Below are 57,671 nucleotides of genomic sequence, written 5' to 3' on the forward strand. Positions count from 1 at the left end.
TCGAGCAACGCACCGGGACTGCGCCGGAAAGCCGCATTGATCTTGAATATCTGGATCAATTGGGCAAACGCCATCGACTGCTTGTATGGCTCGAAACCGCCCGCTTGGTGGAACAGAAATACCGCGAGATTGATGCGTAAGGGAGACAGAGCATGACACAGAATCCTCCTGTACTCTTTGTTGATGACGATGAGAACCTGTTGATGGCTCTAAAGCGTAAGCTGCGCGGCAAGTTCAATTTTGACACCGCAGTCGGCCCTTTGCAGGCGCTTGAAAAAATCAAGGCCGGTAACAAATATGCCGTCTGTGTGGCAGATATGCGCATGCCCGACATGGATGGCGTGCAATTATTGGGAGAGGTCGCAAAGCTCAGCCCTGACACCGTCAATATGATGCTGACGGGAAATGCCGATCAACACACCGCCGTCGAGGCAATCAATCGCGGGCATATCTTCCGGTTTTTCAACAAACCCTGCGAAGACGACGACCTGATTGCTGGCCTTAGCGCAGGTTTGCGACAGTACCAGTTGATCACCGCTGAACGGGCCCTGATCGAACAAACCCTGGCTGGTAGTGTCAAGGTTCTGACCGAGGTTCTCGCACAGCTTAACCCGGCAATCTTTGGCAAGGCGATGCGCGCCAAGATCTGGTGCGACACCATTGCCAAATCAATCGGCTATCCGCATCCATGGGAACTGGGATTGGCCGCCTTGCTCGCCCCGATTGGCTATGTATCGCTGCCGCCGACAATCCTTGCCCGGCTCGGAGAGGAAAAGCCACTACAACCGCTTGAACGTGATGTGGTTCGACGGACACCGGAAGTCGCCCGCCAACTGATTTCCAATATCCCGCGTCTGGAAAGAGTCGCTGAAATTGTCTATTTGCAGAACCGGAACTTTGATGGATCGGGTTTCCCGGCCGACGGCCCGCTTGGCAATGAATTGCCGCTTGGGGCGCGCGTGCTTCGGATCTTTAACGACCTTGGCAAGATTGTTGATAGCGATCTGGTCGTCAAACAGCATTTTGACGAGTTGCGCCAAAAACCTGATCGCTATGACCCGGGGCTTCTTGACCAGATTGAGGCATTGCTCGCCAAAGAAGACCCGTCTTATGACAAGGTTGCCTACCCCAAAGGAACAGAGCACGACATCAATCTGAAGAACCTCAGGATGGGTGACTTCCTGCTAACTGATATCGAAACCCTTGAGGGGCAGGTCTTGCTCACGCATGGCAACTATGTTTCAGAGATACAGCTCCAACGGTTGCGTGTATTTCAGGAGCTCCATCAGTTCCACGAACCCATTCGCGTGCGCCGTGGCGGTCATGACCCCGAAGTGCAAATCGGCGAGGCGTCATGACCGAAAGCCAGGACGCTATCGAGGCCCCAAAAATTCTGAGCAGCACGGACGAGGTCACATCCGGCGAGGATCTGCTTGATGCCGCGAACGAAATTGATGCGCCCGAGGAAATCCGCGCGCCTTTCATGGCGCTGTTGAAGGAACAAAAGCGCCGCAAACTGGAAGCAACCCAACGGCTCAAGACCATTCTTGATAGTGTTGTTGAAGGCATCCTGATCATCGATGCGACCGGTATGATTCAGGACTTCAACAAGTCAGCCGGTGAAATCTTGCGCGCAACGGGTGATGAACTGCTGGGAACGTCGGTTGATGTCATGTTCATTGATCGCAAGGCAACCGTACGTCACCGGCTTCTGAACCGCTGCATCAACATCAGCAGTGGCGTTTTGAAATATGACTATACTGAAACCATGGCCCAACGCCTTGATGGCGACAGCTTTCCGATGGAAATCATCGTAAGCCCGGCCAATTTCGAATCAGAAATGAGTTATCTGTATATTTTCCGGGATATCACCCGTCGCAAAACAGCCGAAGAATCCCAGAAAAAGCTTGAGGAAGACCTGCGCGAAGCCCTTAAGCTTGAGGCGATTGGTCATCTCGCAGGCGGCATTGCCCACGAAATCAACACGCCCAGTCAGTATATCCGCGATAACCTGAAGTTCCTGAATGACAGTTATGGGTCGCTGTCACGTATCCTCGGTCTGGCATTGCAGACCTTGTGGAAAAACCGCGCCAGTTTGCCACCCAATACGTTTGAGGATTTTGTTCGACAGATGCGCGATTCCGATCTGGAATTCCTGCTTGAGGAAATCCCGCATGCGACCCAGCAGTCCTTGGACGGGATCAATCAGGTGGCGCGCATTGTGCTGTCGATGAAGGAATTTTCCCATCCCGGCGGGGCAGAAAAAACCACCACCGATATCAACCGTGTTCTGTCCAACGTGATTGTGATTTCGCGCAATGAATGGAAACACAATGCCGACATCATCGAGAAGTTCGATCCTGAAATCCCGCATATTCCCTGTCACATCAACGAGATCAATCAGGTCTTCCTGAACCTGATCGTCAACGCCGCACAGGCCATTCAGGCTGCCGGGCGCAAACCGGATGAAGGCCATATCACGGTCAAGACGACGTCGCTTGATGACAGTATCCTGATTTCGATTTCTGATAACGGCACCGGTATCGCCAAGGAAGACCGATCCAAGGTTTTCAACCCGTTCTTTACCACCAAGGAAGTCGGCAAAGGGACCGGGCAGGGTCTGTCGATCACCCATGACATCGTCACCGTCCGCCATGGCGGGCGCATCTGGTTTGAAACCGAAATGGGCAAGGGAACGACGTTCCATGTTCTGCTGCCGGGCGAAGATCGAACCGGGCCCCAACCAGAAGAAAAGCCGGCAAAAGCCTGAAAGCTCTAACGCGGGGCAAACAGAATGATGCCCGCCCCAATCAGGCAAACCAGCAAGCCGATAATATCCCAGCGATCAGGCATACTGCGTTCAACCACCCACATCCAGAATATTGATGCCGTGATATAAACCCCGCCATAGGCCGCATAGGCCCGCCCGGCAAAATCGGCTTCTACCCGCGTCAGAAGCCAGGCAAAGATAATAAGGGATGCGACGCCGGGCACGCCCCAAAGGATCGATTTCCCCGATCGCAACCAGGCCCAGAAGGCAAAACACCCGGCAATTTCGGCAATGGCCGCAAAGATATAGGCCGCAATGCTATGCATCGGTTTCCCGTCTTGATTAGAAGGCAGGGCGCAAGTCGCCTGCATATTTGCCCGCCCAGTTGGTCAGCACCGGCGTCAGATGGTTTTTAAGCACCTCGGCGCGGGCATCGTCTATCACGCCATGTTTGCGCAAGATCGCGCCCATCGCAACCTCTGCCCCGCGCTGGGTGCCATCATCAATCTTGAGCGCCACACCAAGCCCCTGTTCGGGGAAGGCTGCACAGTAAACACCCTCTGCCCCGACCTTGACCAGCGCGTCCTCGCCACATTCTTCCATGATGGCACTGCAGAAACGGCCCGTGCCTGCGACCATGAAGGGTGCTTTTGCACAGCCCTTGCGAATGCGCTTGATGGCATTGGCGCGCGTTTCCGACAGGCCAGCGGGATCAGCCATCCGCGCCATGGCAAGCCCCAGATCGCGCAGGCGCATACCGATTACCGGAATACCGCACCCATCAATGCCACGCGGGGTGGATGACAGATCACAATCCCCCATTTCCTCAAGTACCTTGATCAGGCGCTGCTGAACGGGATGGGGCTCTGCAATGTAACCGGTCGGGTCATCGCCAAGATGCTGCGCGGTTGTCAGGAACCCGGCATGTTTGCCCGAACAGTTGTTATGCGCCTTGGTCAGTTTGACATGATCGGATGCCTGCTTGATCGCGGCATTCAGGCTAAGCGAATAATGCGGCGCACATTCCAGCGTTTCGACCGACAGGCCGATTTTTTCAAGCCATGTGGCAACCGTGGTTGCATGCTCTTCCTCGCCATTATGCGACGAGCACGCCAGCGCGATGTGCTTGTCTTCAAGGCCAAAGGCATCCGCCGCACCACTTTCAATCAACGGGATCGCAAGAAGCGGCTTGATCGCGGATCGCGGATACATCAGTGCGTCAATATCGCCGCCCGCGTCGATCACGGTGCCATCCGATTTCATCACCACATACCGGCCACGGTGAAAACTTTCGACCATCGCGCCACGGGTGGCTTCGACAAGGATCGGGTTGGCAGCAGAGGACGATGACATTGCGGAGTGCTCCGGGACGTGATGGATTTGGTGGCGGACCGGGTATCAACCCAGACCATGCTATGCCCGAAATATGGGAATGATGGCAAGCAAGACCAGCGATTACACATAGAAAAACGCCCTGCCGGGGCAGAGCGTTTGTCATCGCAATACGCCGAATGAAGAGCTTAACAGGCGCTCATGGAATTGCCGAGAACCCGGTTGAGCTGCTCAAGAACCACTTTCGGGCTGGCATCCTTGCTGATGAAATCAGCGGCACCCAACGCATCCGCCTGCGCGCGGGTATCGGCGTCATAATGGGCGGAGAAAAAGAAAACCGGCACGTTTTGGCTGTTGGGGAAGCGGCGGCGAATCTCGCAAAAGGCTTCAAAGCCGCTCATACCCGGCATTTCAATATCCAGAATAATGGCGTTGGGGCACATGCCTTCAAGCTGATCGATCAGATCATCGGCACAATCAAAGCCGGCCACGTCATATCCGGCCCGGCGCAACACTGTTTCAAGGGCTGCTTTGGCGCTGGGACTGTCGTCGGCGAACGCAACCAGTCCATCAGGACAAAATTGCGGCGGCATGGCGCTGAGCGCATTCATGGATGGCGATACTCCGAGATTTGGGACACGCCCAAACTGACAGATGAAAATGTCAAATTGGTTAAACCCGCCAAATTTTTGCCATGCAATGTTCTGCCTTCACCCCGATCTTCCACCCCTTGCGCGAAAGTATAAGGTGGTTATGACACCAGCATCGTGGCACAGAAATCACGGCCCGACCGATAAAACTCCAATGTTTCCGCCAACATAACGCTACGGAAACCTGATTTGTCGGGTGGCTTATCCGCCTAAATAGGTATTTCCATGCCTATTTACGGAATTAGGGACAGGTGCTATAAACCGCCATGTCGCGAATGTGACCGGAAAACATGATCGGGAATCCGGTGCGGCCCCGCCTTTTGGCGGTGTGGCCAAGCCCGGAACTGCCCCCGCAACTGTAGGTACGAAGCCGTTTTTCGCGGTTTTGCACGAGTCAGAATACCGATGGTGTTTTCTTGGCATGAATTGGGCCGGGCGGGGTGTACCGGGTACTGGGAATCCGTAGTAGAATAGAATTTGGCAACTTTCCGCGCCGCGCCCCATATGGAGTCGCATCAAGGCCGGGATGAACCAAGCCGGGAGAAACCATGTCCGACCCGCTTAAGCTCGCATCCGAATTTCCATCTGCTGATTACGCAAGTTGGCGCAAGCTGGCCGAAGAGGCCCTTAAGGGTGCACCGTTCGAGAAGAAGCTTGTCACCAACACCCTTGATGGGTTTTCCGTTCAGCCGATCTATACAAATGACGATCAGGATGACGCGACCCGGCTGATCCACGAGGTTCTTAACGCCACGGTCGAGCCGCGTGAAACCGTTACCGGTTGGGACATCCGTCAGCTTCATACCCATCCCGATCCCAAAGCCACCAATGCCGCGATCCTTGAGGACCTTGAAAATGGGGCCACCTCGATCACGCTAAAACTTGATGCCGCCGCCCGCGCCGGGCGCGAAATCAGTTCTGCCGAGGTCGGTGTTGACGGGATTGCCATTCATTGTCTGGCCGATCTTGATGCCGCACTTGAGGATGTTTACACCAACCTTGCCACCGTCGGACTTGATGGTGGTGCCGCAGGTGTTCCGACTGCGGCCCTGTTGGCCGCGCACATTGCCAATACCGATGGCGCAGACGAAGCCGCCCCGGCCTTTAACATTGACCCGATTGGAACCCTTGCATCCACCGGCACCCTGCCCTGCGGGGCACAGGAGGCGGTTGATCATGCGGCAGGCGTCGCGGTTGAGCTGATTGACCTTTTCCCGCTGGCGACTGCGATTTCGGTTAATGGTGCGCCTTACTATAATGCCGGGGCCACCGATGGTCAGGAACTGGCCTGTTTGCTGGCAAGCGGGGTGACATACTTACGTGCCCTGACCGATGCCGGAATGGCGGTTGATCAGGCTGCGGGTGCAATGGTGTTTAACGTCGCCATCGGCACGGACTTCTTTGCCGGGATCGCCAAACTGCGTGCGCTTCGCATGATGTGGAGCCGCATTCTTTCGGCATCGGGTGCCGAGGATGCGACGATCACGATCAATGCGGTTTCAGCCGAAATGGCACTGACCAAGGTTGATCCATGGGTCAATATGCTGCGCACCACAGTGACAAGCTTTGCCGCCGGTCTGGGTGGTGCGGACAGTGTGACCTGCCTGCCTTATGATCATCTGATTGGCCTGCCTGATGGCTTTGCGCGACGTATTGCGCGCAACACCCAACTGATCTTGCAGGAAGAAAGCAACGTCCACCGGGTCATCGATCCGGCTGGTGGTTCGTGGTTTATTGAAAACCTGACCAAGGAACTGGCGAAGGCCGCCTGGTCGAAATTCCAGTCCCTTGAATCCTCGGGTGGCATTCTAAGCGCCCTTGCCAATGGCAGCCTGAAAACCGAAATCGAGACCGTCTGGAATGCGCGCGAAAAACGCCTGTCCACCCGTCGTGATCCGCTGACTGGTGTCTCCGAATTCCCCAACATCGCTGAGGCCAAGGTGACGTGCGAAACGCCCGACCTTGACGCGATCGTTGCCGATGCCAAGAGCCGCCAGACCAAGTTTGACGGAACGGTCGGCAAAAGCCTTGCTGCCATGATTGAGGCCGCACGCGCAGGCGCCACCATCGGACAGATGTTTACCGAGCTTTATGGCACCAGTGCCGCGACCCGTATCGGTGCGCTTCCGGCCCATCGCCTATCTGAAAACTATGAGGCACTTCGCAAACGTTCTGAGGTACACAAGACAAAGACCGGGTCTTTCCCGCAGGTCTTCCTGGCCAATCTTGGCAAGGTCGCCCAGCACACGGCACGCGCGACATTTGCGCGCAACTTCTTTGAAGCAGGCGGGATCGAAGCCATCACCAATAACGGCTTTGACACGGCAGATACACTGGCATCCGCCTTCGCAGATAGCGGGGCCAAGATCGCCATAATCTGTGGATCGGATCCGCAATATGGCGACATGGCAACCGATGTTGCCAAGGCACTCAAGGCAAAGGGGGCCAGCATGGTTTACCTTGCTGGCAATCCGGGCGATGCGAGGTCCGATTACGAGGCCGCCGGCATTGACGACTTTGTCTTTGTCGGGGCCGATGTTCTTGGCATTTGTGGTGCCGCACTTGATCACCTTCTTGGCAAGCAGGGGGAGAAATAACCATGACCCGCATTCCTGATTTCTCCGACCTTCCGCTGTTTGATGGCGCATCCGCCGGTGCAAAGGACCCGTTTGAAAGCACGCCCTGGACCACGCCAGAAGGCATTGATGTCAAATCATCCTATGGGCCCAAGGATCTGGACGGTATTGATCACCTGAACACCATGCCGGGCATGCCGCCGTTTTTGCGCGGCCCCTATCCCACCATGTATGTGCAGCGTCCCTGGACGATCCGCCAGTATGCCGGTTTCTCCACGGCCGAGGAATCCAACGCGTTCTATCGCCGTAACCTTGCCGCCGGGCAAAAAGGGCTTTCGATTGCCTTCGATCTGGCGACCCACCGTGGCTATGACAGTGATCATCCGCGCGTCGCAGGTGATGTCGGCATGGCCGGTGTTGCGATTGACAGCATCTATGACATGCGCACCCTTTTTGATGGCATCCCGCTTGATCAGATGTCGGTTTCCATGACCATGAATGGTGCGGTTCTGCCGGTCATGGCGCTTTATATTGCGGCCGCCGAAGAACAGGGCGTTGCGCACGAACAGCTTTCTGGCACCATTCAGAACGATATTCTGAAAGAGTTCATGGTGCGCAACACCTATATCTATCCGCCGAAACCATCGATGCGCATCATTTCGGACATCTTTGCCTTTACCTCGCAAAACATGCCGAAATTCAACTCGATCTCGATTTCCGGCTATCACATGCAGGAAGCCGGTGCGACGGCTGATCTCGAACTCGCCTATACGCTGGCCGATGGCATCGAATATGCCCGCGCCGGTCAGGCGGCGGGTCTTCCGATTGATAAATTCGCGCCGCGCCTGTCGTTCTTCTGGGCGATTGGCATGAACTTCTTCATGGAAATCGCCAAGATGCGCGCGGCCCGCATGATCTGGGCAAAGCTGATCAAACAGTTCGATCCGCAGAACCCCAAGTCGCTGTCGCTGCGTACCCACAGCCAGACATCGGGTTGGTCTTTGACCGCCCAGGACGTATTTAACAACGTTATCCGCACCTGTGTTGAGGCGATGGCCTCCACCCAAGGCCATACACAGTCGCTGCATACCAATGCACTGGACGAAGCATTGGCCCTGCCGACCGATTTCTCGGCCCGGATTGCGCGAAACACCCAGCTGTTCCTGCAACAGGAAAGCGGCACCACCAACGTTATCGATCCGTGGGGTGGTTCGTACTATGTCGAACGTCTGACCCGCGATCTGGCGGAAAAGGCATGGGCCCATATCGCCGAGGTCGAAGAACAGGGCGGCATGGCCAAGGCGATTGAAGCCGGCATTCCGAAAATGCGCATCGAAGAAGCAGCGGCCCGCACCCAGGCCCGCATTGATAGCGGCCGTCAAACATTGGTCGGTGTGAACAAATACCGCGTCACCGATGATCGCCCGGTTGATGTGCTTCAGGTCGATAACGCCGAAGTCCGCCGCCAGCAGATCGCAAAACTTGAACGCCTGCGGGCCGAACGTGACAACGCAGCAGTTGAAAGTGCCCTGACCGCGCTGACCAATGCCGCCGATGCTGGCAATGGCAACCTGCTTGAACTGGCTGTCGAAGCCGCACGTGCGAAATGCACCGTGGGCGAGATTTCCGATGCGCTTGAAAAGGTCTATGGCCGTCATCAGGCGGTGATCCGATCCATCTCCGGCGTTTATAAAACCGAGGTCGGCGCTGATAACGAGGCACTGGCCAAGGTTGATCGCCTGATCACGGAATTTGAGGCCAATGAAGGCCGCCGTCCACGTATCCTGATCGCGAAAATGGGTCAGGATGGTCATGACCGGGGTCAGAAGGTGATCGCGACTGCCTTTGCCGATCTTGGATTTGATGTCGATATCGGCCCGTTGTTCCAGACACCGGAAGAAGCCGCCAAACAGGCAGTTGAAAACGATGTTCATATCGTTGGGGCAAGTTCGCTTGCCGCCGGTCACCTGACCCTTGTGCCGCAACTTCGGGCCGAACTCGACAAGCTTGGCCGTGAAGACATTATGATTGTTGCCGGGGGTGTGATCCCGCCGCAGGACTTCGACAAACTGTTCGAAGCCGGGGCCGAGGCGATCTTCCCGCCCGGAACGGTCATTGCCGAAGCGGCTGGCGACCTGCTAGAAAAGCTTAATCAGTCTGGTGAGGAAGCGGCCTGATCGCTGCTTCCTTCCCACCCGACGTAACGCTTTGCTGGCGTGAAACGCGCCAAATTCAAGGAACGCTTGGTGAAAGAAACACTGCGCACCATACCTGCAGGCTCGGGCGGCACGATCAGCCCGCGCAAGGCCGTGCGCAGACGTGTGCTTTCGACCGATGAAATCGTCGAAGGGGTTCTGGCAGGCGACCGCACCATTCTGTCACGCGCGATCACGCTGGTTGAAAGCCGCAACCCCAAACACTTTGAGCAGGCCCAAGCCGTTCTGGCCAAACTCATGCCCGATACCGGCGGATCACAGCGCATCGGCATTACCGGCGTTCCCGGTGTCGGCAAGTCGACCTTTATCGAGGCCTTTGGCAAGAATCTGACCAAGGCGGGTAAAAAGGTTGCCGTGCTTGCCGTTGATCCGACAAGTGCGCGTTCGGGCGGGTCCATTCTGGGTGACAAAACCCGGATGAACGAGCTTTCGATTGATCCCAATGCCTATATCCGCCCGTCGCCCAGCAGTGGCTATTTGGGCGGGGTCAATCGCATGACGCGCGAAACCATCCTTCTGTGCGAGGCCGCCGGGTTTGATGTGGTTCTGGTCGAAACCGTCGGGGCCGGGCAAAGCGAAACGATGGTCGCGCAAATGACCGACTTCTTCCTGGTTCTGATGTTGCCCGGTGCGGGCGACGAGCTTCAGGGCATCAAGAAGGGTGTGCTTGAAATTGCCGATCTGATTGCGGTCAACAAGGCCGATGCCGATCCGGCCAAGGCGCGCGAGGCCAAACGTGAATATTCCTCAGCTTTGCGGATCATGCAACCCAGCAGCAAGCATTGGCGCCCGCAATCGGTGATGGTTTCAGCGCTCATCAATGACGGGCTTGATAACATCTGGGATCTGATCAATCAGCACCGCGCAGTGATGGAAAAAGAAGGCGAGTTCACCGCCAAGCGCGCCCGCCAGCAACATGACTGGATGTGGACGATGCTGCGCGACCGGTTGCTTGAAACCTTTACCGCGCGTGATGATGTTGCAAGCCGACTTCAGGCGCTTGAGGCCGATGTTTTATCGGGCACCACCAACCCGACTGCTGCGGTCGAGGAATTGCTGGGCCTGATCAAGACGGTTGCGAAATAGGCAAACAAAAGGCCGCACAAAATGCGCGGCCTCTAAAACCATTTAGCTGTGGCTGGCTTACTTGGTTTCTGCTGCCTTGAGCTTTTCTTTCAGGACTTTAAGCTTCTCGACGGCATCATTGATCTCCTGATCAAGATGCTTGAGGCCTTCGCGCTTTTCGGTCGGCACAGATTCGAGCTCATCGAGGGCTTTCTCTACGATATAAAGCATCCTGCGATCCTCCTTGTTTTGATATCGGCGACGTCATTTGCGTGGATAGGCCACCGCAGACGTCCACGCTGGTTAACATAGCACCAAGCATGGACCAACCGATGTGTAATTTCAAAGACATGGATCAAGAATGATCCGAAAGCATCAACCGGCTGTCTGTTCAAGACGTTCCTGAAGGACCCGGATGCTTTCGGAAGTTGATTGCAAAACCTGTTCAAGGCCGGAGAGTGTTTCACGGGCTTCGCGCGAGACCGCTTCGACTTCATCAAGCGCGCTTTCAAAGATATCGAGCATGAATGTGCCCTTTCATTGTTGTTTTTGATGGTTCAAAGCTAGCCGCCAAATTCGCTGAAACCGTGTCAGCAATGCGCTATTTCTGCCGCATTCCGATGTGAGAACGCGCAGGACGGCAAGGCTGATCTGTGATTTTTCACCGGCAGGTTTGGGTCAATTGTGGTAAAAGCCGCCCACTGATTTTCTGAAACCGGAATTGATCGCGATGACGCACTTGGTGCTTGCACCGATGGAAGGACTTGTTGACTGGCGCGTTCGGCAATTGCTGAGCGCTGCCGGCGGGTTCGACCTGTGCGTTACCGAGTTTATCCGGGTGTCGCAGAACCTGTTTCCGCCCCACGTGTTTCATCGCTATTGCCCGGAACTCTTGAACGGCGGCAAGACGCTTTCGGGGGTGCCGGTTCTGGTTCAGCTGATGGGGCATGACCCGGAACTGATGGGCGAAAATGCGGTTGTCGCGGTAGAGCTTGGCGCGCCCGGGATTGATATCAATTTCGGTTGCCCGTCCAAAACCGTGAACAAGCGCGAAGCAGGTGCGTCGCTGCTGAAATGCCCGGAAAATCTGTATGAAATTGTCTCGGCTGTACGGCATGCGGTGCCGGATCATATCCCGGTCAGCGCCAAGGTCCGGCTTGGGTATTCCGACAAGGAGATGTTCCTTGATATCGCACGTGCGGTCGAAGCCGGTGGCGCGCAGCACCTGACCGTGCATGCGCGCACCAAGATGGAAGGTTACAAACCGCCGGCACATTGGGAATATCTTGCGCGCATTCGTGAAGCCATTTCAATTGGCATGACCGGCAATGGCGAAATCTGGGATGTGACGGATTATCAGAAATGCCGTGACATTTCAGGCTGTGACAGCTTTATGCTGGGCCGTGGGGCAATCGCCGCCCCCGATCTGGCCACCCGCATCAAGGCGTTTGAAAACGGCGCACGTGTGCCGCGCGAAAGCTGGGCCGATGTTCTGTCCATGTTACTCGCCTATTGTGATCTTATGGCGTCAGATGGCGCGTCGGAAAACCATCAGGCCGGGCGTATCAAACAGTGGATGGCGTTGATCCGAAAAAGCCACCCGCAAGGCGAAACCTGCTTTGACGAGATCAAGCGCATCCGGTCAATTGATGAGCTGTGCGCCAAGCTTCGCCACGACATGGCCTTGCCGGAAAATCGACGGACAAACGACCTTATGGCTGCGGAATAGCCGGGAATTTCCGAAATAAACACAAAAACAGAACGGGCGGCCAGTGTGGCCGCCCGTTTTTATTCGATCAACTCTTTGGGCCCTGATCAAGTACCAAAGCCAAAGTCATCAGCATCCAGATCATCCGGATCATCAACACCCATCAGGGTGACAGATGCATCATTGCCAAGTTCGATGACGACATTGCCGTCGGTATCGACATGCATGTCATTTTTGATCTGGTTGAAGTTGTTGTAGCTCCATTCAGACAGATCAATGATGTCTTCGCCCGGCGTGAAGTCGGTAATGATGTCATGACCATCGGTTTTACCGATCTGGAACGTATCCCAGCCAGTGCCACCCGTCAGCGTATCGTCACCGGCACTGCCATAGAGATGGTCATTGCCTGAACCGCCGAGCAGCAGATCATCACCGGCATTACCCCAAAGCGTATCGTTGCCGGACCCACCATCAAGGGTGACATCGCCATAGCTTTCGACATCGCTGGTCAGGTCGATGATGTCATCACCGTCGCCGGCTTCGATCACCTCGATCCCGCTGATGCGGACATCGTCATGGTCATCACTGACACTGTCACGGATGAACAATGCGTCATTGCCGCTGGTCATCTGCAAGGTATCGACACCATCGCCACCGATGAAGACATCATTGGACTGGTTGTAGCCATCCAGATTGACGTATTCGCCGGTACCTTCGTCGCCACCATCGTCATGGCCCCAGCCATTGCCGTTGTGGTTATGGTGTCCCCAGCCGTTATCGTGCTGATGACCATCCTCGCTCGGGGAACCATCATTCAGTGCGTACCAGCTGCTATCCCATACTCCATCGGCGTTATATTGCAGGACATCATCGCCCGCACCGCCATTGAGGACATCTTCCCCAGCACCACCGGTGATCGTGTCAGCACCCGATCCACCCCACAGGGTATCGTTGCCATCACCGCCGTTGATCACGTCATCGCCCGCGTTGCTCCAGACGATGTCATCGCCGGTACCGCCCAGGATCGTGACATCACCATAAGACAGCGTGTCACTGGTCAGGTCGATGATGTCATCCCCATTGCCAGCATCAATGACTTCGATGTTGGAGATGCGCGGGCTGGTGCCCGGATCGGTTTGGGTATCGTCAAGGAACAGGGCATCGTTACCACTGGTCATGGCCAGCGTATCGGTGCCCGAACCACCATCAATGATGTCTTCGGAACGGTTGTACCCCGAAAGATTGATCTGTTCGTTGGTGCCATCCATGCCCGGATCGCCAACGTTCTTCGCGGCATAACTGCCGGTCCAGTTCGCATCTTTCTGGTATTCGATGTAATCGTCGCCAGCACCGGCATCAATCAGGTCTGAACCCTTGCCGCCATTGATGCTGTCATTGCCATCGCCACCCCAGATGGTGTCATCCCCGTCGTCACCGCCAAGGATGTCATTGCCATCAAGACCCGACAGGAGGTTCGCACCATCGTCACCGAACAGGTAATCGTTGAAGTCCGAACCAATCAGGTCTTCGATCGAGCTTAGCGTGTCATTGCCATTGCTGCTGGTAGCCGTGCCACTTTCAAGGCTTGCGGCGACTGCTGTGGTCGAGTTGGCATAGCTTGCGGTATCACGACCGGCACCACCAACCAAGCTGTCATGACCGGCACCGCCCATCATGGTGTCATTGCCGGCATCGCCATACAGTTTGTCGTCGCCATTGCCGCCTTCGATGGTGTCATCGCCTTCGCCGCCATAGAGACGGTCGTTATTTTCACCGCCATCAATAACGTCGTTACCGTCACCACCAAGGATGCTGTCATCGCCCGTACCACCATTGATGGTGTCGTTGCCAGCTTCGCCATACAGCTTGTCCTGACCCTGACCACCGGTGATGGTATCAGCACCTTCACCACCCCAAACGCGGTCGTCACCCGACCCACCATCAAGGGTATCGTTACCGGTACCGCCGGTGATGCTGTCCTGACCACTGCCGCCTTCGATCAGGTCATTGCCCGCATCACCCGACAGCGTGTCGTCACCATCACCGCCATACAGGCTGTCATTGCCATCCATGCCCGTGATGGTGTCCTGACCATTCAGGCCATAGACGGTGTCATCACCCGACAGGGCAGCAATCGTGTCGTTGTTGCTGGTGCCATAAAGCAGATCATCATACGGGGTCGGCCCGCTTGTGGACTGATCGACACCGACGAACATGTCAGCATTGAGCTGGCTCAGCGAGACGCCAACCAGGGTCAGCGTGCCCTGACCATTGAGGTCAATCACGGTGTCATTGCCGACCTGCGTCATCTGGTCTTGCAGATCATCCCAGTCATCAATGTCGAGCGACGCCAGATTGATCTTGTCTTCGTTGACGTTGAAGTCGGTAACAACCTTGTTGCCCGCATTGTTGGAAACAATGATCTCGTCCGCGCCGGAACCACCGGTATAGGTGTCATCACCCGCACCGCCATCAAGTGTATCGTTACCCGTTCCACCAAGAAGGGTATCCGCACCATCGGTTCCGGTCAGGGTGTCGTTCCCGGCACCACCATCCATCAGATCGTTGCCATTGCCACCCGACAGGACGTCATCACCGTCACCACCGCTGAGCGTATCGGCACCGTCACCGCCCAAAAGCGTGTCATTGCCGATACCACCATCAAGGGTGTCGTCACCGCCATCACCAGACAGAAGGTCATTGCCCGCACCACCGGCGATGCTGTCATTGTCATCGCCGCCATACAGAACGTCGTCACCGCCTTCGCCGTCAAGCGAGTCACTGCCCGCGGAACCGTAAATGGTATCGGTGTCATCGCCACCGGAGATGGTGTCGTCACCGTCCATGCCGTCGATGTAATCATCGCCGCCGCCGCCATCCATGACGTCGTTCCCGGCATGGCCGATCAGGCTATCGTCACCGGCATTACCCTCGATGACATCATTGCCTTCATTGCCTTCGAGGCTGTCATTGCCTGAACCACCGGAAATGACATCGTCGCCACTGCCGCCCGTGATGGTATCGTCGCCATCACCACCCGACAGGCTGTCATTGCCTTCCATGCCGTTGATGGTGTCATTACCGGCACCACCATCGACGGTGTCATCACCAGCCAGCGCATCAATATAGTCATCTTCGCTGGTGCCCAGCAGGACATCGTCAAACGGGGTCGCGCCACCGTCATTTTCGATGCCGATGAACATATCGGAAGACACATCATTCAGGCGCACACCGCGCAGCGTGACAGATCCCTGATCACCAAGATCAATGACCGTGTTGCCATTCACTTCGGACAGAAGCGGGGCCAGTTCCGACCAGGTGCTGATATCAAGCGCATCAAGCGAGATCTGATCTTCGCTGGTGTTGAAGTCTGTAACGACCTTGTCGCCGATCAGGCTAGTGACCTGCACAACGTCCGCACCAGATCCGGTGTGGATTTCATCGTCGCCTTCGCCACCATCAAGGGTGTCGTTGCCATGACCGCCATACAGCTTGTCATTGCCCGCACCACCATCAAGGTAGTCATCACCGCGTTCGCCATGCAGCGTATCGTTGCCTTCGCCACCGATCAGGGTATCGGCACCATCGCCGGTCCAGATCGTGTCATTGCCTTCACCACCATCGACGGTGTCTTCGCTGATGTCGGCTTCGACATTGTCAAAGGTGTCATTGCCTGCACCCAGATCAACTTCGTTGTCCTGGCTGTTGCCATAGACATAGTCGTCATGGGCGGATGCGATGACCTTTTCGAAGTTGGCAAGAATATCGCCGACCGCATCACCGCCAAAGGCACGTCCGCCTTCACCCGGATTGTGGGTATGGGCGTCGGTGTCACCAAGGAAGATTTCAACGCCTTCGTCGGATCCTTCGTAACTGATGGTGTCACGGCCATCACCACCATCAAGGTAGTCGCCGCCAGCACCACCTTCGATGGTGTCATCACCGGCACCACCCAGCAGGGTGTTGTCACCGCTTGACCCGGTCAGGACATCGTCGCCATCCGAACCGATGACGTTTTCGATGTTGCTGATCGCATCCGTCCCGGTTTTAGCCGAGGTCGCGCTACCAGCCGAAAGATCCACCGTCGCACCGTCTGCGGCAGACATATCAAGCGTATCTTCGCCGTCACCACCATCAAGGGTGTCGTCGCCTGCCGCTGCCATCAGGGTATCGTCACCCGCACCGGCATCGACAACGTCGTTGCCCGCGCCATCGTCAATGACGTCCGCACCATCGCCCGAAGCAATCGTGTTGTTGGCTGCGTCACCGGTAATGGTATCTGCCGCCGCACTGCCAATCACATTTTCAAAGCCGGAAATGGTGTCATTGCCGGTTTCAGAACTGCTTGCCGTACCGGCCGCAAGATCAATGGTCGCACCACTGGTGGCTTCGGAAAGATCAAGGGTATCGTCGCCTTCACCACCGGCCAGAGTATCATCACCCGCACCGGCCATGACGGTATCATTGCCCGTACCACCATCAACGATGTCAGCGCCGGCACCGGCATCAATCATGTCGCTGCCGTCACCACCATTGATGGTGTCATTGCCTTCGCCGCCATCCAGGGTGTCGTCACCGGCACCGCCTTCAAGTACGTCATCGCCAGCGCGGCCCGAAAGGATATCGTTGCCCAGGCCACCGGCCAGGGTGTTGTTATCGTCCGAACCGCTGAGCGTATCGTTGCCATCCGAACCAATCAGGTTCTCGATGCTTGAAAGCTTGTCGGTTTCACTCGCACCGACTTTTGCCGTACCGGTTGCAAGGTCGGCATTTACCGCACCGCTTGCATCGCTGTAATCGGCAGTATCGGTACCGTCGCCGCCAGCAAGGGTATCATTGCCTGCACCACCGGACAGCGTGTCGTCACCGGCACCACCGTCAAGGATGTTGGATTTGGCATCGCCGGAAATCGTGTCGTCATGGTCCGAACCGACAACGTTTTCGACATGATAGATCGAATCATTCCCGGCACCACCCGTTGCAGAGTAGTTCGCCAGATCAACGTCAACACCGGCAGATGCATCGTCATATGTGACGGTATCATTGTCGGCACCACCGACAATGATGTCGTTGCCTTCGCCACCGCGCAGGGTATCGTCACCGATACCGCCCTGCAGCGTGTCATCGCCAGCACCGCCTTCGACAATATCATCGCCGTAGCTGCCATCGACATAATCGTTGCCCGCACCACCATGCAGGTTGTCATCACCAAGTTCGCCGTTGATGGTGTCGTTGCCTTCGTTACCCCACAGGGTATCGGCACCCGCACCACCATTGATGGTGACATCGCCATACGAAATCGTGTCGCTGGTCAGATCGACCACGTCATCGCCGGCACCGGCATTGATGACCTCAACCCCGTCAAGGCGTGCGCCATCGGTCGTGGCTTCATCAACCGTGGTGTCGAAGCTGATCGAGCGGACAAAGAAGTCACTGCTGTCAGAACCGGAAGAACCGTCTGCATAGGGTTCGCTTTCGAACGCGATATAACGGAACTCAATCGGGTTGCCACTGCCATCGGTGGCATTGATGGACGCCGTGCCGACACCGTTGCTGGTGTAATCAATCGTGCTGTCATCAAGCGTGCCGGATGCAACAAGGTTGCCGTCGGCATCAAAGGCCTGCCAGGAACCGATCTCGCCGCCGCCTTCACCGGCCATCAGGTTGGAAACCTGAACCGTGGCCGTGGAGGCATCCGAACCAAGATCGACAACAATGGCTTCGCTTTCGCCGGACTGCGCATCGTGGTTGATCTGACCACCGGCTGTCGTGCCGCCGTCATTGCCGATACCATTGCCGTCGAAGTTGACGGTGTCATCCGCCGCGGCAAGGTTCAGCTTGCCATCGCCATCAATATAGGACGTACCAAAATCAAAGGCATACAGGTTGGCATCCGACCAGGCCGCCTGGACATCTGCAGAACTTGCCGACTCTGTCAGGCCAAGGGTGCGCGTTTCGGTCGTTGGCGTCGTCGTCTGACCATCGCCCAGTTTCGAACCATCGAGAACCAGCGCGTCCTCACCATCGGACATATCAAGGGTGTCATTCCCCTCGCCACCGATGAAGGTGTCATCAGAGATGTTCTTGCCGCTGATATCGGCAACATCACCCGTACCATCAACGCCCGGGCTACCGGTGTTTTCGGTGGTATCACCGCTGGTGGCTGTGCCGTCTGCTTCGAAGTTCAGAACGTCGTCGCCTGCACCGCCATCAAGGGTGTCGTCACCGGCACCGCCGCTGAGTTCGTCATTGTCAGCACCACCCGACAGCGCGTCGTCGCCTTCACCACCGGTCAGCGTATCGTTGCCAGCACCGCCATCAAGGCTGTCACTGCCCGTACCACCGTCAAGGGTGTCGGCACCGTCATTGCCAAGCAGGGTGTCATCACCCGCACCACCGGCAACCGTATCGTCACCGGCAAGGGCATCGATGGTGTCATCATCATCGGTCCCTTCCAGAGTGTCGTCATACGGGGTCGCACCATCAGTGATGTTGTTGAAATCATCCGCACTCAGGTCGCTGAGAGCAACATTGACGAAGGTCACCGTACCGCCAGCCGGCAGGGTCAGGACCGCGTTACCGTCGCCGTTCTCACTTAGAAGCGGAACCAGATCACCCCAGCTTTCAAGGCCAAGATCATCAATCGAGATTTTGTCTTCGCCAGGAGTGAAGTCGCTTACGACATCATCATCGGTGCCATCGGCAAAGATGAAGGTATCCGCACCGGCACCACCGGCAACCGTGTCATCACCCGCGCCACCGTCAATAGTGTCATCCCCGGCACCGCCGCCGATAACGTTATCGCCGTTCGATCCGGTAAGCTGGTCATCACCGGCACCGCCTGTGACATTTTCAAAGTTCGAAACCTGATCATTGCCAGTTTCGGCCGAACTTGCCGTCCCCGCACCAAGGTCGACAACCGCACCACTCGATGCGTTCGACATATTCAGGGTATCAGTGCCGTCGCCACCATCAAGGCTGTCATTGCCTGCACCGGCGATGACCGTATCGTCACCGGCACCGGCCCGCGCAAGATCACTGCCCGCGCCATCGGAAATGACGTCGTTGCCCGCACCGCCATCGATCAGATCGATACCGTCGCCACCATCAATGGTATCGGCACCGTCGCCAGTGGAAATGGTGTCATCAGCACTGCTGCCGGTAACGGTGTCATCACCGGCACCCGTAACCACATTTTCAAAGCCGGAAATAACATCAGCACCGGTTTCGCTGCCGTTGGCTGTGCCATCCTGCAGATTGACCGCGACATCCGCGTCGACATCGGACATATCAAGCGTGTCAAAGCCGTCACCACCCGAAAGGGTATCGTTGCCAGCACTGCCGACCACTGTGTCATTGCCCGCACCGGCATCAACGATGTCATTTCCTGCACCGGCATTGATGTGGTCATTGCCATCACCACCGCTGATGCTGTCATTGCCTTCGTTGGTCCAGACGGTGTCGTCACCCGTTCCGGCATCAACCGAAACATCGCCATAGGAATCCGTCTGGCTGGTCAGATCGACAACATCGTCGCCGGCTCCCGTGTCGATGACTTCGACACCGGAAATAGACGGTGCATTCGATCCATCGGCATGATCGTTATCAAGAATGATCGCATCGCCAGCTGACGTACCGACAAGGGTATCGACACCTTCGCCGCCATCGAACTGATCATCGCTTAGACCAAGGCCCTCAAGGTCGGCAACATCGCCGGTGCCATCGACACCCGGGCTACCGGCATGGTCGGTTTCATCACCGGCTTGGCCAACACGGTCCGCTTCGAACTGAAGAACGTCGTTACCGTCACCACCATCAAGGGTGTCAGATCCTTCGCCACCGCCGAGCGTATCATTGCCGCCACCGCCAATAACGGTGTCATTGCCTGATCCGCCGCCAACGGAGTCGTCACCATCGCCGCCGTCAACGGTGTCGTCACCGTCACCGCCATCGACCGTGTCATTACCGCCGCCGCCGCCGACAGAGTCATTGCCGCTGCCACCACCAACGGAGTCATTTCCATCACCACCGTCGACAGAGTCGTCACCATCGCCACCGTCGACCGTGTCATTGCCACTGCCGCCACCGACAGAATCGTTTCCACTGCCGCCGCCAACGGAATCATCACCGTCACCACCGTCAACGGTATCGTTGCCGTCGCCGCCATCGACGCTGTCATTGCCGCCGCCGCCATCAACCGAATCGTCGCCGTCGCCACCGCCAAGGGTGTCTTCACCCGGCGTGCCGACATTGTCGATACCAGTGAAGTGATCCGGGGTCAGATCGCCCACAGCCACACCCGACAGGGTCACCGTACCGCCAGCTGGCAGGGTAATAACCGCGCCGTCTGGGCCGTCAGACAGCAAGGGTTGCAGATCGGTCCAGGCCGAGATGCCCAGATCCGGAAGTGAAATTGCGTCAGAAGTCAGGTCGAAATCGGTAACAAGGTCGGCATCCGTGCCGTCTTCGAAGACAAACGTATCCGCACCGTCACCACCCGAAAGCGTGTCGTTGCCGGCACCTGCCGCAATGGTGTCATCACCGGCACCGCCAGACAGAACATCATCACCCGCACCACCATCAAGGGTGTCGTTGCCTGCACCACCGTCAATGATGTTGGCATCATCGGAACCGGTAATGACGTCAGCGCTATCCGAGCCGGTTACATTCTCGAAGTTCGCAATGGTGTCCGATCCGGTGTTGGCACCACTTGCCGTGCCGGCCGCAAGATCGACATTCACACCACCCGTAGTGTCAGACAGATCAAGGGTATCAATACCGTCGCCGCCATCGATATCGTCGTCGCCACCATCAAGGGAAACGGTGTCATTGCCCGCACCGGCATCAATCGTGTTGTTGCCAGACGATCCGGCAATGGTGTCATCACCATCGGTCGCGATGACATTTTCAAAGCCCGAAATGCTGTCACTGCCGGTTTCACCGCTGCTTGCGGTGCCTGCGCCAAGATCAATGGTCGCGCCATCGGCGCTCGACAGATCAAGCGTGTCATCGCCGTCACCACCGATCAGAATATCGTCGCCAGCACCGGCTGCGATGGTGTCATTGCCAACACCACCGTCAATGGTGTCAGAACCTTCGCCGCCATCCAGGACGTCGTCACCTGCACCGCCATCAAGGGTGTCGTTCCCGGCACCGCCATTGATGTTGTCGGCACCTTCGCCGCCCAACAGGACGTCACTACCATCATTTGCCCAGATGGTGTCATCGCCCGCACCGCCATCAACCGTGACATCGCCATAGGAATAGCTGTTGCTGGTCAGGTCGACGACGTCGTTGCCGTCGCCAGCATCGATGTTTTCGATATCAACGATGGACGGGTTGGCCGCACCGTTTTCATGATCGCGATCAAGAATGATCGCATCGTCACCGGAACCGGCAACCAGCGTGTCATTGCCTTCGCCGCCAACGAAACTGTCATCAGACAGGTTCTTGCCCGAGATATCGGCAACTTCGCCAGTCCCGTCGGTGGTTGGGCTGCCGACATGGTCGGTGGTGTCCCCATCTGCGGCAACATTGTCACCTTCAAACGACAGAACGTCATCACCAGCACCGCCATCAATCAGGTCGGCACCTTCGCCACCGGCAAGCGTATCATTGCCCGCACCGCCCGAAAGTGTATCGTCACCCGCACCACCAGAAAGGATGTTGTCACCGGTCGACCCGGTCAGCGTGTCATCACCCACACCACCGGTCGCACCTTCGATACCGTCAAGGGTATCGGTGCCATTGGTCGCGGTACCGGTGCCGTTTTCAAGATCGACAACCACACCATCGGTCTGGTCGGAATAATCGACGATATCGTCGCCTTCGCCGCCGATCAGGGTGTCGTTACCCGCACCGCCCGAAAGCGTGTCATTCCCGGCACCGCCATCAATGACATTGTCAGTCTCACCACCAGCAAGCGTGTCATCATGATCGGAGCCGATCAGGGTTTCAAAACCGTCAATGCTGTCATTGCCTGCACCACCGGTCGCAGTACCGGCATCAAGGTCGGCATTCACACCACTTTCGGCGTCTTCATAAGACAGAATGTCTTCGCCCTCGCCGCCGATCAGCGTGTCATCGCCGCCATTGCCAAAGACGGTGTCATTGCCTTCGCCGCCATCCAGGATGTTGGCGTTTTCATCGCCGATCAGAACATCATCGCCATCACCACCGGTGACGTTTTCGATGCTTTCAAGGGTATCGTTGCCAGCCTCACCCGTCGCGGAGCCAGCACCCAGATCAACGGTGACACCTTCAGATGTGTCGGAATAATCGGCGGTATCACTACCATCGCCACCGCGCAGGGTATCGTCACCTGCGCCACCGATCAGCGTGTCATTGCCCTCGTCGCCATAGATGTCGTCATCGCCAGCCTGACCGTCGACGATGTCATCGCTTTCAAGGGCATGGATTTCGTCACTGATCTGGCTACCGGTGATGTCATCTTCGAACTCGGTGCCAAAGATGGCGTCATAGCCAAAGAAGTTTTTCTGACCAAGATCATCGACCGAGACACCTTCAAGGGTGATGCTGTCGCCATCGCCAAGGGTGATGACCGCATTGCCGTTTTCATCATCGGCCATCTGGTCACGAAGGTTGGCATAATCCTCGATGCCATAGGCAGACAGATCGATGATGTCTTTTTCGACGTCAAAGTCGGTCGCAGTATCATGTCCGCCACCCGGCGCAAGCACGATCAGATCTTCGCCTTCGCCAGTGATCAGGACGTCATCGCCTGCACCACCGACCAGGGTATCGTCACCCGATCCGCCATCAAGGGTGTTGACCCCGTCGCTGCCAACAAGGGTATCGGTGTAGTCGGTACCAATGACGCGTTCGAAATTCCGAACGATATCGTCGCCACCGCCACCCGTCGCATATTCCTTGACCAGATCGACCGTGACACCGGAATCCATGTTGGAATAATCGACGGTGTCGATGTCGTCTTCGCCATCGCCGCCATCAAGGATGTCATCCCCGGCATCGCCAAAGACCCAGTCGCTGCCAGCGCCGCCTTCGACAATATCGTCGCCTTCGCCGCCAGAGAGGGTGTCATCGCCAGCTTCACCCAGAAGGATATCGCCACCGGCACCACCATCGATGATGTCGTCGCCTGCACCACCGCTGATTTCGTCAATGCCTTCGCCGCCATCGATCACATCAGCACCGGCACCGCCATCAATCGCGTCGCCGCCAGCACCGCCGGAAATCGTGTTGTCGTTTTCATCACCGACGATCTGGTCGTTGTAATCAGAACCAACAACGTCTTCGATATCGACCAGCGTATCATTGCCCTGACCGGTTGCGGTGCCCGCCCCCAGATCGACATCAACGCCCTGATCCGCACTGCTGTAGTCGGCGGTATCGGAACCTTCGCCGCCATCAAGCACATCATCGCCCGCGCCACCGACAAAGGTGTCGTCACCGGCAAGGCCGGTCAGGGTGTTGTTTTCGTCATTGCCCGACAGGGTATCGTCAAACAGGGTACCGGTGACGTTTTCGATGCCTTCAAGGACATCATCGCCGTCACCGCCGGTGACCGTGCCCGCCGCAAGATCGGCAGCAATGCCGGAACTCTCGGTCGAGTAGTCGGCGGTATCGTTGCCATCACCGCCACGCAAAACATCCGATCCGGCATTGCCAACCAGCGTGTCATCGCCAGTTCCGCCGTCAAGTGTATCGTTGCCTTCGCCACCGATCAGGCGGTCATTACCCGCACCACCGTCGACCGTGTCATCGCCACCAAGCGCGTTGATGATGTCATCGCCACTGCCGCCGATCATTTCATCGGTGTTCTCAGATCCAAGGCGGACATCAACACCAACGAAGTTATCTGCAGTCAGCTCTGACGGGGTAACGCCCTGAAGCGTGACGGTATCGCCGCTGTCAAACGTGATCGTCAGATCGCCATTGGCATCCGTCCCGAACATGTTTTCGAGCGCGCCATAACCGGCAATATTGAAGCTGGTAAGGTCGATGGTATCGACCGCAGGATTGAAATCAGTGACCGTGTCTTTGCCGTCACCCGGATTGAAGACCACCTGATCGGCGCCTTGGCCCAGGGTCAGCGTATCATTGCCCGCACCGGCATCAAAGGTGTCGTCGCCTGCGCCACCGATAAAGGTGTCGCTCTGTCCGCCACCGATAAAGGTATCGCTGAACTCGGAACCACGGATGGCCTCGATGCCTTCAAGGGTATCGGTACCGGTTGCTGTGCCCGAAACGGTGTTGTTGCTTGTATCAACCGTGACCGCGGCCTCGGAGTCGATATAACTTGCAGTATCGACACCTTCGCCACCGATCAGATGGTCATCGCCCTCGCCCGACAGAAGGGTGTCATTCCCCGCACCACCATCAAGCGTATCGGAACCCGCACCGGCGGAAATGGTGTCGTTGCCAGCACCACCTTCGACAAGGTCATCACCGCTGCCCGACGAAATGACGTCGTTGCCTTCGCCGCCCGTAATAGTATCGGCGCCATCGCCGGTCGCGATAATATCATCGCCTGCACCGCCATCGACGATGTCGGCACCTTCGCCGGTGGTGATGACGTCATTGCCTTCACCAGCATTGACGGTGTTGTCACCGTTACCGGCATCAATCACGTTGCCCGTGTCATCGCCAATGATCAGGTCATCACCGTCACCGGTCGTGACATTTTCAATATTGGTAAAGGTATCGGTATCGGTGCCATCGGTGGCTGTTCCGTTGGTGAAATCAACGGTCTGATCACTGGCAAGGTCGGACAGATCAAGGGTATCTTCACCCGCGCCACCATCGATGGTGTCGCTACCTGCACCGCCGCGCAGTGTGTCATTGCCAGCGCCACCCAGAAGAACGTCATCACCTGCACGCCCATCAAGGATGTCATCGCCGGCCTCACCCGAAAGCGTGTTGCGACCACTATCGCCGCGCAGGGTGTCTGCATTGGCAGAACCAGAAACGTTTTCGAAGTTCGAAATCGTATCGCCGGTACTGGTCACACCTGTCTGCAGGTCGACCGATACACCTGATTCGCCAGCGAACGAGACGGTATCTTCGCCTTCGCCACCATCAAGGTTATCAATGCCCGCACCACCAGAAATGGTATCGTTACCAGCGCCACCTTCGATCACGTCGTCACCACCACCGCCGGTGACGATGTCGTCGCCGTCGCCAGCAAGAACGGTATCGTTGCTACCACCACCGGTGATTACATCATCATGGTCGGATGCAATGATCTGTTCGATACCGCTAAAGGTATCTGTGCCTGTGTCTTCGCCAGAGGCGGTATTGGTTTCCAGATTGATATCAAGACCCGATGCCGCATCAGAATAATCAAGAGTGTCGGCACCAGCACCACCAACATAGGTGTCATCGCCCAGTTCACCGACAAAGCTGTCATCCCCTTTGCCGCCGTCCAGAACGTCATTGCCGGCACCGCCGGTCAGCATGTCGTTCCCGGCACCGCCATCGATTACGTTATCGGCTTCGTTACCGGTGATGGTGTCGTCATATTCTGTACCGGTGACATTTTCGAAACCGGAAAGGGTATCGTTGCCATCGGCACCGGTTGCGGTCCCGGCAGCAAGATCAATGTTCTGCGCCCCGGTTGCCTCGGAATAATCAAGGGTATCGGTCCCCTCACCACCCAACAGGGTGTCATCACCCTCACCACCGGAAATTACGTCATCGCCAGCGCGGCCATCAATCGTATCGTCACCAGCTCCGCCCGACAGGGTGTTGGCTGCATCCGAACCACCGATGCTGTCATTGGCATCCGAGCCGATCACATCTTCGATGTTGCTCAACAGATCCGTACCGTCGGCCTTGTCAGTCGAGCCGGCTTCAAGGTCGACATCAACACCGGTTTCACTGTTGCTGTAATCAACAACGTCCTGCCCGGCACCACCATCAATGACATCGTCGCCAGCACTGCCGTTGATGGTATCGTCGCCGGCACCAGTCAGAATGGTGTTGTCCGCATCCGAACCGGTAATCGTATCATCCAGCCCCGAACCGATGGCATTTTCGACATTCAGAACCGTGTCACCGGTTGCCGAGTCCGTTTTGCCAGTTCCAAGATCAAGGGTAACGCCGTCTTCCGCGCCAGAATAGTCAACGGTATCAATGCCATCGCCGCCATCAATCAGGTCACTGCCCGATCCGCCATTCAGGGTATCGTCACCCGCACCACCCAGCAGTGTGTCATTGCCGCCACCGCCCGACAGGATGTCATCGCCATCTTCACCCGACAGAACGTTGGCAGACTGATCACCGGCAATGGTGTCGTCATAGTCCGATCCACTCAGATTTTCGATACCGTCAATCTGATCGTTGCCAAGTCCCGTGACAGTGCCTGCGCCAAGGTCGGCCGTGATGCCGCCTGTCGCATTGCCATAGTCGGCAGTATCGATGCCTGCGCCACCACGCAGCACGTCATCACCGCCGCTTGCAATCAGACTGTCGCTACCCGACCCGGCGTCAATGGTATTATTCCCGTCATCGCCAGCCAGTGTATCCGCATGGGCCGAACCGGTGATGTTTTCGATGTTTTCGAGGGCATCTTCACCCGCCGCACCAGTTGCAGTTTGCGCGGCGAGGTCAACATTCACGCCGCCGTCGGCATTGGCGTAACTTGCTGTGTCATTGCCTTCGCCACCCGAAAGGGTGTCATCGCCACCAAGGCCCTCAAGGATATCATCGCCCTCGCCACCTTGAAGAATGTTGTCACCGTCCGAACCGGTCAGCGCATCATTGCCTGCACCCGCCACAACGTTTTCAACATTGCGGATGCGGTCAGTACCACTTTCAGTGTTTGCCGTGCCTGTTTCAAGATTGACCCTGATGTCGCCAGTCTCATCGGAATAATCGACTGTATCGACACCTTCGCCGCCATCAAGGGTATCATTGCCTTCGCCCCCGATCAGCGTGTCGTCACCAGCACCACCAAAGATGCTGTCATTGCCTTCAAGACCATCGATCGTGTCGTTGCCATCCAGGCCCGACATGGTGTCCTGACCGTCGGTACCCGACATGATGTCATCACCTGACGTCCCGACAATGTCGCGAACCCCAATGAAGTTGTCAGCAGTAATGTCATCCTTGCTGACACCCTCGAGAACCATTGATGTGCCTTCACCGAAATCGATGACGAGGTCACCATTTTCGTTGTCGGACATCATTTCATACAGTTCGCCATAGGTATCAACACCAAGGGCACTGATATCAATCTGGTCTTCACCAACAGCAAAGTCGGTTATGGTGTCAGCACCGTCATCCGGCCCGACAACAAAGACATCCGCACCGGTTCCACCGGTCAGGGTATCGTCGCCTGCACCGCCGGTAATGTTATCCGAACCGGCACCTGCATTGATGACGTTGTCGCCATCATCACCGGTAATGGTATCGGCCTCTTCGGAACCAATAACGTTTTCAACGCCAGTGATGCTATCGATGCCATCTGCACCGGTTGCCGTTCCTTCGGAAAGATCAATGGAAACAGCACCTTCACCCTCATAGCTGACAGTGTCACTGCCTGCCCCGCCCTCAATGGTGTCATTACCAGCACCACCGACCAGAAGGTCGTCGCCGGCACCGCCATCAAGGATGTCGTCGCCAGCACCCCCGGAAAGGGTGTTATCGGCATCATCACCAGTCAGGGTGTCGTCGTGATCAGACCCCTGAACACTTTCGATGCTCTCAAGAGTATCATTGCCGGCAGCACCACTTGCTGTGCCCTGACCAAGATCAACGTTTACCGAACCATCTGCATCGCTGTAGTCAGCCGTATCGGTGCCGTCACCGCCGACGAGTGCATCGTTACCCGACCCACCGGTCAGCGTATCGTCGCCGGCACCGCCAAGGATCGCGTCATCACCGGCACCGCCTGCGATCGTGTCATTCCCACCGCCGCCAAGCAGCGTATTGGCACCACTGTCGCCCGCGATTACATCATCCTGGTTGGAACCGACGACATTTTCGATGTCAATAAGGGTGTCTTCACCGCCGACACCACCTGTACCGGCTTCGAGGTCGACCGTGATCCCACTGCCCGTGGTATAATCAACAGTATCTTCACCTGCACCGCCGTCGATAACATCGTGGCCAACACCGCCGGTAATGGTGTCATCACCATCGTTACCCGAAATGGTGTCGTCGCCTGCACCGCCGTGAATGATGTCGTTACCGGCAAGACCATCAATGATCTCCGCTGACGACGATCCCTGCAGTGTATCGTCGTCCTCTGTCGCACCTAGGGACTCAAGATCAACGAAGTTGTCTGCGGTCAGGTCATCAGGAGAGACACCATTCAGCGTCATGGTGTTGTCATTGATGGTGATGACCGCATTGCCATCATCATCGGTGCTGAGCATTGTCTTGAGAGCTTCAAAGTTCGGAATATTGAAGCCGACAAGATCAATCTTGTCTTCCGAAGGATCGAAATCCGTGATCACGGTGGCATCGGTGAGGGTGCTAAAGACAAAGGTATCCGCACCTTCGCCACCCGACACCAGATCCTGACCTGCGCCAGCATCAATGGTATCGTCACCTGCACCACCTTCGATGGTGTTGTCTGACGAGGACCCGGTCAGGACATCATCATGGTCGGAGCCAACAACGTTTTCGATAGATTCCAGCGTGTCGTTGCCGTCCGCACCTGATGCCGTGCCAGATGAAAGGTCAACGGTTACACCACCTGATGCGTCTTGGTATGTAACAGTATCTGAGCCGATACCACCGTCGAACGTATCGTCTCCTGCGCCACCGGCCAGGGTATCTTCACCCGCGCCACCCTTGAGCACATCATCGCCGCCACGGCCATCAAGAACATCATTGCCAACGCCACCGTTAAGGGTATTGGCATTGTCATCACCGGTCAGAGTATCGTCATAGGACGAGCCGATAACGTTTTCAAAGTTCGCAATCGTGTCGGTGCCATTTGCGGCGTCTGCCTGACCGGATTCAAGATCCACGTCAACACCGCCCGTGGTTCCCTGATAGTTCAGCGTATCGTTACCATCGCCGCCATCAAGGTCATCACTACCGTCACCACCGCTGATATTGTCATCACCGGCACCGCCAGTGATGGTATCGGCGCCTGTGCCACCCGTAATGACGTCATTACCATCGCCGCCATCAATCGTATCGTTGCCTGCGCCACCTGAAACCTTGTCATCACCGCCTTTCGCCGTGATCACGTCGCTGCGGTCTGTGCCGGTAAGGATGTCCTTGTCTTCGGTACCTTCGAGCGAACGAATACCTTTGAAGTTGGCATAGGTCAGGCTATCGGGATCAACATTTTCAAGGGTAATGACCGCATCACCAACCGTGATCGTCGCATTACCTGCTGCATCTTCACCAATAAAATCAGCGATATCAGAGAACAGCTCAAGCCCGTCAATACCCTGAATATCAATGATGTCATTGATCGGGTTGAAATCGGTTACAAGATCATTGCCGCTCTCGGGCGTGACAACAAAGGTATCGGCCCCTGATCCACCACTCAGCGTGTCGTCCCCGGCACGACCATCAATAGTGTCATTGCCGTCACCACCCATGAAGACGTCATCACTACTGCTGCCCAGCATGATGTCGTCAGTTGCGGTTCCCTCGACCTGCTCGAAGCCGGAAATCGTATCGGTAAAGTTATTGCCGCTGACGGTACCTGCCTCAAGGTCGACGGTAACACCTGCACCGAGGCCATCTGCATCGGAATTGTAACTTAGCGTATCGTTGCCATCACCGCCGACCAGGGTATCGTCACCTGCACTACCATAAACAGTGTCATCACCTGCGCCGGTATCCACGATGTTAACGTCATCGTTTGTATAAACGACATCGTCGCCAGAACCCGTAACAACGTTTTCAAAGCCGGAAATCGTATCATTGCCATCGCCGGTCGCCGTGCCCCCGGCAAGGTCAACCGTAACGCCGCCATCAACATCGGTGTAATCAACCGTATCGTTACCGTCACCACCCGACAGAACATCATCGCCGCCACCGCCGGAAATGGTATCGTCACCACCCATGCCAGACAGCGTATTGGCACCATCGTCACCAGCAATGACATCGCTGTTCGTTGTGCCAACCACATTTTCAAAGTTGGAAATCCGGGTCGTGCCGGAATCCATGGTGGCAGCGCCATCCTGCAGATCGACATTCAGGCCGGTTTCGTTGCCAAATCCGACCGTGTCATTGCCCTCGCCACCATCAACGGTATCGCCAGAGCCAATGCCACGAACGACATCATCGCCCGCACCGGTTGAAATGGTATTCTCACCATCGGAGCCAACAACAGTATCGTTGCCGGCGCCGGTAACGACGTTCTCGATGCTGTCTAGACTGTCGTTTTCGCCGATCTCTGCATCACGGGCCGTTCCGCTGGCAAGATTGACATCCTGTGCTGTCTCGCGCGCACTCAGATCAAGGGTGTCACTGCCTTCGCCGCCGATGATTGTGTCATTGCCATCTTCACCGAGGAACAGGTCATCGCCGGCACCGCCATCAAGGGTGTCATTCCCACCGCGCCCGACAAGCGTGTCATCTCCGGCGCCGCCACTCAGGACATTGACGCCATCGTCGCCGTAAAGTTCGTCGTCATAGCCCGAACCCGTCGCATTTTCGATGCGATCAAGCACATCGTCGCCATCGGCGCCCGTCGCTGTTCCGGCTTCAAGATCGACCTGAACACCGCCATTGGCGCCGGAATAATCAACCGTATCAATGCCTTCCTGACCGCGCAGGGTATCGTTACCAGCACCGCCGGAAACCGTATCGTCGCCATAGCCACCCGAAACAACGTCATCGCCATCGCCACCATCAAGGGTGTCGTTGCCGCCATAGCCATAAACTGCGTCGTTGCCGGAAGTCCCGGTACCGACATCGTCATCTTCGCTTTCAAAGATGCGGCCAAAACCACGGAAATCATCCGCCGTCAAGCTATCGCTGCTAACACCTTCAAGGGTCAGGGTGCCTTGGTCACCGAAATCGATAACAGTATTGCCGTTACCGTCATCGGACATCATGGTTTGCAGGGTTGCAAAGTCCTGAATGCCAAGCTTCGACAGATCAACAATGTCTTCTGAACCGGTAAAATCGGTAATCGTATCGTTGCCGAAATTCTCGGTCAGCTCGAAATCATCATCGCCCGCGCCACCGGTCAGGGTGTCATCGCCCGCACCACCGGTCAGGGTGTCAATGCCAGCCCCACCTTCAAGAACGTTATCGGCATCATCGCCGGTAATATAATCGTCATAGTCGGAGCCGATAACGTTTTCGACCATCTGGACGACGTCGTTACCAGCACCACCTGTCGCAGTTTCATTGGACAGGTCGACCGTAACACCGCTTTCTGCGTCGCTATAGCTGGCAGTATCAATGCCGCTACCGCCCTGAATGTGGTCATCACCCTGACCACCACGCATGAAATCGTCACCCGATCCGCCAGCCATGACGTCATTGCCGTCACCGCCAACCAGAAGATCGTCGTCGGCACCGCCCTGCAAAACGTCATCATCGGCGCCGCCAAACAGGCTGTCGCTGCCGTCACCGCCCTGCAGGATATCCTGACCGTTTTCACCACGCAGAACGTCATTACCGGCACCACCCTGCAACAGATCGTTGCCAAAGTTGCCTTCCAGCGTGTCATCGCCGCCATTGCCCTGAAGGGTGTCATCACCTGCACCACCACCCAGAACGTCAGCGTCATCGCCGCCCTGCACCACATCGGCACCGGCAGTCGGGGTATTGTCGTACGCAGTTGCGTCACCATCATCGGCATCGGTTACGCCAGACCCGGTTTCAGCATCGCCTTCGCCGGTCGCGTTCGAATCCGTCGCGTCATCGCCTGCGGTGGTTTCGCCGGAAGAATCCCCGGTCGTTTCACCAGCAGAGGCGCCAGCTTCTGCACCCGCATCGGTTTCGCTGTCAGCCGTGGCGTCTTCGCCGGAGGCGTCCGCGCTGCCGGCATCAGAGCCGGATGTTGTTTCACTACCAGAATCGGTGGTTTGCGAACCGGAATCTGTCGACCCTTCACCGGATGTGTCACCACCGGTTTCCGCGGTCGTTTCATCAGTGGCTTCGCCAGTCGTCTGTTCACTTTCCGAAGACGTGGTCGTATCCGAACCGGTCCCGGCACCAGCCTGGGCACCGGACGTCGTGTTTTCTTCTTCGGTCTGGCTGGTTTCACCCGTCTGGGTTTCTGTACCACCTGCTTCACCGGTGGTTTCTGCGCCGCTTTCACCCGAGGCCGTGTCGCCCGAAGACGTCTCTTCACCGCCAGTTTCCGCACCAGAAGTGCCTGTACCGCCCGCACCGGAAGTTTCACCAGCGGTCGTCTCGTCACCAGACGTACTGTCTACCGGCTGCCCGGAGGCTTCGCCGTCGGTTTCACTGGTGTCGGTGCTGCCAGTATCTGTTCCGCCGGCCTCAGCATCGCCACCGGATGTGTCGGAAGCCGGATCACCTGTACCAAGGGTATCTTCACCGCTGGCACCCGACGTGCTGTCAGAACCGCTGCCGCCCGTGGTCTCGCCACCAGTAGCATCACCGCCGGTGGTTTCGCTTCCGGAAGTCGATTCCGATCCGCTTTCCGCACCCGTATCGGTTTCGGTCTCAGAACCGGTTACGGTGCCACCACCCTCGGTTCCTGATGTTTCTTCACCGCCAGAAGTGGCGTCAGAACCGGATTCACCGGTGGATTCCGATCCGGATGCAGTTTCATCGCTGGTGCTGTCCGTACCGTTCGACGCACCGGTGGTTTCACCATCCGAACCATCTGTCTGCCCACTGGTCTCATCGGTCCCGGTTGCATCACCGGATCCCGTGCCGGTGCCGGTGCCAGTTTCGGTCTCAGAGCCAGCATCGCCGGTGTCGCCGCTGTTGGTGGTGTCGTCCGCGCCACCAGAAGTGGTGTCACCTGCGGCGCTATCTTCCGCAGTTTCAGATGAGCCTGTTGAGCCGCTGTCGGTTCCAGAATCACCGGAAGTGGTTTCACCGGAACCCGTTGCGTCGCTGCCACTGCTGCTGTCTGTTTGACCGCTAGTTTCGCTGTCCGAGGCACCCGTAGTGTCGGTCCCCGACGTTTCACCGGTCGTCGCATCAGAATCCGTCGTGCCGGTTTCCGTTTCGGCCGCGCCAGAATCACCTGTCGTGTCGCTGCCTGCAGAGTCATCAGTTGTCGAACCGGAATCACTTTGCGCAGATGCATCCTCGGCACTACTGGTGCGACCGGCACCGGAGTCGAGATTGACTTCAACACCCTGATCAGACCCGCTGTAATCAAGGGTGTTTTCGCCAGCACCACCGTCAATAACGTCCGATCCGTCACTGACAGCAAAGGTATCATCACCGTCGCCGCCAGAAAGGCTGTTGTCGCCCGAGTCGCCGGTCAGAACATCATTGCCTGATGTGCCGCGCAGGTTTTCAATATTTTCAAAGGAAGTACGATTTGCGCCAGTGGCATCCGTCGAGGATCCCTGCGAAATATCAGCGCGCACGCCATCTGAAGCCCCATCGAATGACAGGGTATCTTCACCCGCACCGCCATCAATGTTGTCCGTTCCGCCGCCCGATGAAATGACATCATCACCATCAGAACCAACGATGGTGTCATCACCTTCGCCGCCTTCGATGACATTGGCTTCACCCGCAGCCGAAGACGAATCCCCGCCCTCGGACGCGACAGACACTTCGTTGATTTGCGGAACGTCAACCAGCGTTACATTGGCAAGCTCTGCCTTCGAAACGCCTTCGAAAACGACCTTGTCGCCGGTTGAAAAGACGATGAACGCGTTGCCCGCCGCATCCTCGTCGACCAGCGCCATCAGCTCGCTGACACTATCAACGCCAAGATCGCTCAGCGCCAATTCGTCTTCGTTAACGTTGAAATCGGTAATCGTGGTTTGCTCAAACCCGCTTTTGAGCACAAAAGTATCGCGCCCATCACCGCCGGTAACAACATCCTCACCCTCGCCCGATTCGAGAATGTCGTCGCCTTCGCCGCCAACCAGGGTGTTGTCGCCACCATCGCCCACCAGAACATCGTCGTAAGCACTGCCGATGACATTCTGAATGTTGGTGAAGACCTGCGTTGCTGCGGATTGCGGATTGCCTTCGCCCGAAGAGCCAGACCCAGAATCATTTTTGACCGCGTCAGAATCCCCTTCCGAGCGGTCATCAAGTACCTGATCAATGTCGGTGTCGGTTACTCCAACACCATCGTCTTGGTTGGCGGGCGAGACCAAAGCGCGTACTCCCTACATGGGAATTGTTTTTACCGTAACTGCGGCGGACATCCACCCCAGAATCAATTTATACCGTAGTATAAATTAGATTTCTACGAATCATCAATAGTAAATGACTCGTTCTGGCGTGATTAATGCGCTTTTCTCATGTTTTCCGGCGTTTTGGAAGGGGAAAGCCCGACCTGTCAGAATCTGTCAGGTTGTATAGAGCAGCCTGATATGACCTATACGTTCTTTAGATAATCACTGTTCGCGGAATGCGCGATCAAAGCTGGTGGTGATCGGTGAAAACAGGTACGCCAGAATCGTTCTGGCCCCGGTTACGATTTCCAGCTGCGCGGGCATACCGGGCGAGAGAATCATGCCTTCGTGCTCTGCCAGACTTTCCGCATCAATCTCAACCATCGCCTGGAAATAGGACCGGCCCTCGGCGTCGGTCAGACGGTCAGGCGAAACGTCAGTGACCGTTCCCTTGACCGGTGCAAACCAGCGCTGGCTGAACGACGTCACGCGGATGTTAACCGGAAGCCCGGCCGAAACGACGTCGATGTCGTTTGGGGACACGCGGGCTTCGATCACAAGACGATCATCGGCTGGCACGATTTCAAGCACCTGGGCACCGGGCGGAATGACACCACCGACCGTGGTAAATTGCATATTGGTCACCGTACCATTGCGCGGTGCCTTGATGTCGGATCGCACCAGAATATCCTCGGCCGAACGCAGGCGTTCATTCAGATCGGAAATCTCGCTTTGGACATCCCGCAGTTCAGTGTTGATCGACTGCAAATGATCACGCATCAACTGCGACTGGCTGGCCTTGACCTGCTGGATCTGTTGTTCGATCCGCGCAATATCAGCAGAAAACCGCCCGATATTGCCAAGGGTTTCGACCAAACGGCTTTCAAGCTGCAGCAACCGGGTGCGCCTGGCATAGCCGAGCTCCACCATCGGCTTGACCATGGCAAGCTCTTCCTTGACGATCCCGACCTGCTGTTCGGCGGCGATCTTTTGTTCACGCGTGCCGACAATCTCGCGGCGCAATTCCTTGATGCGCTCGTCATACAACTCAAGCTCACCCTGAAATGCGTTCCGACGGCTTTCAAACAAGGTCCGCTGCGCATCGGTGATCGAGAAATAGCGCGGGTCTTCAAGCGGCGGCGGGAAGGTCAGATAATCATCCTGCGCGCGTTCAGCAACCAGGCGCGTCTGGGTCGCCAGCGCATTGAGATAGCGGTTGTTGAGCAGATCATAGCTGGCGCGCGACCGGGTATCATCAAGGCGCACCAGAACCTCACCGGCCTTAACCCGTGTGCCGTTGCGCACCAGAATTTCACGAATGATGCCGCCTTCGAGGTGCTGGACACTTTGGCGTCCGGAAAATGGCGCGACAACTCCACTGGCCGTTGCGGCCGAATTAACCTCGGCCGTTCCTGCCCATAGCAAGACCGAACCAAATCCCAAAAACAGGATTAGAAAGCCGATCCGCACCAACGGTTTGACATCGGTGCTAAGCTCGCGCGCGTTTGGAAGTTGCACACCACCAGACATCAGGCACCACCTTGTCGGCGCTCGGCCGATCCTTCAACCACACGCAATTGCGGGCGTCCACGACGGGCCGTTTGCGCGCGGGCCGGTTCACGTTCTGCCGGACGTTCGGTTGCTTCAGATGGCCTGCGGCGCGGCGCACGCGCGGCCGCAGCACGTTCGGCATCCTCACGCACCTTGCGCATGCGCATGGCGGCCTCCTCGCGGGCCTTGGCAATTGCTTCGGCCTCGCTCATTTTGCGTTGTGCTGCGGGTTTGCGGGCGGGTTGCGCGCTGCGTTCAGGCTGTGCTTTTGGCTTTGTTGCCGGGCGTTTGGATGCAAGATCCGCGGCACTTGCCGGACGCGCTTCACGTGACGGCCGTGCTGCTGGATCCTTGCGCGCAGAACCCTTGGTCGCATCCGCCTTTTTGCTGACCGGGCGCATTGTCATCATCGTGCCACCCGGGGTCGGTTGCGGCTTCATTTCTGCTTTTGCGATCCCCGCTGCCTGCTTGGCGGCCTGGGCCCGACCCGAACCGGTTTCGCCAGTCGAACCGAAATCGGCAATCTCGGGCAGCTCTTCAATTTCTGGCTCAGGCGAAGTATCTGCCTCTGGCGCGCTCATGGCCGTGGCCGGATGACTGTTTGGTGCGCTGTTTTTTTCAACGATCGGACGCGGTGCATCGGGATTGGGAACCTCGATCCGTTTGGGCGTGATGCGCATTTGGCCATCAGATGGCGGGCTATCCGGTGCGGCCTCGGTCGAACGCGCTGCCGGTGGCAAACCACGGGCGATTTCGTCATTCTCGGGCGCAGGTTTTGTCACTGCCGGTTTACTGCCGCCCTTGACCGGAACCACCTGAATCTGTCCATCGGCAAGGGCAAGGATGGCATCTGCGCGTGCAAGAATGCCTCGCTCGTGACTGACGATAAACGTCGTGATGCCATTGCGCCGCAGCACTTCGATCAATTCGCTGATATGAGCAACACCGCTGTCATCAAGGGCAGTTGTCGGTTCATCAAGCAGCAACAAGCGCGGGCGCGAAAACAGCGCGGCCGCCAAGGCAATCAATTGGCGCTGCCCACCCGACAAATTGCGCCCACCACGATCTACCCGCGTGTCATAACCATCTGGCAGATCAAGGATGAACTGATGTGCACCAGCCAGTTCAGCGGCCTGAATGATGTCGCGCATTTCCGCATTGCCAAGACGTGCAATATTTTCGGCAATCGTGCCCGGGAACAGGAAGGGGTTTTGCGCCAGATACCCGATCTGCGCGCCCATTTCGGCACGATCCACCCGTGACGCTTCGACATCATCAAGTTTCACCGACCCGGAACCGGGCAACCAGATGCCCATGAGCAGCTTCAAAAGGGCGGTCTTGCCGACCCCGTTAAACCCGGCAATTGCAATAATCTGCCCCGGCCCGGCCTTAAACGAGAAGCCCTTGAACAGCACATTGCGGCTATTGGGCGGCGCAAAGACAAGCCGGTCGACACTCACCGCCATGCCACGACCGCGCGGCATGGGTGCCGGGACCGTCTGGCGTTTTTCAAGCAGGATCTTGTTAAGGCGCTCAAACGAACTGCGCGCAGCGTTCCAGCTGCGCCATGCCGTCACCGCACCGTCAAACGGGGCAAGTCCGCGCATGCCAAGGATCATGGATGCCACCATGATACCAATCGTGATGCTTTCAGACAGAACCAGATAGGCCCCGACACCGATAAAACAGACCTGCATGGCAAGCCGGACAAAATGCGATAACGTGGTCGATGTCCCAACCCGACGGCTGGCCTGTCCTTCCCAATAAAGCGAATCCGACTGATCCGCCTGCCAGCGTTGGCGGGCAGACTGGGTCATGCCCATGGCTTCCATCGCCTCGGCATTGCGGACATAGGTTTCTTCCTGCGCAATGCCGCGGTTCTGGCTTTCTTCGGACCGGTCGACAGAGATTTTCGCGGCTGCCTCGTTGGCAATCGCAATGACGATCAAAAGCAACGCCCCGCCGCATGCCACCATGCCAAGGCGGGTATCGAAAATGAACACCACCCCGATATAGACCGGGGCCCACATGAAATCGATCAGGGCAAACGGACCACTGCCCGTCAGAAAACCGCGCAAGCCATACAAATCGCGCAAAGGTCGCTGACGCATCTGACTGCCGCGTGCGGATTGCTGGACGACATGGGCAAACAGCTCCCCACCCAGTCGCAGATCAAGCGCGGTCCCAACCCGGATCAAAACCCGTGACCGAAGTTGCTCCATCGATGCAATGAAGACCAGAACAAGACCGATACCAAGCGTGAGAAGGGCGAGCGTATCCACCGACCGGCTGGAAAGAACACGGTCAAATACCTGCATGGAATAGATCGGGATCACCATGTTAAGCAGGTTGATCACCATCGAGAATCCGCCGACAAGCGCAATCGACCGCCAGAACAAGCGTTCCAGCGGGGTACGATCCCCCTCGCGTCCCGCATCCGTCTTGCGGGTTGGCCGGATTCTATCCAACAGGCCCATTCTTTCCTTCCGCTACAACTGCCCGAAAAATCGGGCAGAACCCTTATATTTGGTGCCGTTGACCAATTGCCAATCACGCATGACAAACCACCCGCGCAACGAAGCTACAACGGGCAACCTAGCCAATGGCATACTCCCACTATTCTAGTCGAATATATAAGGATGTGTTAAGATTTCGCCGCAAAACCCTTTATTTCATTGCCTTACCGCGCAATCAGATCGTGCAATTCTGTCATAAATCAGGCCCAGAACCTGACCCAAAACCGGGCATCGAATCCTGACCGCTTCCTGTGCGATGCAATCTGTTCTGAATCAATGTCGTTAACAGGTTGTTTGATATAGACTTTTCACATCGCAACGAAGGTTGCGTTTGCGAATGTCTGTTCATCATCCCTATCTTTGAACAAGACCCACACACCAAACCCCGACAGGCAAACACTTTATGGCTGAAAACACCCCGCAGATTCCGGGCTTCATTCAACGATTTCTCGCCATTCAACCGGGCGGAGCTTCGCATGCGGGGGGCCTGATGGCCTGCATGATCGGTGTGCTTGCCGCCTGCGCATGGATGCTGGGCGGGGTATCAATGATGATTTCCGCTGGCATTGCGGTTGCCCTGATGCTGGCACTTTCGCCGATGATCTCGCCTGAGGTGCTGATGAAAATGCTGCGCGCCAGTCCGCTTTCCGGTGAAGACTATCACGCGATCCATGAAATGAGCCGCCTGCTTTCCGAACGCGCAGAACTTGGCCACAAACCAAAACTGTTCCTGTTGCCGGGCAAGGGGGTGAATGCCATCACAACCGGCACCAATGACAACACCACCATCGCCATTTCAAGCGATGCGGTTCATGGCCTGTCGCCACGTCAAATGCGCGCCATTCTTGCCCACGAAGTCGCCCATGCATGGCATGGCGATACCCGTATCTTGCTGATTACCGATGTGCTGTATCGCGCAACATGGACGATTGCACTGTTTGGTCTGGCGATCTTTATCTTTGGTGATTTCAATCCACCCGCCTGGATGATTGTCCTGTTTGGTGCGGTGCCGACCATCAGCTTCCTGTTTCAGCGTGCTGTCATCCGCGACCGCGAATTCGCCGCCGATCACGGAGCAAGTGATTTGCTCAATGGCCCGGAAGACATGATTGATGCGCTTTTGCATATTGATCAGATCAATCGCAAACGTCTGGGTCTTGTGCCCTACCGCAGCACCCAGCCGCCCAGCTTGCTTGATACCCATCCATCGGTTGGTGCACGGATCAAGGCTTTGCGTGCGCTCAAGCCCGGCACATGGCAAAAATTCTTTGAAAACCGGCGGATGCCGCCACAATAATCGACCATGGCAATACCGGGAAATTCAGATAGTCCTGAACTTGGAAAGTGCGCGATTTGCGGACGTGTGATGGTCGCAGGTCCCAGTGTCGATCGCCATCACTGGCATCCGAAATCACAGGGCGGCACTGAAACCGAATGGCTCCATCGCGTTTGCCATCGCATGATCCACCGCCTGTTTGATGAAGCCACCCTTGCACGCGACTTTAGCAGCCCTGACAAGCTGCTTGCCCATCCCGATATCATCAAGTTTGTGAAATGGGTGCGCAAGAAACCGGTTGATTATGTCGACTGGCCTGAAAATGCCGGGCGTTACGGGCGCAATCGCGGCAGGCGCCGATAAGGGCAGCCTTGCCTAAAACGGCAAAAGAACTGCCCATTTAGCCATTTACCTGCCAAGATAGACGCAATATACGCATCCATCTCGCAGTCGCCGAAAGCAGGAAGAACCGATGCCAAGCTCAGGGTCCGGACCTATTAATTTGATTTGAATGGCAGAGCTTATATTTGTGAAATCCAAGGAAAATCCCGCCGAGCGGGTCGGCATCCCGCGCAAGGGGTTTGACACGGGAGTTCGCAAATATAAACTCTGTCCTTAGGATCGCGCAGCTTTGCACGGTCTACTTTGTCGCAAAACCTTGAAAGATAAATATCTTCCGGCGGTTTCGCTCCGCGTATCCGCACAAAGCTGCGCGACCATTCAAACCAAATTAATAGGTCCGGACCCTAAATATGCTCAATGATCTGATCCCGGTCTTTGTCACGTTGTTTGTGATTATCGACCCGTTGGGTCTGGTACCGGTCTTCATCGTCCTGACCCAAGGCACCAGTGCTGCGCACCGCCGGCGCATGGCGATCCGTGCGTGCTTGACCAGCTTCTTCATTCTTGCGGCATTTGCCCTGATCGGCGAAGGATTGCTTGGTGTGTTTGGCATTCACATGCCCGCCTTCCGCATTGCCGGGGGCACGTTGCTGTTTTTGATCGCGCTTGAAATGCTGTTTGAAAAGCGCAGCCAGAAACGCAATGAGCGCGCTGAACAGGTCCATCAGGAACTAGAAGAAGACCACGAGACAGAAAAACCAAAGACAAAAACCAAAGCCAGCGCGGCCACATCAAACGGTGATGTCACGATCCCCGATGACGAGGCCGATGATATCTCCATCTTCCCGATGTCGATCCCGTTCCTGTCAGGCCCCGGTGCGATTGCGTCCGTGATGCTCCTGATGGGCAAGTTCGAAGACAACATCGCCATGCAGGCCAGCGTCATCGGCGTTGTCGCCGTGGTGATGGTGATCGCCTTTGTCTTCTTCCTGCTGGCAAACGTTGTTGCCAAACGCCTCAGCCCGACGGTTGCCACAGTGGTATCACGCCTGCTTGGCATGATCCTGGCCGCCCTTGCGGTTCAGTTCATCATCGATGGCATAAAGCAGGCGTTTTTCTGAAAGAAATTTGTAGTTGAACAAGCCAAAATCACAGAGGCATTATTACATATGCAAAATACTACTGTGAGGCTGTTATGTTCTTTAGAGTAGCGCTCCCAATACTCGTGTGGATGACAGCCAGTCTGTCATCATTCAGTGTATCGGCATCAGAAGACACGGATATTACCGGTATGTTAGCTAATTTGGCGTGGTTCCAAATTGGTGAGAACCGACCAATAAAACTCGAGGTCATCGATGAGATTTCTGGCGGATGCTGGAAATCGGTAGAAGCTACCAAGAACGCAATAAAGTTAGAGCTCCAGCGGAGCAACTTGGCCTTCTCCGAAGAGCAAAATGGCACGTTCGCATATGTTACCCTTCATGGTGTCGGATATGAAACAAGCAACTATTCTTGTGCGGTGTACATCAGCATGCTCGTATCAACTCTCTCAGTCGAAAGAACTACACTAGGGGATATGGAACTACGAACCGGCGACTTTCCAACTTTTTGGCAACAAGGCGCCCTGCTTTCCGGCCCCAAGTCAGATATGAGCAAACGGTTGAAGGACAAATTCGTTGAAATGTCACAAGCCTTAATTCTCAATATTTATGAAGAACGGAAACGTATACGTTCTGACTTAGCGACACACGAAACCCTCACAGACATGCAAAGAACAGTTTGGGAGAGCTATTTCAATATTATGTTTAAGAAGGAAGATAATTGAGGCAACGCGCCGCCTACCCGTCTAAATCCTATCAATCTCTAGCTCAACTCAACGCCGCATGTATGCAGGCTTAAATCAAGCCTGCATCAGCCACTATCTTTGAATGCCAGATCCAGTCAGCAAACACAGTAAAACAAAAGGAGAGGACAAGTTACCCTCGCCCTGTTCATAGCTTAGAGTACCGATCACTTTAGATAGCAACCAACAGGTCAATCCCAGCGCTTCGCAGCAGGCAGGATGGCGTCGGTGCCGATCTGCTAGCGATCAGGACGATGCTATCGCCGCACTGGCCAAAGGCGTTAACGCCAAGCCACGCAAGCTCTGCCGGATGACCATCAATCACCGTGACAACGCGGGCAACAGATGCCAGCGGTTTAAGCAGTTTTTCGACATGGGCCGTTTTACCATCTACCTTGCCTTCAAGGCGGGCGCGCTCAAGATCCTGCTATTTGTTATAGAGGCGATCGGTCGAAGTCACAGCCAGCAGACCAAGCCCCGGATGATCTTCAGACAGCTTTTCCCTCGCCGCAGCAAGTAACCGCCATCTTATAATCTTTGCCCGGCCCAAACAGCTAGCAGTCGCCTGCGACGGATAGAAGTCTCTCTACTGTGCCGCCCAAACGTAACCCGCATACAGTACCAGCATGATGATGCCGGGTATCCGGCCAATCTGCGGACGGCGAAGCATCAGCGTCAGGCCAATCGAAACCGCAATCATCACCGGCAGATCAAACATCAGGAACCGGTCCGCGACCGGAATCGGGGATACAACCGCCGTCAGGCCAAGAATCCCCAGGATGTTGAAAATGTTCGAACCAATAATATTGCCAATCGCGATTTCGGATTGCTTCTTCAATGCAGCGATCAGCGATGTCGCAAGTTCCGGCAAGGACGTACCAACCGCAACAATCGTAAGCCCGATAAAGGCTTCGGACACACCAAATGTGCGCGCGATTGTCACCGCCCCGTCCACGAGGTAATGGGCGCCAACCATCAGCATGGCCAGCCCCGCGACAACCCAGACAATTGACAGCCAGACATTTGAAACCGCTTCGGGCAGATCCGTCGATGACGCAGGTTCCGAACGCGACTGGCGATAGGCAAACACCAGATAACCAATCAATGCCGCAAACATAAACCCGCCGGCGACACGGCCAAGGTCACCAAGCGCAAAGAACGGCACCAGCACGACAGCAGCACCAAGCATCACAGCGGTATCGCGACCAAGCGTGCCGCCAGATACCGCAATGGGCCAAACCACCGCCGAGACACCAACAATCAGCAAGATGTTCGCAATATTGGACCCGATCACATTGCCAAGTGCGATATCGGGTACACCACGCAAAGCAGCATCCAATGACACAAGAAGCTCCGGCGTCGATGTCCCGAAACCAACCACCGTCAAACCAATAAGAAGCGATGACATGGAAAGCTTGCGGGCGATACCAACACTACCGCGCACCAGGGATTCACCCCCAAAGAAAAGCCCGGCCAAACCGCCGAGCAACATCAGATATTCCATGACGAACGCCCTTCCAGCTTACATTGCATCAAATCACGCTTTTGGATGCATGCTGCGTGAGTTGTACGACAATTGGGGACATTGCAAGCCCATCACGGCTTACCCATTGAAAAAAGACTGGGTCATAAAATCCGATCAGGGCATAACGCCCTGTATTATTGCTGCTCCGTCAAGGCCAACAGCTCGTCATGCAGGGCCTTGGGAATCGTCACGCCTTTTGTCTGACTGCGTTCGCGGGCCTCAAACCGGCGTTGCGATGGCAGGCGCGCGCCCTGTTTGACGATCTCCTCAAACAAGTCTTCGGCGTGATCAAGATGCTTTTGCGCATCAGCACCAAGGAATGTTTCCGGACTAAAGGCAATGATGATTTCCCCATGATGCGGCTTACCCGGCGCATCTTCGGATGCGGCATGGGTTTCATGTCCCAGCACATCACCGATCAACGGCCCCGCCATCAAACCGATCATGGTCGAAAGTGCTGATCCCTTGTGCCCGCCAAAGGTCAGCATCGCCCCTTCGAGCGCCTTGGTCGGATCGGTGGTGGGATCACCGTTTTCATCAATCGCCCAGCCTTCGGGAATCGGCTTGCCCGCGCGACGGTGCAGTTCGATTTCGCCGCGCGCGATCATGCTGGTGGCAAAATCAAACGTGTAGGGCGTTTTGCCCGGACGTGGCCATGAAAAGGCAATCGGGTTGGTGCCCAGGAGCGGCCTGGTTCCGCCTGCTGGCGCGACGAAGGCATGGGTCGGTGTCATCGCCATCCCGACCAGACCGTGGGCAGAAATCTGCTCGACCTCTGGCCACAGGGCCGAAAAATGGAAGCAGTTATTGATCGCCAGAACCGAAATACCGCAATGGCGGGTTTTTTCGACAAACATCGGCAATGCCTTTTCAAAGGAAAGCAGCGAGCATCCCTTGTGCGCATTAACCCGCGTAATGGCCGGCGCCTGATCAATAATTTCTGGCATCGCATGGGTATCAAGCCCGCCATTCCGCGCGGTCTGCACACATCCCATCAGGCGGTAAAGCCCGTGCGAATGACATTCATCGATCTGGGCGGCCACGACACTGCGCATGATTGCGCCAGCATGCTCTTTGCCAAAGCCGTTATTTTCAAGCACAGCAAGGCTCAGATTTTCGGCGTCTTTGATTGTCAGCGTGGCGGTTTCTTGCATCGGTCGGACGTTCCTTCAAGGCAAACAGTTTTGTGTTTTATTGACTGAAAGCTCTATCCGATCCTGCCCCGCCTTGCAAAAACTCATACAAATAAGGAGGGCAGTTTGCCCTCCTTGATTTCAAGTCTGATGTTTTGGGAATTAACGATTAATCCCAACGCTTTGCGGCGCGCAGGATGGCCTCGGTTCCGATCTGGTAATGATCATAAAGCGCGATGCTGTCCCCGCACTGGCCAAAGGCATTCACGCCAAGCGGCGCAACCGCATGACCACGCACACCGCCAAGCCATGCAAGGGCGGCGGGGTGACCATCAATCACCGTCACAAGGCGGGCATCATCGGCCAGAGGTTTAAGCAGATTTTCGACATGGGCCATTTTGCCATCCGCCCTGCCTTCAAGGCGGGCACGTTCAAGATCCTGCCATTCGTTATACAGGCGGTCTGTCGACGTCACGGCAAGCAGGCCAAGCCCCGGACGATCTTCAGACAGCTTTTCCCATGCGGCAATTGCTTCGGGTGCCATGGCACCGCAATAGGCAATCGCCATTTTGCAATCCGCACCCGGCTGGCGCAGCCAGTAGCCACCCGAAATAATTTCGGATTTTTGGGCATCTGACAGGTCACGTTCCGGCTGCGACAGCGGTTTGGTCGACAAACGCAGGTAGATCGAGCCACCGTCCGGGTCCTGCATATGCTCGAATGACCAGCCCATGATCGCGGCCAGTTCATCGCCAAAACTGGGTTCGAAACTCGTCAGCCCGGGCTGGCCCATGCCGATCATTGGCGTGCTGATCGACTGATGCGCTCCGCCTTCCGGTGCCAGCGTTATGCCGCTTGGTGTTGCCACGACCATAAAACGCGCATCCTGATAGCAGGCATAGTTCAGCGCATCGAGACCGCGCGCAATGAACGGATCATAAAGGGTGCCAATCGGGAACAGGCGCTCCCCAAACAGACTGTGCGACAGGCCGAATGCAGCCAGGTTCAGGAACAGGTTGTTTTCGGCAATGCCAAGCTCAACATGTTGGCCGCTCGGCGACCTGATCCATTTCTGGGCCGAGGGGACCTTGCGTTCCTTGAACTGATCGGCCAGTTCTTCGCGGCCAAACAGACCACGCTGGTTCACAAACCCGCCAAGGTTGGTCGAGACCGTCACATCGGGGGACGTGGTAACGATCCGGTCCGACAGGTCGCTGTCCTTCATTTTGGCCAGTTCGTTCAAAATCTTGCCAAAGACTTCCTGCGTGCTGGATGTTTCCGCACGTGCATAGGGCATTTCAGGGATGGTGATGTGTTTGGCCGACTTGTTGCGCGGGGCATCATCATTAAACGGTGCGCTGGCGATATAGTCGCGAAGGGCATCGGCACTGATATCAAGGCCAGCCGCGATATCCCATTCCTGCCCGTCGGCGACCTTGTTTTGCAGCTTGAAGGCATCCATTTGCGGCACATTCATCAGCCCCGCATGGTTGTCCTTGTGCCCCTGAAGCGGTGTGCCATAGCCCTTGACGGTATAGGCAATAAACACGGTCGGCTTGTCATTGGGTACAGACTCAAAGGCGCTCAGAACCGCTTCCATGCAATGCCCGCCCAGATTGGTCATCAGGTCATGAAGCTGATCATCGTCATAGTCGCCCAGCAGGCTTGCCAGCGCATTGTCGCCTTCCATGTCCGATGTAATCTGTTTGCGCCATGCCGCCCCACCCTGGAAGGTCAGGGCCGAATAGATGTCGTTGGGCACATCATTCAGCCACTTCTTAAGCGATTTCCCGCCCGGCTTGGCAAAGGCGTCATGCAGCTTGCGGCCATATTTGATGGTAATCACGTTCCAGCCAACCGCGCGGAAGAACCGGCCGATGACACGAAACAGATGGGCATCAATCATGCCATCAAGGCTTTGGCGGTTATAGTCGATCACCCACCAGACATTACGAATGTCATGCTTCCAGGTATCAAGCAGCGCCTCATAGATGTTGCCTTCATCAAGTTCGGCATCGCCAACAAGGGCGACCATGCGGCCGGGCGTTTCATCCTTGGGCAGCATGTCCTTGTAGCGCAGGTAATCCTGTGTCAGGGCGGCAAAGTTCGTCACCGCTGCTCCAAGGCCGACGGAGCCGGTCGAGAAATCAACCTGATCGCCATCCTTGGTGCGCGACGGATAGGATTGCGCGCCACCAAAGGACCGGAAGCTTTCAAGCTTTTCCCTGGTCTGACGGCCAAACAGGTAATTGATCGCGTGAAATACCGGGCTTGCATGTGGCTTGACGGCAACCCGGTCCTGCGGACGCAGAACATTGAAATAAAGGGCTGTCATCAGGGTCGTCATTGACGCACAACTGGCCTGATGGCCGCCAACCTTGATGCCATCACGCTTGGGCCGCAGATGGTTGGCATGATGGATCGTCCAGCTTGAAAGCCAGCGCACTTTCTTTTCAAGCAGGCCAAGCATCTCAAGATCCTTGGCATTGATATCGGCCGTGCTGCTTGCTTCGATGATTTCACCGATTTCCGGTACGGTTTCTTGTGCTGACATTTCCTGATGGCCTTTTGTGTTTTCCGTTATGACGGTTGTTTTAATTTGTTTAGTTCGCCGCAGCGGGTCGACAAACCGGTATTGTGATGCCGATTTTTAAGCGCGCGATGGGGAAATCAAGATAGCCGCGCTGCAATTCACACAAGATTCGGCATTTTTGCCGAATTGTTGGAATCTGCTACGACGATTCTGCAAAGATCCTCGAATTTCCCTTCGGCTGAAAAGTCCGATAAATTGCCCGGCCTGTGATGTTTTCGCACGATTCGATCCAACCGAAGCATTATGCAAGATGACGGTATTTCCACCTCTGACACGATGCGCTAAAGTAATTGCTTCGCAATAAACCATACCGATATATAGTACGCCCCATCCAAAAGTTGGTCTCTCGCAACAGCGAACACGCGAAACTCCCATTTTCCACCCCGCTTTCTCTAACGGACGTTGTTTGGTTTTGATCACAAGCAGGAACACAGCGATGGCATATGCAAGAATGCTTGTTGTTCTTGTCATCTCGGCCCTGTTTGGCACCATAGGCACCCATGCCCAATCAGCCCCGAACGTTTCGCCTGCAAACAGTCGATCCCAAACCGATCAAATCAAAACATCTGCGCTGCCTGACATCCGTGTTCCGATGGATACGTCGTCCAAATTCTGCAAAGGCCGCGTAAGCTGGGAAGATTATTCGGAATACCATATGGATCTTTTGCGCCTTGCTGTCCGCCTGAGCAACGCGAACACCAAGATCACACCGGTCTGCATGGATTACCCGACCGAAGCGCGACGGATTTCGATGCTGCAGACTGGCGATCAGATCAACACAGTCTTCTTTGGTGCCAATAACGAACGAGAAGAAAAGCTTCTGGCTGCCTATGTCCCGATCTATCTTGGCACAACCGGTTTGCGACTTTTCATGCTTCGCGCCCAGTCAATTGACGCGCTTGATAGCGTCAGAACGCTTGACCACCTCCGTACGTTTTCGATGGGTCAGGGCCTGGGATGGCCCGACAGCGAAATCCTGATAAACAATGGCTTCAATGTAATCCTTGGCCGCTACAAAACACTTCATCGCATGCTGTCGGCTGAACGCTTTGATCTTTACCCGCGGGCCTATTGGCAAATCGCCGGGGAATGGAGCTGGATGCATGAGCAGGCACCGGGGATCGTTATTCACCCCGGTATTGCCCTTTATTACCCGCTACCGATCTATTTTTTCGTAAGCCCCAATTATCCCGAGCTGCACGAAGCCATAGAGACCGGCCTGAAACGGGCCCATTCAAATGGCATGATGCTTGATCTGATCCGTTCTCATTTTCAGACCGCACCATCCTTTAACCAGATTTCCTTGTCCGATCTGCACGTCCTGCGAATTCCAAACAGCCAACTGTCTGCAAGATCGCACGAAGCTTTGCGTACATACGGCCTTCTGGATTAGCAGCCCTTCGCCTTACTCCGCTGCAATCGCCATCTGATCGCCATCTAGTGCGTTGGACAGATCAGCCAGAATATCATCGATGCATTCAAGCCCGGCTGACAGGCGAATCAGCCCATCGGTGATCTGATATTCGGCACGTTCTTCAGCGGTATAGGTTGAATGCGTCATGGATGCCGGGTGCTGGATCAGGGTTTCAGCATCTCCAAGGCTGACTGCACGCGTAATCATGTTAAGCTCGTTCATCAGTTTACGGCCTTCCTCAATCCCGCCCTTAAGCTCGAACGCGATCATGCCACCAAACCGGTCCATCTGTTTTTTGGCCAGTTTGTGATGCGGGTCGCTTTCAAGCCCCGGGTAAAAGACCTTCTCGACCTTCGGGTGTTTGGCCAGGAAATCGGCGATCTTTTCGGCATTGTCGCAATGGCGTTCCATGCGAAGCTCAAGCGTTTTAAGGCCACGCATCACAAGGTTGGCATCCTGCGCGGAAAGCACCGCACCGGTCATGTCCTTAAGCCCCACCAAGCGCACCTGCGTCATGTCCTCAAGCGTTCCGATCACCGCACCGGCCATCAGATCGCCATGGCCACCCAGATATTTGGTCGCGGAATGGACAACGATGTCGGCACCGAGTTCAATCGGACGCTGCAGGTACGGCGTGCAATAGGTGTTATCGACAACGACCTTGGCACCATGCTTGTGCGCGATGTCCGAAACCGCTTCGATATCGACCAGACGCATGTTCGGGTTGGCCGGGGTTTCGAAATAGACAATCTTGGTCTTGTCCGAAATCGCCTTTTCCAGCTCTGCCGGATCGGTCAGATCAACATGGGTATGTTTGATGCCAAATTTTTCCAGACCGTGGCGGAAATAGGCAAATGTGCAGCCATACAGCGTACGATCAACAATGATCTCGTCGCCCGGCGCAATAAAGGTCCAGAAGACAGATGTAATCGCGCCCATGCCCGATGCGGTCGCAACCGCGGCTTCACCGCCTTCAAGCACCGCAAGACGCTTTTCGAGAAGATCCAGTGTCGGGTTGGCAATACGGGAATAGATAAAGCCCTGCTCGTCGCCGGCAAAGAACCGCCCGCCCTGCTCGGCCGTTTCGAACGCAAAGGTCGAAGACATGTAAACCGGCTGGTTCAGCGCACCATTGTGGCTTTGCGGATCGTAACCGTGATGGATCGCACGGGTGGCAAAGCCGGTTTTGGCGCTGTTATGTTTGTCATTGGCAGACATCGGAAGGCTCCTTGAAATGCGTTTATTCTGCCCTCACCAGCGCAAGCACCGTGCCAGATTTGAAAATCACCTGTTTTCAAGGGCTTGGCAGAATCGCCTTACTTAGAAGTGTAAATAATATTTTACACACTCGCAGAAAGCAGTTCCGGGAACCACAAAGACACTGGATTCCTGAAGCTTAGGGATGTACAATTTTTCTTACAGTGTAAATTTATCGGTACAGATATGCGGTTTGAAATTCGTGGTGAAAACAGGCTTGGCATTACGCGCGACGTAATCAATGTCCTGACCGATCAGGGGCTCGACATCCGTGCGTTTGAAGTCACCACCCATCACATCTATGCCGATATCCCCGCCGTTCGCCCGGAACGGTTTCCTGCATTGGCAAAGGCGCTCAAACAAATTCCCGGCATCTTTGACATCACCGAGATTGACCGACTGCCAACCGAACGCCGCCGCGCGCAATTGCATGCAACGCTTGCTGCGCTCGGCGACCCAGTGATCGCGGTTGATGCCAGTGGCCTGATCGCGCAGGCCAACCCGGCCGCACAGGCAATTTCCGCAACCCCTGAAATTCCTCTGCGTGATCAGGATATATCCAGCATTTTGGCAGAACCATCTATTGAAGATTTACGCCAAGGCGGGTTCCACTTGCCAGAGCGCGAGGTTGCTCTGGGCGGGCAAACCTATCTTTTGCAGGTCGAACCGATTGGCCATGTGGATGACGGATCCGATAGTGCCGATGATGCCCCATGGGGTGGCGTGATGGTCTTTCACCGCCCGGCGCGACTGGGGCGCGTGATCACAGCCCTTCAGGATCGCAGCCATACCGGCTTTGACGACATTATCGGCACCAGCCGCGCCATGCTGCGCGTCAAATCGCAGGCAGAGCGACTGGCGGCCATTGATGCGCCACTCCTGATCCTTGGCGAGACCGGAACCGGCAAGGAGCTGTTTGCACGCGCCTGCCACCGTGCCAGTGCGCGGGCTGATCAGCCATTCCTGGCCCTTAATTGCGCAGCCCTGCCCGAAGGTCTGGCCGAAAGCGAATTGTTTGGTTATGCCGCCGGGGCCTTTACCAGTGCCCGGCGGGGCGGCAAGCCGGGGCTTTTGGAGCTTGCTGATGGTGGCACCCTGTTTTTGGATGAAATCGGCGAACTGACACCCTATCTGCAGGCCAAGCTTTTGCGCGTGCTTCAGGATGGCAGTTTCCGACGCGTGGGCGGCACCGATGAAATCACGGTTGATGTCCGCATCATCAGTGCGACCAACCGCGACCTCGAAGCCATGTCCCATGACGGCACATTTCGCGAGGATCTGTATTTCCGCCTTAACGTTCTTGGCATCACCCTGCCCCCCTTGCGCGACCGGGTCGAAGACATTGCCGATCTGGCGGCTTTTTTCATCGACCGCACCGCCCAACAGACAGAACGCAGCACTCCGCGCCTGGCACGCGACGGGCTCGACTGGCTCTGCGCCCATGACTGGCCGGGCAATGTTCGCGAACTTGAAAACACCCTGTTTCGCGCCGTCGCCCTTCTGGATAGCAAGACCCTTGGGGCGCGCGACCTTGCCGATGCTGCCAGCGGCACGGCAAGCGTGGCCGCCCCTCAGTCACCCAACACGGCCGAAACAGCGCAAGACACGCCCACACCCCCAACGCAGCAAACAGACCTGATCGCCGCCGCCCTTGCACAAAGCGATTTCAACAGCGGCATGGATTTGCTCGAACGTGAAATGCTGGCGCGCCTGTATCCCGACTACCCAAGCTCGCGCAAACTGGCTGATCGGCTTGGCGTTTCGCACACCTCTATCGCCAACAAGCTGCGCAAATACGGGATTGGCACCTAAAAAGCCATCCACCCGACAACAGCATTTCTTGCCACTTACATTGCACTGCGGCATGATCTTCCTAAATCAAAGGGCAGAAAGCCCATTTCACAGGGAGAAGACAGAATGCTGACAGGTAAACGCGCACTCGTAACCGGCTCCACCAGCGGGATCGGCCTTGCAATGGCCAAGGCACTGGCAGGCGCTGGTGCGGATGTGATGCTCAATGGCTTTGGCGACGCTGATGAAATCGAGGCCACTCGCAAAAGCCTTGAAACCGAGTATGGTGTGACCGCGCACTATAACGGGGCCGACCTGTCCAAACCCGATGAAATCGAAGCAATGATGAAGGACGCCGAGGCCAAATTCGGCGGCGTCGACATTCTGATCAACAATGCCGGCATCCAATACACCGCCAATGTCGAAGATTTCCCGCCCGAAAAGTGGGATGCAGTAATTGCGATCAACCTGTCGTCTGTCTTCCACACCACCCGCCTTGCCGTGCCCTATATGCGCAAACAAAACTGGGGCCGCATCATCAACACGGCATCGGCCCATGGCCTTGTCGCATCCGTCCAGAAGGCGGCCTATGTCGCCGCCAAGCACGGCGTGATCGGCCTGACCAAGGTCACAGCCCTTGAAACCGCCGAAACCGGCATCACGGCCAATGCCATCTGCCCAGGCTGGGTACGCACCGAACTTGTCGAACGCCAGATCGAAGCGCGCGCGAAGGAAAACAACATCTCGGTCGAAGAATCCGCAACCCGCCTTGTGTCGGACAAACACCCGTCCAAACAGTTCGTTTCCCCCGAACAGATCGGCCAGACCGCCCTTTACCTCTGCTCGGACGCGGCATCCCAAATGACAGGTACACACCTGTCGGTCGATGGCGGCTGGACAGCGCAGTAACGCACACGCCAAAAACACCAAAGCCCCGCAGGCAACATGCCGCGGGGCTTTTTTTTGCACAGATCGCTCCGCACCTAGCTCAGATCGCAATCGCATCCATTGCGCTTGGCATTGGCGATGCAGTCGGATTTGTTCGAATAACCTTGCGTTGAAGCCCCGACGATATTGCCGTTGCTGGCCGTGCGCCGCCACCGCCAGCCATCCTTTGCTTCATAAAGCTCCCACAGATCACCTTTCGACCCTGTACACTTTGACATCGCTCGCCTCCTTCAAACCGAAATTCATTGAGGGTTCGACGCGGGCGCAAGCCGGTTGTGACAAAAAATCAGGATGATTGCCCCAAATACCGTCCCAAATGCTCCACCAGCATCCGTATCTTCGGGCTGAGGTGTCGGTTGGTCGGGTAGATCGCCCAGATGCCTTCATCGGATGGCTGATATTTGGTCAGGACCGGTACGAGGTCGCCGCTGGCAATCCACGGATCGACGTAATAGTCGGGCAACTGCACGATGCCGATGCCCTTGCGCGCGGCATCGAGAAGCGCCTGACCACTATTGGCGTGGATGGAGCCATGAATGCGGACCGTGCGTTCGCGGCCATCTTCTTCAAAGCGCCAGTAATCAAGCGTGCCGACCAGACAGTTATGGTGGTGCAGCTCCGAAAGCGAATAGGGCTCGCCACGTTTGGCGATGTAGCTGGGTGCGGCACAGGCATAAAGGCGCCTGGTTGAAAGTTGCTGGGTCATCAGACTGCCCGTGGTGCCCTCCAGTCGGCCCAGACGGATCGCCATGTCGTAGCCCTCGAGTACCAGATCAAGCTTCTGGTTGGTAAAGCGGCATTGCACTTCCAGATCGGGATAGCGGGTGACGAAATCATTGACCAGCGGCGCAATCACCGTCTCGCCATAGGTCGTCGGCGCGGTGAGTTTCAGCTTGCCGCGCGGCAGTTCCGTCAGGTTGCCAATCGCGCGCTCGGCTTCATCCAGCCCGTCGAGCAATTGCCGGCAATGCTGATAGTAAATCTGCCCGGCCTCGGTCACGCTGACCTTGCGGGTGGTACGGTAAAAAAGCTGCACACCGAGCTTTTCTTCAAGCGCTGTGACCTGTCGGCTAACCTGGGCGACCGAAATGCCAAGCTGCCTGGCGGCATGGGTAAAATTCTGCCGTTCGGCCACGGCGATAAATTCGCTGATCCCGTCCCAGGCATTCATCGCCCGACCCCATTTTGATTATTACACATGCGTAAAAGTGAATTACCAAAATAGCGGATTATCATCCTAGACGAAATAAATACACTGGCTACAGTTCATTTAATCTATCGGAGACGCGCAATGACCGCCGAAACCATTACCTGTAAAGCCGCCATCGCCTGGGAAGCGGGCAAACCGCTGTCGATCGAAGAAGTTCAGGTCGCCCCGCCGAAAGCTGGCGAAGTCCGCGTCAAGATCGTTGCGACCGGCGTTTGCCACACCGATGCCTTCACCCTGTCGGGCGACGATCCGGAGGGCATCTTCCCGGCGATCCTTGGCCATGAGGGCGGCGGCATCGTTGAGTCCATCGGCGAAGGTGTGACCAGTGTCGCGGTTGGCGATCACGTGATCCCGCTTTACACCCCGGAATGCGGCGAGTGCAAATTCTGCAAATCGGGCAAAACCAACCTGTGCCAGAAAATCCGCGAAACCCAGGGCAAGGGCCTGATGCCGGACGGCACCACGCGTTTCTCGCAGAATGGCAAGCCGATCTATCATTACATGGGGTGCTCGACCTTCTCGGAATACACTGTGCTTCCGGAAATCTCGCTTGCCAAAATCAACAAATCCGCCCCGCTTGAAGAAGTTTGCCTGCTGGGTTGCGGGGTCACCACCGGCATGGGGGCCACGGTGAACGCGGCCAAGGTGCAAAAGGGTGACTCTGTGGCCGTCTTTGGCCTTGGCGGTATCGGTCTTTCGGCGATCATCGGCGCACAGATGGCTGGTGCCGGTCGCATCGTTGCCATTGATCTGAACGAAAAGAAATTCGATCTCGCCAAGAAACTGGGCGCGACCGATTGCATCAACCCGAAAGACTATGACAAGCCGATTCAGGACGTCATTGTCGAGCTGACCGACGGTGGTGTTGACTGGTCGTTCGAGTGCATCGGCAATGTCAATGTCATGCGTTCAGCCCTTGAGTGCTGCCACAAGGGTTGGGGTGAGTCGGTCATCATCGGTGTTGCCGGTGCCGGTCAGGAAATCTCGACCCGTCCGTTCCAGCTGGTCACCGGTCGCGTCTGGCGCGGCACGGCGTTTGGCGGCGTCAAGGGCCGCTCGCAGCTGCCCGATTATGTTGAACGTTACCTTGCCGGTGAGTTCAAGCTTTCGGACTTCATTACCCACACCATGAAGCTCGAAGACATCAACGAAGCGTTCGACCTGATGCACGAAGGCGAAAGCATCCGTTCGGTTATCCATTACTGATCGATACATAAACGTTTGAATAATTGCGCCACTGCCGGAAATTTTCTGGCAGTGGCCGATCAGAAGGAGGCCCCCGATATGGGTATCGAGAATTCTTCAAGCAACAAGGTCTTTGGCGGCTGGCAAAAGCAATATACCCACCCATCAACCACCCTTGGCTGCGACATGCGCTTTGCGATCTTTCTGCCACCACAGGCCAGCAATGGTGCAAAGGTGCCGGTCATGTACTGGCTGTCGGGCCTGACCTGCACGGATGAAAACTTCATGCAGAAGGCCGGTGCATTTCGCATTGCCGCCGAACTGGGCATCGCCATCGTCGCCCCGGACACCAGCCCGCGCGGCGATCATGTCCCCGATGACGAGAACGAAGCCTATGATTTCGGCAAGGGGGCTGGCTTTTACGTCAATGCCACGCAGGAGCCGTGGGCGCGCAATTACCGCATGTATGATTACGTGACCAGGGAACTGCCGGCACTGATCAAGGATCACTTCCCGGTCAATGATGATGCGGTGATTTCCGGCCATTCCATGGGCGGTCATGGCGCACTGATGATTGCACTGCGTAATCCGGGCACGTTTAAATCCGTCACCGCCTTTGCACCGATTTCCAATCCGATTAATTGCCCGTGGGGCCAGAAGGCGCTTGGCAATTATCTCGGTGATGACAAATCAGCCTGGAAAGACTGGGACAGCTCGGAACTGATGAAGGCCGCAAGTGCGCCCGATGTTCAGACCCCGGCCCTGGTCGATCAGGGCGGTGCAGATGGCTTTTTGGCCGAGCAGCTTAAGCCCGAAGTGCTCGAAGCCGCGGCCAAGACATCAAACTACCCGGTCACCATCCGCATTCAGGATGGCTATGACCACAGCTACTATTTCATCTCGACCTTTATCGAAGATCATATCCGCTTCCACGCCAAGCATCTTGGACTGAGCTGATTGCACCACGATCTTCGACTTCCCCGGCACGCCGCCCTACCGACTTCCCCCCTCAGGCGTGTCGGGGCTTTTCCTGTTGACATCAAGTGATCGAAAGCGGCACCAAGCCCTAATCAAAACTGCGCGCATCAATCGCATCGGCGACGTCATCGGCCATCTTGAGCGTGCGGATGATCAGCGGCACCACCATCGCGATGATGGACCGGTCAAGGCCGCGCGCACGCTGGGCGTCGCGGATTTCATGGGCAACCTGTGCAATCACCGGGATGAAGCGCAGCACCATTGAAATTGCCAGACTGACCTTTTCCGGGTTTACGCCAATCGGGCGCAAGGGCTGCATGGCACGTTCCAGCGATGCCAGCAGGTCGGACGTTTTGGTGGTCAGGGTCACCAGCGCGGCAAACATCACAATTGCGGCAATCCGGGTGATGACCAGCAATCCCGACTGCCAGTCATTCAGCCAAAGCTGAACGGCAAAAAAGATCACCAGCAGCCACAGGATCGGCTTGATCTGCGCCCACATAATGCGCGGGCCAAAGCCGGATGCGGGATACAACAATGTAACAGTCGCCAGCACAAACCCGACCACCGGCCAATCGGGGATCAGGAATACGCCCGTGCCAAGGGCGACCATGGCAAGGATCTTGGCCCCGGCCGCTGCCCGGTGCAGGGCAGACTGCCCGTCGATATAAAGCCCTGCGATCACGCCATCATCTCCCGATATTTCGGAAGAACTTCAGACGGCTTGCCATCAAGTACGACACGGCCATCCTCAAACGCCAGCACCCGGTCATAATCGGCAATCAGGTCAAGATCATGCGAAACCGTAATCACCGTCTGGTCAAGCTCGGCTATGGCGCGCTGCACCCGGTTGCGATTGCGCAAATCCAGCAAGGTGGTTGGCTCATCAAAAACGATGTAGCGCGGTTCCATCACCAGCACGCCCGAGATGGCAAGCAACTGCTTTTGCCCGCCACTCAGCAGATGGCTGGGATGGGATTTGAAATCCTGAAGGTCATAGCGTGCCAGCACGTCATCGATGCGGCGATCAACTTCATCTTTGGGAAGCTTAAGTGGCTTGAGCCCAAAGGCAATGTCTTCCTCGACCACCGGATAGACGATTTGATTGTCCGGGTTCTGGAATACAAACCCGACATGACGTCTGAGCTTGCGGCCATCCTTTGCCGCATCAAAATCATCGACCAGAACCCGGCCCGACGTTGCGGTTTGCAGGCCATTGAGCAACCGGACAAAGGTGCTTTTGCCCGACCCGTTCGCACCAACAATCCCGATCCGCTTTTCAGTGAGCGTCAGGTCAATGTCAGCAAGTGCACGTCGCTGTTCAAACTGCACAGAGACATTTTCAATTCGGATCATGGGGCCAGTCCGGCGTTGTCGGGGAAATTGGAACGGGCACAAGCAACCATGTGCTTGTGCCCATAAGAAGTCAGTATGCCTTCGAAATCAAGGGATAGGAACGACGCACCGCAAGGCATGCGGCTGTTGCAATCCCCACCTTGATGGCATCACCGATCAGGAACGGCGCGGCACCAACGGTCG

34 protein-coding genes and 1 riboswitch (2 of these 35 only partly in view) are annotated in these 57,671 nt (G+C 56.3%); of the genes, 17 read left to right on the forward strand and 17 right to left on the reverse strand.

Annotated elements, in window-relative coordinates; translation table 11 throughout:
* The 3 genes in view from AUQ43_RS13485 to AUQ43_RS13495 are tightly spaced (at most 12 nt apart) and all read left to right on the forward strand, a layout consistent with a single transcriptional unit that may run on beyond the window.
* Positions 1-140, forward strand: partial view of a response regulator gene (locus tag AUQ43_RS13485; RefSeq protein ID WP_062957314.1) — the 3' end only. 1,084 nt of this gene lie to the left of the window's left edge; 140 of the gene's 1,224 nt are visible here — the last part of the coding sequence; its start codon lies beyond the left edge, outside the window; its stop codon occupies positions 138-140.
* A 12-nt stretch (positions 141-152) separates the two neighbouring features.
* Entirely contained in the window at positions 153-1,358 is a 1,206-nt protein-coding gene (locus AUQ43_RS13490) for an HD domain-containing phosphohydrolase (RefSeq protein WP_062956750.1), read from the forward strand.
* The gene (locus AUQ43_RS13495; protein WP_062956751.1) at positions 1,355-2,770 is read left to right on the forward strand and encodes a nitrogen regulation protein NR(II); all 1,416 of its coding nucleotides are present in this window, start codon (positions 1,355-1,357) and stop codon (positions 2,768-2,770) included. The genes AUQ43_RS13490 and AUQ43_RS13495 overlap by 4 nt, the downstream gene beginning before the upstream one ends.
* Positions 2,771-2,775: 5 nt before the next feature.
* Here AUQ43_RS13495 and AUQ43_RS13500 read toward each other — a convergent pair whose 3' ends face one another.
* The 3 genes from AUQ43_RS13500 to AUQ43_RS13510 all read right to left on the reverse strand — a co-directional run bounded on the left by AUQ43_RS13500 (position 2,776) and on the right by AUQ43_RS13510 (position 4,713).
* A complete protein-coding gene (locus tag AUQ43_RS13500; RefSeq protein WP_062956752.1) occupies positions 2,776-3,096 on the reverse strand; it encodes a YnfA family protein in 321 nt (106 codons plus the stop codon).
* 16 nt (positions 3,097-3,112) lie between these two features.
* Complete coding sequence (locus tag AUQ43_RS13505; RefSeq protein WP_062956753.1) at positions 3,113-4,123, reverse strand: asparaginase; 1,011 nt, start codon at positions 4,121-4,123, stop codon at positions 3,113-3,115.
* A gap of 167 nt (positions 4,124-4,290) precedes the next feature.
* On the reverse strand, positions 4,291-4,713 hold the full coding sequence (locus AUQ43_RS13510) for a response regulator (RefSeq protein WP_062956754.1): 423 nt from the start codon (positions 4,711-4,713) through the stop codon (positions 4,291-4,293).
* A 286-nt stretch (positions 4,714-4,999) separates the two neighbouring features.
* Positions 5,000-5,178, forward strand: a riboswitch (cobalamin riboswitch).
* A 122-nt stretch (positions 5,179-5,300) separates the two neighbouring features.
* Between AUQ43_RS13510 and AUQ43_RS13515 the strand changes: the two genes are divergently transcribed.
* From AUQ43_RS13515 to meaB, 3 genes are all read left to right on the forward strand, one after another.
* Positions 5,301-7,349 carry a methylmalonyl-CoA mutase family protein gene (locus AUQ43_RS13515; protein ID WP_062956755.1) on the forward strand — a complete coding sequence of 683 codons (2,049 nt, stop codon included), beginning with the start codon at positions 5,301-5,303 and terminating at the stop codon, positions 7,347-7,349.
* Positions 7,350-7,351: 2 nt separating this feature from the next.
* Complete coding sequence (gene scpA / locus AUQ43_RS13520) at positions 7,352-9,505, forward strand: methylmalonyl-CoA mutase (RefSeq protein ID WP_062956756.1); 2,154 nt, start codon at positions 7,352-7,354, stop codon at positions 9,503-9,505.
* A 69-nt stretch (positions 9,506-9,574) separates the two neighbouring features.
* A complete protein-coding gene (meaB, locus tag AUQ43_RS13525; protein WP_062957315.1) occupies positions 9,575-10,630 on the forward strand; it encodes a methylmalonyl Co-A mutase-associated GTPase MeaB in 1,056 nt (351 codons plus the stop codon).
* A gap of 57 nt (positions 10,631-10,687) precedes the next feature.
* On the opposite strand, the gene AUQ43_RS20335 is transcribed toward meaB, so the two are convergent.
* Positions 10,688-10,840: a hypothetical protein gene (locus AUQ43_RS20335; RefSeq protein WP_157088462.1), complete on the reverse strand. Its 153-nt coding sequence runs from the start codon at positions 10,838-10,840 to the stop codon at positions 10,688-10,690.
* Between the two features lie 144 nt (positions 10,841-10,984).
* A complete protein-coding gene (locus AUQ43_RS20340; protein ID WP_157088464.1) occupies positions 10,985-11,134 on the reverse strand; it encodes a hypothetical protein in 150 nt (49 codons plus the stop codon).
* A gap of 205 nt (positions 11,135-11,339) precedes the next feature.
* Here AUQ43_RS20340 and AUQ43_RS13530 point away from each other — a divergent pair, with 205 nt between their 5' ends.
* Positions 11,340-12,338, forward strand: a complete 999-nt coding sequence (locus AUQ43_RS13530; protein ID WP_062956757.1) for a tRNA-dihydrouridine synthase — start codon at positions 11,340-11,342, stop codon at positions 12,336-12,338.
* Positions 12,339-12,424: 86 nt separating this feature from the next.
* Here the strand turns inward: AUQ43_RS13530 and AUQ43_RS13535 are convergent, their stop codons facing one another.
* The 3 genes from AUQ43_RS13535 to AUQ43_RS13545 all read right to left on the reverse strand — a co-directional run bounded on the left by AUQ43_RS13535 (position 12,425) and on the right by AUQ43_RS13545 (position 38,598).
* A complete protein-coding gene (locus AUQ43_RS13535) occupies positions 12,425-34,549 on the reverse strand; it encodes a hypothetical protein (protein WP_062956758.1) in 22,125 nt (7,374 codons plus the stop codon).
* A 243-nt stretch (positions 34,550-34,792) separates the two neighbouring features.
* Complete coding sequence (locus tag AUQ43_RS13540) at positions 34,793-36,100, reverse strand: HlyD family type I secretion periplasmic adaptor subunit (protein ID WP_062956759.1); 1,308 nt, start codon at positions 36,098-36,100, stop codon at positions 34,793-34,795.
* Positions 36,100-38,598, reverse strand: coding sequence for a type I secretion system permease/ATPase (locus AUQ43_RS13545; protein WP_062956760.1), 2,499 nt, complete (start codon positions 38,596-38,598; stop codon positions 36,100-36,102). Before AUQ43_RS13545 ends, AUQ43_RS13540 begins: the two co-directional genes overlap by 1 nt.
* Positions 38,599-39,040: 442 nt before the next feature.
* Here AUQ43_RS13545 and AUQ43_RS13550 point away from each other — a divergent pair, with 442 nt between their 5' ends.
* The 5 genes from AUQ43_RS13550 (at position 39,041) to AUQ43_RS13570 (ending at position 42,618) form a co-directional block, all read left to right on the forward strand.
* A complete protein-coding gene (locus AUQ43_RS13550; RefSeq protein WP_062956761.1) occupies positions 39,041-39,934 on the forward strand; it encodes a M48 family metalloprotease in 894 nt (297 codons plus the stop codon).
* Positions 39,935-40,003: 69 nt separating this feature from the next.
* Positions 40,004-40,276, forward strand: a complete 273-nt coding sequence (locus AUQ43_RS13555; protein ID WP_062956762.1) for a hypothetical protein — start codon at positions 40,004-40,006, stop codon at positions 40,274-40,276.
* Positions 40,277-40,665: 389 nt separating this feature from the next.
* Positions 40,666-41,376 carry a MarC family protein gene (locus AUQ43_RS13560; RefSeq protein WP_062956763.1) on the forward strand — a complete coding sequence of 237 codons (711 nt, stop codon included), beginning with the start codon at positions 40,666-40,668 and terminating at the stop codon, positions 41,374-41,376.
* A gap of 170 nt (positions 41,377-41,546) precedes the next feature.
* Entirely contained in the window at positions 41,547-42,080 is a 534-nt protein-coding gene (locus AUQ43_RS13565) for a hypothetical protein (protein WP_114129771.1), read from the forward strand.
* 328 nt (positions 42,081-42,408) lie between these two features.
* Complete coding sequence (locus tag AUQ43_RS13570; protein ID WP_062956765.1) at positions 42,409-42,618, forward strand: hypothetical protein; 210 nt, start codon at positions 42,409-42,411, stop codon at positions 42,616-42,618.
* Positions 42,619-42,684: 66 nt separating this feature from the next.
* Here the strand turns inward: AUQ43_RS13570 and AUQ43_RS13575 are convergent, their stop codons facing one another.
* The 3 genes from AUQ43_RS13575 to AUQ43_RS13585 all read right to left on the reverse strand — a co-directional run bounded on the left by AUQ43_RS13575 (position 42,685) and on the right by AUQ43_RS13585 (position 47,310).
* Positions 42,685-43,602, reverse strand: coding sequence for a calcium/sodium antiporter (locus tag AUQ43_RS13575; protein WP_062956766.1), 918 nt, complete (start codon positions 43,600-43,602; stop codon positions 42,685-42,687).
* Positions 43,603-43,757: 155 nt separating this feature from the next.
* Entirely contained in the window at positions 43,758-44,777 is a 1,020-nt protein-coding gene (locus AUQ43_RS13580) for an Ldh family oxidoreductase (RefSeq protein ID WP_062956767.1), read from the reverse strand.
* A gap of 148 nt (positions 44,778-44,925) precedes the next feature.
* Complete coding sequence (locus AUQ43_RS13585; RefSeq protein WP_062956768.1) at positions 44,926-47,310, reverse strand: transketolase; 2,385 nt, start codon at positions 47,308-47,310, stop codon at positions 44,926-44,928.
* A 475-nt stretch (positions 47,311-47,785) separates the two neighbouring features.
* On the opposite strand from AUQ43_RS13585, the gene AUQ43_RS13590 reads away from it, so the two are divergent.
* Positions 47,786-48,742: a hypothetical protein gene (locus AUQ43_RS13590; RefSeq protein ID WP_062956769.1), complete on the forward strand. Its 957-nt coding sequence runs from the start codon at positions 47,786-47,788 to the stop codon at positions 48,740-48,742.
* Positions 48,743-48,754: 12 nt separating this feature from the next.
* Here the strand turns inward: AUQ43_RS13590 and AUQ43_RS13595 are convergent, their stop codons facing one another.
* Complete coding sequence (locus AUQ43_RS13595; protein WP_062956770.1) at positions 48,755-49,981, reverse strand: methionine gamma-lyase; 1,227 nt, start codon at positions 49,979-49,981, stop codon at positions 48,755-48,757.
* Between the two features lie 225 nt (positions 49,982-50,206).
* Here AUQ43_RS13595 and AUQ43_RS13600 point away from each other — a divergent pair, with 225 nt between their 5' ends.
* Positions 50,207-51,832, forward strand: a complete 1,626-nt coding sequence (locus AUQ43_RS13600; protein ID WP_062956771.1) for a sigma 54-interacting transcriptional regulator — start codon at positions 50,207-50,209, stop codon at positions 51,830-51,832.
* 105 nt (positions 51,833-51,937) lie between these two features.
* Positions 51,938-52,720, forward strand: coding sequence for a 3-hydroxybutyrate dehydrogenase (locus tag AUQ43_RS13605; protein WP_062956772.1), 783 nt, complete (start codon positions 51,938-51,940; stop codon positions 52,718-52,720).
* 74 nt (positions 52,721-52,794) lie between these two features.
* Here AUQ43_RS13605 and AUQ43_RS13610 read toward each other — a convergent pair whose 3' ends face one another.
* The gene (locus AUQ43_RS13610; protein ID WP_044829619.1) at positions 52,795-52,977 is read right to left on the reverse strand and encodes a DUF1508 domain-containing protein; all 183 of its coding nucleotides are present in this window, start codon (positions 52,975-52,977) and stop codon (positions 52,795-52,797) included.
* A gap of 68 nt (positions 52,978-53,045) precedes the next feature.
* On the reverse strand, positions 53,046-53,930 hold the full coding sequence (locus AUQ43_RS13615; RefSeq protein WP_062956773.1) for a LysR substrate-binding domain-containing protein: 885 nt from the start codon (positions 53,928-53,930) through the stop codon (positions 53,046-53,048).
* A 120-nt stretch (positions 53,931-54,050) separates the two neighbouring features.
* Between AUQ43_RS13615 and AUQ43_RS13620 the strand changes: the two genes are divergently transcribed.
* Complete coding sequence (locus AUQ43_RS13620) at positions 54,051-55,175, forward strand: S-(hydroxymethyl)glutathione dehydrogenase/class III alcohol dehydrogenase (RefSeq protein ID WP_062956774.1); 1,125 nt, start codon at positions 54,051-54,053, stop codon at positions 55,173-55,175.
* Positions 55,176-55,253: 78 nt separating this feature from the next.
* Positions 55,254-56,111, forward strand: a complete 858-nt coding sequence (gene fghA / locus AUQ43_RS13625; protein WP_062957316.1) for an S-formylglutathione hydrolase — start codon at positions 55,254-55,256, stop codon at positions 56,109-56,111.
* 109 nt (positions 56,112-56,220) lie between these two features.
* Here fghA and AUQ43_RS13630 read toward each other — a convergent pair whose 3' ends face one another.
* The 3 genes from AUQ43_RS13630 to AUQ43_RS13640 all read right to left on the reverse strand — a co-directional run.
* Positions 56,221-56,817: an energy-coupling factor transporter transmembrane protein EcfT gene (locus tag AUQ43_RS13630; protein WP_062956775.1), complete on the reverse strand. Its 597-nt coding sequence runs from the start codon at positions 56,815-56,817 to the stop codon at positions 56,221-56,223.
* A complete protein-coding gene (locus AUQ43_RS13635) occupies positions 56,814-57,488 on the reverse strand; it encodes an energy-coupling factor ABC transporter ATP-binding protein (RefSeq protein WP_062956776.1) in 675 nt (224 codons plus the stop codon). Before AUQ43_RS13635 ends, AUQ43_RS13630 begins: the two co-directional genes overlap by 4 nt.
* A 70-nt stretch (positions 57,489-57,558) precedes the next feature.
* Positions 57,559-57,671, reverse strand: the end of a protein-coding gene (locus AUQ43_RS13640) for a biotin transporter BioY (protein ID WP_062956777.1). The gene runs 436 nt beyond the window's last position; 113 of the gene's 549 nt are visible here — the last part of the coding sequence; its start codon lies beyond the right edge, outside the window; its stop codon occupies positions 57,559-57,561.

Source organism: Thalassospira sp. MCCC 1A01148, assembly GCF_001613795.1.
Taxonomy (GTDB): domain Bacteria; phylum Pseudomonadota; class Alphaproteobacteria; order Rhodospirillales; family Thalassospiraceae; genus Thalassospira.

Bases quoted from the DNA above. Each gene is read 5' to 3' on its own strand.
- AUQ43_RS13490 (WP_062956750.1), top strand. From the start codon at position 153: ATGACACAGAATCCTCCTGTACTCTTTGTTGATGACGATGAGAACCTG.
- AUQ43_RS13495 (WP_062956751.1), top strand. From the start codon at position 1,355: ATGACCGAAAGCCAGGACGCTATCGAGGCCCCAAAAATTCTGAGCAGC.
- AUQ43_RS13500 (WP_062956752.1), bottom strand. From the start codon at position 3,096: ATGCATAGCATTGCGGCCTATATCTTTGCGGCCATTGCCGAAATTGCC.
- AUQ43_RS13505 (WP_062956753.1), bottom strand. From the start codon at position 4,123: ATGTCATCGTCCTCTGCTGCCAACCCGATCCTTGTCGAAGCCACCCGT.
- AUQ43_RS13510 (WP_062956754.1), bottom strand. From the start codon at position 4,713: ATGAATGCGCTCAGCGCCATGCCGCCGCAATTTTGTCCTGATGGACTG.
- AUQ43_RS13515 (WP_062956755.1), top strand. From the start codon at position 5,301: ATGTCCGACCCGCTTAAGCTCGCATCCGAATTTCCATCTGCTGATTAC.
- scpA (WP_062956756.1), top strand. From the start codon at position 7,352: ATGACCCGCATTCCTGATTTCTCCGACCTTCCGCTGTTTGATGGCGCA.
- AUQ43_RS20335 (WP_157088462.1), bottom strand. From the start codon at position 10,840: ATGCTTTATATCGTAGAGAAAGCCCTCGATGAGCTCGAATCTGTGCCG.
- AUQ43_RS20340 (WP_157088464.1), bottom strand. From the start codon at position 11,134: ATGCTCGATATCTTTGAAAGCGCGCTTGATGAAGTCGAAGCGGTCTCG.
- AUQ43_RS13530 (WP_062956757.1), top strand. From the start codon at position 11,340: ATGACGCACTTGGTGCTTGCACCGATGGAAGGACTTGTTGACTGGCGC.
- AUQ43_RS13540 (WP_062956759.1), bottom strand. From the start codon at position 36,100: ATGTCTGGTGGTGTGCAACTTCCAAACGCGCGCGAGCTTAGCACCGAT.
- AUQ43_RS13545 (WP_062956760.1), bottom strand. From the start codon at position 38,598: ATGGGCCTGTTGGATAGAATCCGGCCAACCCGCAAGACGGATGCGGGA.
- AUQ43_RS13550 (WP_062956761.1), top strand. From the start codon at position 39,041: ATGGCTGAAAACACCCCGCAGATTCCGGGCTTCATTCAACGATTTCTC.
- AUQ43_RS13555 (WP_062956762.1), top strand. From the start codon at position 40,004: ATGGTCGCAGGTCCCAGTGTCGATCGCCATCACTGGCATCCGAAATCA.
- AUQ43_RS13560 (WP_062956763.1), top strand. From the start codon at position 40,666: ATGCTCAATGATCTGATCCCGGTCTTTGTCACGTTGTTTGTGATTATC.
- AUQ43_RS13565 (WP_114129771.1), top strand. From the start codon at position 41,547: ATGTTAGCTAATTTGGCGTGGTTCCAAATTGGTGAGAACCGACCAATA.
- AUQ43_RS13570 (WP_062956765.1), top strand. From the start codon at position 42,409: ATGACCATCAATCACCGTGACAACGCGGGCAACAGATGCCAGCGGTTT.
- AUQ43_RS13575 (WP_062956766.1), bottom strand. From the start codon at position 43,602: ATGGAATATCTGATGTTGCTCGGCGGTTTGGCCGGGCTTTTCTTTGGG.
- AUQ43_RS13580 (WP_062956767.1), bottom strand. From the start codon at position 44,777: ATGCAAGAAACCGCCACGCTGACAATCAAAGACGCCGAAAATCTGAGC.
- AUQ43_RS13585 (WP_062956768.1), bottom strand. From the start codon at position 47,310: ATGTCAGCACAAGAAACCGTACCGGAAATCGGTGAAATCATCGAAGCA.
- AUQ43_RS13590 (WP_062956769.1), top strand. From the start codon at position 47,786: ATGGCATATGCAAGAATGCTTGTTGTTCTTGTCATCTCGGCCCTGTTT.
- AUQ43_RS13595 (WP_062956770.1), bottom strand. From the start codon at position 49,981: ATGTCTGCCAATGACAAACATAACAGCGCCAAAACCGGCTTTGCCACC.
- AUQ43_RS13600 (WP_062956771.1), top strand. From the start codon at position 50,207: ATGCGGTTTGAAATTCGTGGTGAAAACAGGCTTGGCATTACGCGCGAC.
- AUQ43_RS13605 (WP_062956772.1), top strand. From the start codon at position 51,938: ATGCTGACAGGTAAACGCGCACTCGTAACCGGCTCCACCAGCGGGATC.
- AUQ43_RS13610 (WP_044829619.1), bottom strand. From the start codon at position 52,977: ATGTCAAAGTGTACAGGGTCGAAAGGTGATCTGTGGGAGCTTTATGAA.
- AUQ43_RS13615 (WP_062956773.1), bottom strand. From the start codon at position 53,930: ATGAATGCCTGGGACGGGATCAGCGAATTTATCGCCGTGGCCGAACGG.
- AUQ43_RS13620 (WP_062956774.1), top strand. From the start codon at position 54,051: ATGACCGCCGAAACCATTACCTGTAAAGCCGCCATCGCCTGGGAAGCG.
- fghA (WP_062957316.1), top strand. From the start codon at position 55,254: ATGGGTATCGAGAATTCTTCAAGCAACAAGGTCTTTGGCGGCTGGCAA.
- AUQ43_RS13635 (WP_062956776.1), bottom strand. From the start codon at position 57,488: ATGATCCGAATTGAAAATGTCTCTGTGCAGTTTGAACAGCGACGTGCA.